The organism is Gordonia otitidis NBRC 100426 (genome assembly GCF_000248075.1).
Classification (GTDB): Bacteria; Actinomycetota; Actinomycetes; order Mycobacteriales; family Mycobacteriaceae; genus Gordonia; species Gordonia otitidis.
The window spans coordinates 1-56,172 of the sequence record NZ_BAFB01000239.1 but is presented as its reverse complement, the minus strand read 5'-3'; the positions used below and the strand labels follow the sequence as shown (position 1 = coordinate 56,172).

58 protein-coding genes and 1 pseudogene (1 of these 59 only partly in view) are annotated in these 56,172 nt (G+C 65.0%); 32 read left to right on the top strand and 27 right to left on the bottom strand.

Annotated elements, in window-relative coordinates; all coding sequences use genetic code 11:
• Positions 1–901, top strand: partial view of a glycosyltransferase family 87 protein gene (locus GOOTI_RS22850; RefSeq protein WP_233425562.1) — the 3' portion only. Its footprint begins 668 nt before the window's first position; the window shows 901 of its 1,569 coding nt (coding positions 669–1,569); its start codon lies beyond the left edge, outside the window; its stop codon occupies positions 899–901.
• A gap of 109 nt (positions 902–1,010) precedes the next feature.
• On the opposite strand, the gene GOOTI_RS22845 is transcribed toward GOOTI_RS22850, so the two are convergent.
• The 3 genes from GOOTI_RS22845 to GOOTI_RS22835 form a co-directional block, all read right to left on the bottom strand.
• Positions 1,011–1,589: a GNAT family N-acetyltransferase gene (locus GOOTI_RS22845; protein WP_007240972.1), complete on the bottom strand. Its 579-nt coding sequence runs from the start codon at positions 1,587–1,589 to the stop codon at positions 1,011–1,013.
• A gap of 10 nt (positions 1,590–1,599) precedes the next feature.
• Positions 1,600–3,054: a glycosyltransferase family protein gene (locus GOOTI_RS22840; protein ID WP_007240971.1), complete on the bottom strand. Its 1,455-nt coding sequence runs from the start codon at positions 3,052–3,054 to the stop codon at positions 1,600–1,602.
• Positions 3,055–3,127: 73 nt separating this feature from the next.
• Positions 3,128–3,526 (bottom strand): VOC family protein, encoded by a 399-nt coding sequence (locus tag GOOTI_RS22835; protein ID WP_007240970.1) that lies wholly within the window; start codon positions 3,524–3,526, stop codon positions 3,128–3,130.
• Positions 3,527–3,633: 107 nt separating this feature from the next.
• Here GOOTI_RS22835 and GOOTI_RS22830 point away from each other — a divergent pair, with 107 nt between their 5' ends.
• The 6 genes from GOOTI_RS22830 to GOOTI_RS22805 all read left to right on the top strand — a co-directional run bounded on the left by GOOTI_RS22830 (position 3,634) and on the right by GOOTI_RS22805 (position 7,416).
• Positions 3,634–4,623, top strand: a complete 990-nt coding sequence (locus tag GOOTI_RS22830) for a helix-turn-helix transcriptional regulator (protein WP_007240969.1) — start codon at positions 3,634–3,636, stop codon at positions 4,621–4,623.
• 110 nt (positions 4,624–4,733) lie between these two features.
• A complete protein-coding gene (rpsF, locus tag GOOTI_RS22825; RefSeq protein ID WP_005202393.1) occupies positions 4,734–5,015 on the top strand; it encodes a 30S ribosomal protein S6 in 282 nt (93 codons plus the stop codon).
• A gap of 126 nt (positions 5,016–5,141) precedes the next feature.
• Positions 5,142–5,660 carry a single-stranded DNA-binding protein gene (locus tag GOOTI_RS22820; protein ID WP_007240968.1) on the top strand — a complete coding sequence of 173 codons (519 nt, stop codon included), beginning with the start codon at positions 5,142–5,144 and terminating at the stop codon, positions 5,658–5,660.
• A gap of 53 nt (positions 5,661–5,713) precedes the next feature.
• Complete coding sequence (gene rpsR / locus GOOTI_RS22815) at positions 5,714–5,971, top strand: 30S ribosomal protein S18 (protein ID WP_005177187.1); 258 nt, start codon at positions 5,714–5,716, stop codon at positions 5,969–5,971.
• 19 nt (positions 5,972–5,990) lie between these two features.
• Positions 5,991–6,443: a 50S ribosomal protein L9 gene (rplI, locus tag GOOTI_RS22810; RefSeq protein WP_007240967.1), complete on the top strand. Its 453-nt coding sequence runs from the start codon at positions 5,991–5,993 to the stop codon at positions 6,441–6,443.
• Positions 6,444–6,747: 304 nt separating this feature from the next.
• On the top strand, positions 6,748–7,416 hold the full coding sequence (locus GOOTI_RS22805) for a universal stress protein (RefSeq protein ID WP_007240966.1): 669 nt from the start codon (positions 6,748–6,750) through the stop codon (positions 7,414–7,416).
• 31 nt (positions 7,417–7,447) lie between these two features.
• On the opposite strand, the gene GOOTI_RS22800 is transcribed toward GOOTI_RS22805, so the two are convergent.
• The gene (locus GOOTI_RS22800; RefSeq protein ID WP_039994593.1) at positions 7,448–8,083 is read right to left on the bottom strand and encodes a hypothetical protein; all 636 of its coding nucleotides are present in this window, start codon (positions 8,081–8,083) and stop codon (positions 7,448–7,450) included.
• Between the two features lie 599 nt (positions 8,084–8,682).
• Here GOOTI_RS22800 and dnaB point away from each other — a divergent pair.
• Complete coding sequence (dnaB, locus tag GOOTI_RS22795) at positions 8,683–10,917, top strand: replicative DNA helicase (protein ID WP_007240964.1); 2,235 nt, start codon at positions 8,683–8,685, stop codon at positions 10,915–10,917.
• 284 nt (positions 10,918–11,201) lie between these two features.
• Here the strand turns inward: dnaB and GOOTI_RS25885 are convergent, their stop codons facing one another.
• Positions 11,202–12,380, bottom strand: coding sequence for a hypothetical protein (locus GOOTI_RS25885; RefSeq protein WP_007240963.1), 1,179 nt, complete (start codon positions 12,378–12,380; stop codon positions 11,202–11,204).
• A 79-nt stretch (positions 12,381–12,459) separates the two neighbouring features.
• Positions 12,460–13,695, bottom strand: a complete 1,236-nt coding sequence (locus GOOTI_RS22790) for a PDDEXK-like family protein (protein ID WP_233425560.1) — start codon at positions 13,693–13,695, stop codon at positions 12,460–12,462.
• A gap of 925 nt (positions 13,696–14,620) precedes the next feature.
• Between GOOTI_RS22790 and GOOTI_RS22780 the strand changes: the two genes are divergently transcribed.
• Positions 14,621–14,869 carry a recombinase family protein gene (locus GOOTI_RS22780; RefSeq protein WP_007240960.1) on the top strand — a complete coding sequence of 83 codons (249 nt, stop codon included), beginning with the start codon at positions 14,621–14,623 and terminating at the stop codon, positions 14,867–14,869.
• A gap of 760 nt (positions 14,870–15,629) precedes the next feature.
• Here GOOTI_RS22780 and GOOTI_RS22770 read toward each other — a convergent pair.
• Positions 15,630–16,418 (bottom strand): hypothetical protein, encoded by a 789-nt coding sequence (locus GOOTI_RS22770; protein WP_007240958.1) that lies wholly within the window; start codon positions 16,416–16,418, stop codon positions 15,630–15,632.
• A gap of 23 nt (positions 16,419–16,441) precedes the next feature.
• Positions 16,442–17,140 (bottom strand): DUF5642 family protein, encoded by a 699-nt coding sequence (locus tag GOOTI_RS22765; RefSeq protein WP_039994591.1) that lies wholly within the window; start codon positions 17,138–17,140, stop codon positions 16,442–16,444.
• Positions 17,141–17,346: 206 nt separating this feature from the next.
• Here GOOTI_RS22765 and GOOTI_RS22760 point away from each other — a divergent pair, with 206 nt between their 5' ends.
• Together GOOTI_RS22760 and GOOTI_RS22755 are read left to right on the top strand one after the other, a co-directional pair.
• Complete coding sequence (locus GOOTI_RS22760; RefSeq protein WP_039994590.1) at positions 17,347–17,958, top strand: class I SAM-dependent methyltransferase; 612 nt, start codon at positions 17,347–17,349, stop codon at positions 17,956–17,958.
• Positions 17,959–18,110: 152 nt separating this feature from the next.
• The gene (locus GOOTI_RS22755) at positions 18,111–18,482 is read left to right on the top strand and encodes a DMT family transporter (RefSeq protein WP_007240955.1); all 372 of its coding nucleotides are present in this window, start codon (positions 18,111–18,113) and stop codon (positions 18,480–18,482) included.
• A gap of 75 nt (positions 18,483–18,557) precedes the next feature.
• Here the strand turns inward: GOOTI_RS22755 and GOOTI_RS22750 are convergent, their stop codons facing one another.
• The 3 genes from GOOTI_RS22750 to GOOTI_RS22740 all read right to left on the bottom strand — a co-directional run bounded on the left by GOOTI_RS22750 (position 18,558) and on the right by GOOTI_RS22740 (position 20,370).
• A complete protein-coding gene (locus GOOTI_RS22750; RefSeq protein ID WP_007240954.1) occupies positions 18,558–18,965 on the bottom strand; it encodes a hypothetical protein in 408 nt (135 codons plus the stop codon).
• A gap of 67 nt (positions 18,966–19,032) precedes the next feature.
• Positions 19,033–19,650, bottom strand: coding sequence for a hypothetical protein (locus GOOTI_RS22745; protein WP_007240953.1), 618 nt, complete (start codon positions 19,648–19,650; stop codon positions 19,033–19,035).
• 18 nt (positions 19,651–19,668) lie between these two features.
• On the bottom strand, positions 19,669–20,370 hold the full coding sequence (locus tag GOOTI_RS22740; RefSeq protein ID WP_007240952.1) for a GntR family transcriptional regulator: 702 nt from the start codon (positions 20,368–20,370) through the stop codon (positions 19,669–19,671).
• Positions 20,371–20,547: 177 nt separating this feature from the next.
• Here GOOTI_RS22740 and GOOTI_RS22735 point away from each other — a divergent pair, with 177 nt between their 5' ends.
• Genes GOOTI_RS22735 through mhpA form a run of 4 tightly spaced genes read left to right on the top strand, consistent with a single transcriptional unit; the run spans position 20,548 to position 26,025 of the window.
• A complete protein-coding gene (locus tag GOOTI_RS22735) occupies positions 20,548–21,414 on the top strand; it encodes a fumarylacetoacetate hydrolase family protein (protein ID WP_007240951.1) in 867 nt (288 codons plus the stop codon).
• Between the two features lie 37 nt (positions 21,415–21,451).
• Positions 21,452–22,375, top strand: coding sequence for a VOC family protein (locus GOOTI_RS22730; RefSeq protein WP_007240950.1), 924 nt, complete (start codon positions 21,452–21,454; stop codon positions 22,373–22,375).
• A gap of 59 nt (positions 22,376–22,434) precedes the next feature.
• On the top strand, positions 22,435–24,297 hold the full coding sequence (locus GOOTI_RS22725; RefSeq protein WP_007240949.1) for an acetoacetate--CoA ligase: 1,863 nt from the start codon (positions 22,435–22,437) through the stop codon (positions 24,295–24,297).
• A gap of 33 nt (positions 24,298–24,330) precedes the next feature.
• Positions 24,331–26,025 (top strand): bifunctional 3-(3-hydroxy-phenyl)propionate/3-hydroxycinnamic acid hydroxylase MhpA, encoded by a 1,695-nt coding sequence (gene mhpA / locus GOOTI_RS22720; RefSeq protein ID WP_373279049.1) that lies wholly within the window; start codon positions 24,331–24,333, stop codon positions 26,023–26,025.
• Between the two features lie 22 nt (positions 26,026–26,047).
• Here mhpA and GOOTI_RS22715 read toward each other — a convergent pair whose 3' ends face one another.
• Positions 26,048–27,712: a GMC oxidoreductase gene (locus GOOTI_RS22715; RefSeq protein ID WP_007240947.1), complete on the bottom strand. Its 1,665-nt coding sequence runs from the start codon at positions 27,710–27,712 to the stop codon at positions 26,048–26,050.
• A 140-nt stretch (positions 27,713–27,852) separates the two neighbouring features.
• The gene (locus tag GOOTI_RS22710) at positions 27,853–29,310 is read right to left on the bottom strand and encodes a glycosyltransferase family 39 protein (RefSeq protein WP_039994596.1); all 1,458 of its coding nucleotides are present in this window, start codon (positions 29,308–29,310) and stop codon (positions 27,853–27,855) included.
• A gap of 208 nt (positions 29,311–29,518) precedes the next feature.
• Here GOOTI_RS22710 and GOOTI_RS22705 point away from each other — a divergent pair, with 208 nt between their 5' ends.
• The 3 genes from GOOTI_RS22705 to GOOTI_RS22695 all read left to right on the top strand — a co-directional run bounded on the left by GOOTI_RS22705 (position 29,519) and on the right by GOOTI_RS22695 (position 33,180).
• Positions 29,519–30,346 carry an SHOCT domain-containing protein gene (locus tag GOOTI_RS22705; RefSeq protein WP_007240945.1) on the top strand — a complete coding sequence of 276 codons (828 nt, stop codon included), beginning with the start codon at positions 29,519–29,521 and terminating at the stop codon, positions 30,344–30,346.
• Between the two features lie 70 nt (positions 30,347–30,416).
• Positions 30,417–31,835 carry a wax ester/triacylglycerol synthase domain-containing protein gene (locus GOOTI_RS22700; RefSeq protein WP_007240944.1) on the top strand — a complete coding sequence of 473 codons (1,419 nt, stop codon included), beginning with the start codon at positions 30,417–30,419 and terminating at the stop codon, positions 31,833–31,835.
• A gap of 103 nt (positions 31,836–31,938) precedes the next feature.
• Complete coding sequence (locus GOOTI_RS22695; RefSeq protein ID WP_007240943.1) at positions 31,939–33,180, top strand: glutaminase; 1,242 nt, start codon at positions 31,939–31,941, stop codon at positions 33,178–33,180.
• 19 nt (positions 33,181–33,199) lie between these two features.
• Here GOOTI_RS22695 and GOOTI_RS22690 read toward each other — a convergent pair whose 3' ends face one another.
• Positions 33,200–33,385 carry a hypothetical protein gene (locus GOOTI_RS22690; RefSeq protein ID WP_306302705.1) on the bottom strand — a complete coding sequence of 62 codons (186 nt, stop codon included), beginning with the start codon at positions 33,383–33,385 and terminating at the stop codon, positions 33,200–33,202.
• A 265-nt stretch (positions 33,386–33,650) separates the two neighbouring features.
• On the opposite strand from GOOTI_RS22690, the gene GOOTI_RS22685 reads away from it, so the two are divergent.
• A complete protein-coding gene (locus GOOTI_RS22685; protein ID WP_007240941.1) occupies positions 33,651–34,382 on the top strand; it encodes a DUF1206 domain-containing protein in 732 nt (243 codons plus the stop codon).
• Between the two features lie 61 nt (positions 34,383–34,443).
• Here GOOTI_RS22685 and GOOTI_RS22680 read toward each other — a convergent pair whose 3' ends face one another.
• Complete coding sequence (locus tag GOOTI_RS22680; RefSeq protein ID WP_007240940.1) at positions 34,444–35,097, bottom strand: hypothetical protein; 654 nt, start codon at positions 35,095–35,097, stop codon at positions 34,444–34,446.
• Between the two features lie 121 nt (positions 35,098–35,218).
• Here GOOTI_RS22680 and GOOTI_RS22675 point away from each other — a divergent pair, with 121 nt between their 5' ends.
• The 5 genes from GOOTI_RS22675 (at position 35,219) to GOOTI_RS22660 (ending at position 38,501) form a co-directional block, all read left to right on the top strand.
• On the top strand, positions 35,219–36,052 hold the full coding sequence (locus tag GOOTI_RS22675; RefSeq protein ID WP_007240939.1) for a Cof-type HAD-IIB family hydrolase: 834 nt from the start codon (positions 35,219–35,221) through the stop codon (positions 36,050–36,052).
• A gap of 95 nt (positions 36,053–36,147) precedes the next feature.
• Positions 36,148–36,444 carry a YiaA/YiaB family inner membrane protein gene (locus tag GOOTI_RS22670; RefSeq protein WP_007240938.1) on the top strand — a complete coding sequence of 99 codons (297 nt, stop codon included), beginning with the start codon at positions 36,148–36,150 and terminating at the stop codon, positions 36,442–36,444.
• Between the two features lie 170 nt (positions 36,445–36,614).
• Positions 36,615–37,274: a DUF6611 family protein gene (locus GOOTI_RS22665; RefSeq protein ID WP_007240937.1), complete on the top strand. Its 660-nt coding sequence runs from the start codon at positions 36,615–36,617 to the stop codon at positions 37,272–37,274.
• Positions 37,271–37,393: a hypothetical protein gene (locus GOOTI_RS27095; RefSeq protein ID WP_267879822.1), complete on the top strand. Its 123-nt coding sequence runs from the start codon at positions 37,271–37,273 to the stop codon at positions 37,391–37,393. Before GOOTI_RS22665 ends, GOOTI_RS27095 begins: the two co-directional genes overlap by 4 nt.
• Positions 37,394–37,457: 64 nt before the next feature.
• Positions 37,458–38,501 (top strand): NAD(P)-dependent alcohol dehydrogenase, encoded by a 1,044-nt coding sequence (locus GOOTI_RS22660; RefSeq protein ID WP_007240936.1) that lies wholly within the window; start codon positions 37,458–37,460, stop codon positions 38,499–38,501.
• Between the two features lie 25 nt (positions 38,502–38,526).
• On the opposite strand, the gene GOOTI_RS22655 is transcribed toward GOOTI_RS22660, so the two are convergent.
• Positions 38,527–39,390, bottom strand: coding sequence for a D-hexose-6-phosphate mutarotase (locus GOOTI_RS22655; RefSeq protein ID WP_039994589.1), 864 nt, complete (start codon positions 39,388–39,390; stop codon positions 38,527–38,529).
• Positions 39,391–39,464: 74 nt separating this feature from the next.
• Between GOOTI_RS22655 and GOOTI_RS22650 the strand changes: the two genes are divergently transcribed.
• Positions 39,465–40,016 (top strand): YceI family protein, encoded by a 552-nt coding sequence (locus GOOTI_RS22650; RefSeq protein WP_007240934.1) that lies wholly within the window; start codon positions 39,465–39,467, stop codon positions 40,014–40,016.
• 43 nt (positions 40,017–40,059) lie between these two features.
• Here the strand turns inward: GOOTI_RS22650 and GOOTI_RS22645 are convergent, their stop codons facing one another.
• The 3 genes from GOOTI_RS22645 to GOOTI_RS22635 are packed head-to-tail and all read right to left on the bottom strand — an operon-like array spanning position 40,060 to position 42,293.
• Entirely contained in the window at positions 40,060–41,415 is a 1,356-nt protein-coding gene (locus GOOTI_RS22645; protein WP_007240933.1) for a flavin monoamine oxidase family protein, read from the bottom strand.
• A gap of 17 nt (positions 41,416–41,432) precedes the next feature.
• Positions 41,433–41,861, bottom strand: a complete 429-nt coding sequence (locus GOOTI_RS22640) for an HIT family protein (RefSeq protein ID WP_007240932.1) — start codon at positions 41,859–41,861, stop codon at positions 41,433–41,435.
• 45 nt (positions 41,862–41,906) lie between these two features.
• Positions 41,907–42,293 (bottom strand): DoxX family protein, encoded by a 387-nt coding sequence (locus GOOTI_RS22635; protein ID WP_007240931.1) that lies wholly within the window; start codon positions 42,291–42,293, stop codon positions 41,907–41,909.
• Positions 42,294–42,372: 79 nt separating this feature from the next.
• Between GOOTI_RS22635 and GOOTI_RS22630 the strand changes: the two genes are divergently transcribed.
• The gene (locus GOOTI_RS22630) at positions 42,373–43,032 is read left to right on the top strand and encodes a TetR/AcrR family transcriptional regulator (RefSeq protein WP_007240930.1); all 660 of its coding nucleotides are present in this window, start codon (positions 42,373–42,375) and stop codon (positions 43,030–43,032) included.
• Between the two features lie 63 nt (positions 43,033–43,095).
• Positions 43,096–44,175, top strand: a complete 1,080-nt coding sequence (locus tag GOOTI_RS22625; RefSeq protein WP_007240929.1) for an ABC-2 transporter permease — start codon at positions 43,096–43,098, stop codon at positions 44,173–44,175.
• Here GOOTI_RS22625 and GOOTI_RS22620 read toward each other — a convergent pair.
• Positions 44,129–45,019 (bottom strand): LysR family transcriptional regulator, encoded by an 891-nt coding sequence (locus tag GOOTI_RS22620; protein ID WP_007240928.1) that lies wholly within the window; start codon positions 45,017–45,019, stop codon positions 44,129–44,131. The two genes, GOOTI_RS22625 and GOOTI_RS22620, sit on opposite strands and share 47 nt — an antisense overlap.
• Positions 45,020–45,135: 116 nt before the next feature.
• On the opposite strand from GOOTI_RS22620, the gene GOOTI_RS22615 reads away from it, so the two are divergent.
• On the top strand, positions 45,136–46,209 hold the full coding sequence (locus GOOTI_RS22615; protein WP_007240927.1) for an NAD(P)H-dependent flavin oxidoreductase: 1,074 nt from the start codon (positions 45,136–45,138) through the stop codon (positions 46,207–46,209).
• A 4-nt stretch (positions 46,210–46,213) separates the two neighbouring features.
• A complete protein-coding gene (locus GOOTI_RS22610) occupies positions 46,214–46,840 on the top strand; it encodes a pyridoxamine 5'-phosphate oxidase family protein (RefSeq protein ID WP_007240926.1) in 627 nt (208 codons plus the stop codon).
• Between the two features lie 211 nt (positions 46,841–47,051).
• On the opposite strand, the gene GOOTI_RS22605 is transcribed toward GOOTI_RS22610, so the two are convergent.
• Positions 47,052–48,353, bottom strand: a complete 1,302-nt coding sequence (locus GOOTI_RS22605; RefSeq protein ID WP_007240925.1) for a competence/damage-inducible protein A — start codon at positions 48,351–48,353, stop codon at positions 47,052–47,054.
• Between the two features lie 46 nt (positions 48,354–48,399).
• A complete protein-coding gene (locus GOOTI_RS22600) occupies positions 48,400–49,257 on the bottom strand; it encodes an LLM class flavin-dependent oxidoreductase (protein ID WP_007240924.1) in 858 nt (285 codons plus the stop codon).
• Positions 49,258–49,421: 164 nt separating this feature from the next.
• Here GOOTI_RS22600 and idi point away from each other — a divergent pair, with 164 nt between their 5' ends.
• Genes idi through crtI form a run of 3 tightly spaced genes read left to right on the top strand, consistent with a single transcriptional unit; the run spans position 49,422 to position 52,509 of the window.
• Positions 49,422–50,000, top strand: a complete 579-nt coding sequence (gene idi / locus GOOTI_RS22595; protein WP_007240923.1) for an isopentenyl-diphosphate Delta-isomerase — start codon at positions 49,422–49,424, stop codon at positions 49,998–50,000.
• Complete coding sequence (locus tag GOOTI_RS22590; protein WP_007240922.1) at positions 49,997–50,911, top strand: phytoene/squalene synthase family protein; 915 nt, start codon at positions 49,997–49,999, stop codon at positions 50,909–50,911. Before idi ends, GOOTI_RS22590 begins: the two co-directional genes overlap by 4 nt.
• Positions 50,908–52,509, top strand: coding sequence for a phytoene desaturase family protein (gene crtI / locus GOOTI_RS22585; RefSeq protein WP_007240921.1), 1,602 nt, complete (start codon positions 50,908–50,910; stop codon positions 52,507–52,509). Before GOOTI_RS22590 ends, crtI begins: the two co-directional genes overlap by 4 nt.
• Positions 52,510–52,519: 10 nt before the next feature.
• Here the strand turns inward: crtI and GOOTI_RS22580 are convergent, their stop codons facing one another.
• The 5 genes and pseudogenes from GOOTI_RS22580 to GOOTI_RS22565 form a co-directional block, all read right to left on the bottom strand.
• Positions 52,520–54,028: a phytoene desaturase family protein gene (locus GOOTI_RS22580; RefSeq protein ID WP_505674744.1), complete on the bottom strand. Its 1,509-nt coding sequence runs from the start codon at positions 54,026–54,028 to the stop codon at positions 52,520–52,522.
• Complete coding sequence (locus GOOTI_RS27315; protein ID WP_373279047.1) at positions 54,001–54,246, bottom strand: hypothetical protein; 246 nt, start codon at positions 54,244–54,246, stop codon at positions 54,001–54,003. The genes GOOTI_RS22580 and GOOTI_RS27315 overlap by 28 nt, the downstream gene beginning before the upstream one ends.
• Positions 54,247–54,251: 5 nt before the next feature.
• Positions 54,252–55,211, bottom strand: a complete 960-nt coding sequence (locus tag GOOTI_RS22575; protein WP_007240918.1) for a glycosyltransferase family 2 protein — start codon at positions 55,209–55,211, stop codon at positions 54,252–54,254.
• Positions 55,195–55,992 carry a carotenoid biosynthesis protein gene (locus GOOTI_RS22570; RefSeq protein ID WP_007240917.1) on the bottom strand — a complete coding sequence of 266 codons (798 nt, stop codon included), beginning with the start codon at positions 55,990–55,992 and terminating at the stop codon, positions 55,195–55,197. Before GOOTI_RS22570 ends, GOOTI_RS22575 begins: the two co-directional genes overlap by 17 nt.
• Positions 55,989–56,172, bottom strand: a pseudogene (locus GOOTI_RS22565) (monooxygenase); the annotation flags it as partial. The pseudogene GOOTI_RS22565 and the gene GOOTI_RS22570, both read right to left, overlap by 4 nt.

The window sequence follows — 56,172 nt, the reverse complement described above, 5'->3', positions numbered from 1 at the left end:
GTTCACCAACTTCGACGCCATCGCGGTGGCGATGGTCGCGGTCGCGATCCTCGCGTGGTCACGCAACAAGCCCTGGTTGGCCGGACTGTTCATCGGGCTGGGCGTCGCGTCGAAGTGGTACCCGATCCTGCTGCTGTTCGTTCTTCTCGTCCTGTGCCTGCGGGCCAGACGCGTGAGCGACTTCTTCGCCGCAGCGTCGGTGGCGGTGCTGACATGGGTCGTGGTGAATCTCCCGATCCTGCTGCTGTATCCGCGCGGATGGTATGAGTTTTTCCGCTACAACGGCGAGCGTGGTGCCGACTCCGACACGGTCTTCCACATCCTCGCCAAAGCAGCTGGTTTCACATGGAACATCACGCTGCTGAACGCGATCACACTCGGCCTGCTGGTCGTGATCGCCTGTGGGATCGGGTACATGGCGCTACGCGCACCGACACGGCCACGACTCGCGCAGCTGGCGTTCCTCATGGTGGCAGGCTTCCTTCTGGTCAACAAGGTGTGGAGCCCGCAGTATTCGCTCTGGCTGGTGCCCCTCGCCGTGCTCGCGATTCCTCATGCGCGTCTGCTGATGACCTGGATGGTGATCGACGCGTTGGTGTGGGTGCCGCGGATGTCGTTGTTCCTCGACCCGTCCCGGCGATGGCTGCCCGAGGGCTGGTTCACGCTGGCCGTGGCACTACGCGCGCTGATGGTGGTCGTACTGTGCATCGTCGTGATCTGGCAGATCTACCACCCCGAGGACGACCTGGTCCGACGGGACCGGCGGGGACGACCCCTCGACGATCCCGCGGGCGGCCCGCTCGACGGTGCCGCGGGCGCTTATCGGCCGGACGCGCTCGAGCCCCGAGCGGGTATGGCCGAGAATTCGGGCGGAACCGCTCGGAGACTCTCGACGTCATAGGTTGCATGACAACCCCTGACCTCCAACCGCCAACGGAACTCGTCGAATGGGCCGCCCACAGGTTCGAGCAGTACTACGACGATGGTGGTCGTCACGCGGGGATGTCCTACTAAAGGGATGAGATGCGCTGCACTAGAGCACTTCTCGCTTGCGGCCAGTCGTCGTCGATCATGGCGTACTGCGCTGTGGTGCGCCAGCCGTCGCCCCAGCGGCGGTGCTTGCGGAGAAGGCCCTCGAACGTCGCACCGAGTTTGGCGATCGCAGCCCGCGACTGAGCATTGTTCTCGTGGGTGTGCCAGACGACGCGGATCACTCCGCAGTCCTCGAAGGCGTGGTGCAGCAAAAGGTATTTCGCGGTCGGGTTGACCGCAGTGCCCTGTGCTGAATCGGCGTAGAACGTGTAGCCGATCGCGACCGAGCGGTTGGCCTGATCGATGTCGTAGTAGCTCGTCGATCCGACGAGTCGGCCATCGGTGTTGTCAATGACGGCATAGGCGATGCGTGAATCGTCGGCCAGGGCCGTGGCGATGTAGTCGCGCGCCGACGCCTCGTCGTCGGGGACCGACGTCCACGCGAAGCGCTGCGGGTCGTCGACCACTCGCGCGAGCGCGGGAGCGTCGTCGAAGGTCAACGGCCGCAGGGTGACCCGCTCGCCGACAAGCGTCTGGGTGCCGAGCCATTCGTTCATGCCGACTCCTCTACGACGAGGTCGCGAGGACCGGTTCGGGGTCGCCGGACGGTCGCGGACGGGGAGCGACGATGGTGGCCAACGGTTCTCGCAATGGGGCACGCACGAACGCGAAGATCAGATACAGGTGGATCGCTGCGGTCACCCAGACGCCGACGTTCACGCCCGCCATCACCCACCACTGCATCGGCGATCCCGACGTGTAGATGCCGAACAGCCGGAAGATGGTGGTGTCCAGGATGAAGTCGGCGACGAGGTAGGCCACGATGATCGGCCAGCGTGTCCTGAGGAGGACGAAGAACGGCAGAATCCACAGGGTGTACTGCGGTGAATGAACCTTGTGGAACAGCATGAATCCGGCGAGCATCGAACCCGAGACGCCGATCCACGGGTAGGTCCCGGAGTCCAGGTACACGCGCCAGCCGAGATACACCGCGAGCGCGAAGGCGCAGACTATCAGCAGCGGCGACAGCAGTCCGACGAGTGAGTTGTAGGTGTCGGTCTGTCCGCCGGTGAAATGGCGGAGACCCCAGTACCAGATCGAGTTGGTGTCGACCTCGGACTTGCGTTTGCCCTGGAACGAGAGCGCAGCCTTCCATCCCTCGAAGCCGAGGATCATGAACGGCAGCTGGATCGCCACGACCGTCACCGCCGCGGCCACCGCGGTCATGGCGGCACCTGCCCAATCGAGGTCGTCAGTCCCGCGTCGACGGTCCGGCCCAGCGGTCTCGCCGCCGCGCGTCAGTACGTACAGCGCCAACGGCAGCGCGAAGAAGCCCGGATAGAGCTTGAGGCAGAAGCCGATTCCCAACAGGACGGCCGCGAGTATCGCCGACGTGCGTAGCGTGAGCCGTCTGTCTCCGGTGCGTGGACTGATCGACGCACCCCACGCCATCACCGCCACGGCGCCGACCGCCGTCGCGACCACCGGCAGCTCCCAGTTGTGGAACGCGTAGAGCACCAGCGGCGGAGTGGCCGCCCACAGCAGCACCCACCAGCGGGTCATGAGTGCGAGCATGATCGTGATGGCGAAGGCGAACGGCATGAGGATCAGCGCGGAGTGCGTGAAGAACTCGGTGTCGTTGTGGGCGCCGATCGCACCGAGATACATCAACAGTCCCGACAGGACCGGGTACTCGACGGAACCGCCGAACAGGTGCCCGTCGGCCGTGATGCCGCCGTGGATGAACGGGAAGACATGGTTGTTGATGTCGCGCCCAACCCACAGGTACATCAGGTCGGAGTAGCAGGGGACCACGGCGTTCACATCACCGACGGGGAAGTGGTGCGAGCGTCCGTCGGGGTAGAAGGGTTCGCCACCGCACTTCAGTTTGATGACGTATGACCAGTACAGAGCCACCGAGGTGAGAAGCAGCGAGACCAGGAGGATCAGCGCCGTCTCGCCGCGGCGCGACAGCGTGTACTGCCCGAAGCCCATGGTCGGAGAGAAGCGGAGCGCGGGCATGGCCTACAGGGTAGGAGATCGGGGTGCGGTGGGCTGCGTCACCTACCCGTCGATGTCGGTGGTCTCCACGAGGTCACTGGGCGAAACGTGCCTGCGCGTCGTCCGTCGCCGGACTGAACAGATTGACGAGGTTTCCGTCGGGATCGCGGAACAGCAGTGAGCGGTTGCCCCACGGCATGGTCGTGGGTTGGTTCACGAAGTCGTCGACGACGCCCTGCAACGTCGGGTAGAGGGCGTCGACGTCGTCGACGAGGAAATCCAACGTGACCGAGCGGTTGGCCCGCGGCTCGAGTGCGTTCTCTCCTAGCAAACTGATGGTCTGCGAACTCGCGATGGCAAGTGTTCCGGTCGGCGTGGCGAACTCGGCGAACAGCGGATGCAGGCGGGTGGCCGTCAGGCCGGTGACCTTCTCGTAGAACGTCACCAGGGCGTCGACGTCGTCGGTGATGATTCGGGTGGCTGCCAGTTTCATGTCGCGACCTTTCCGTGGCGGGAACGGTGACCTCGTGATCACCGACCACTCACGCTAGGTCCGATACCGGACAGAATCGGTCCAGTATTGATGAGAAGATCAGGGGTATGACGGCTCCCGTCTCCCGCATGCTGATGCTCCTCGAACTGCTGCAGTCGAGCGGAGTGCGCACACTTGGGGAACTCGCCGGACGACTCGACGTCGACGAACGAACTGTGCGGCGCTACGTGGCGCAGCTGCGGGAGCTCGACATCCCGGTCGAGTCGGTTCGTGGGCGCAACGGTGGCTATCGGGTCTCGGCCGGCTACCGCATGCCACCGCTGATGTTGTCCGACGACGAGGCGGTGGCGGTGACCCTCGGATTGTTGCGTGCGCAGTCGACGGATCTGTCATCGGACACCGCGGTGCACACCGCGCTGTCCAAGCTGCGACGAGCGCTCCCGCCCCACGCGGTGGCACGGGTCGACGCACTTCTGCACACCGCGATATTCGCGGGAGAGCGCACACCGGAGGTGGCCCACGCTGAGGTCCTGCTGACGATCGCCGACGCGGTGGCGCACCGTCGACCGCTGGCCATCACATACCGCGGGGCGTCGGCGTCGCGCACCGCGCAATCCGGCGCCACGCAGCGCCGCACGGTGCACCCCTACGACCTCATCGCCTACAGGGGTCACTGGTACATGGTCGGTCTCGATCTGCGCAGGGGTGCCGAACGCACGTTCCGGGTCGACAGGGTGCAGACGATCCGCACTCTGGATGGCGAATACACCTCACGCCCCTTCCGCGACGAACGCGGTCCGCTCGACCTCGCGCATCGCTTCGCCACCGCGGAGCGCACCTGGCAGGTGTCGCTCCGCATCCAGGCCGACGAGGACAGCATCCGCGTCCACCTGCCGGCGAGTGTTGCCGTCGTGGAACGACTTTCGACCGACGACGGCGAAATCTGGTGCAGGGCGTCGATCTCGGCCGAGCGACTCGAATGGATTCCCGGCGTGCTCGTAGGACTCGGATGCGCCTTCGTGATCGAGTCGCCTGAGGAGTTGCGCAGGGTTGTCGACGACGCTGCTGAGCGACTGCGTGAGTCGGCGCGACGCTGATTTCGCTGGTCAGGGGTGTCCCGTGTATGGTGGAGCGGTTGCCGACGCAGGCGACCCTCCTGCCGCGGACAGTCCGTGGCCGATGAGCCCATAGGAGGTGATGTGGTCTTATGCGTCACTACGAATTGATGGTCATCCTCGATCCGAATCTGGACGAGCGCACCGTCGCCCCTTCACTCGATACCTTCCTCAATGTTGTCCGTAACGACGGCGGCAAGGTGGACAACGTCGACATCTGGGGCAAGCGCCGACTCGCTTACGAGATCCTGAAGCACAGCGAAGGCATTTACGCCGTTATCGATCTCAACGCCGAGCCCAAGACGGTCAGCGAGCTCGATCGTCAGCTCAAGCTGAACGAGTCGGTTCTGCGCACCAAGGTTCTGCGCAAGTAACCCACAGATCCCTGATCGACCGAACGAATCCATCGATCTCGTCGGTGTCGACACCTAGGGTTGAGGTCAACTCGCGGTGCACATCGACTTCGACGAGTGCCCACACGTAGACCTAAGGGGAAACACATGGCAGGCGACACGGTCATCACGGTCATCGGCAACCTCACGGCTGATCCGGAACTCCGGTTCACTCCGTCGGGTGCGGCGGTGGCCAACTTCACGGTGGCGTCGACGCCGCGCACATTCGATCGTCAGACGAACGAGTGGAAGGACGGCGAAGCGCTGTTCCTGCGCTGCAACATCTGGCGCGAGGCCGCGGAGAACGTGACCGAGAGTCTGACCAAGGGATCCCGGGTCATCGTGCAGGGCCGCCTCAAGCAGCGGTCGTACGAAACCCGAGAGGGCGAGAAGCGCACGGTTGTGGAGCTCGAGGTCGACGAGATCGGCCCATCACTGCGTTACGCCACCGCGAAGGTCAACAAGGCCTCGCGCGGTGGGGGCGGCGGAGGTTTCGGCTCGTCCGGCGGCGGAAGCCGCGGCGGCGGGTCGGGATCGGGCCAGCAGGTGGCCGACGACCCGTGGGGCAGTGCACCCGCGAGCAGCGGCGGAAACTTCGGCGGCGGGGACGACGAACCCCCCTTCTGATTCGCGACGGCGGCACCTACACATGCTGTCGCGCAACAACTTTGGAGTAACACATGGCAAAAGCTAAGAGCACCCGGAAGGTGCGCGTCGAGAAGGTCACCAAGACCAAGGCGTGCTCCTTCTGCAAGGACAAGAAGGCCGATATCGACTACAAGGACACCGCACTGCTGCGTCGTTTCCTGTCCGACCGCGGCAAGATCCGGTCGCGTCGCGTGACCGGCAACTGCGTCCAGCACCAGCGCGACGTCGCTGTGGCCGTCAAGAACTCGCGTGAGGTGGCACTGCTGCCCTTCACCTCGACCGCCCGATAAGCCGGAAGGGGATACAGACATGAAACTCATCCTCACCGCCGCCGTGGAGAACCTCGGCGAAGCCGGCGACACCGTCGAGGTCAAGGACGGCTACGGCCGCAACTACCTGCTGCCCCGCGGCCTGGCCATCAAGGCCACCCGTGGTGCAGAGAAGCAGGTCGAGACCATCCGACGCTCGCAAGAGGCTCGTGAGATCCGTGGCGTCGAGCACGCCAACGAGGTCAAGCAGGCGCTCGAGAATCTCTCGGGAATCAGCCTGACGGTCAAGACGCACGATTCGGGCAAGCTGTTCGGCTCGGTCACCGCAGGCGATGTCGCCGGCGCGATCAAGTCCGCAGGTGGCCCCGCAGTCGACAAGCGTAACGTCGAACTGCCCAAGGGACACATCAAGTCGACCGGCACCTTCCCGGTCGTCGTGAACCTGCATCCCGACGTCACCGCGACCGTTCAGGTCGACGTCGTCGCTGCCTGATTTCGCAGTAGTGTAACTCGGTCACCAGAGCCGGGCGGAGTTCGTTCCGCCCGGCTCTTGGCGTCTCTGGAAGTCGTTGGCATGACTCATGATCCGAGTACCCGCCGCAGCTCGGCACACGCGCGCCGACGCAAAAGGAGTAGTCGGCTACGCGCGGCGTCGGCGGTGTGCACTCGTAGCGTCATCGTCAAGCGAGCCCCGACCGGGTGAACCGGGGAAGTACTTGAACCGGGGAAGTACGACGACGTGCGGCCGCAGATCTGGGCTCGTCCGATCACGATACGTACTGCCTCTCGGAGTCGTCATGAAACGCACACTCTTCGGACACCACATCACCCACCATCAGGTCGCAACCATCCCGCTCCGTGGTGGGACTTCACTCGCATCAGATAGCAGGTGCACTCCCACACCGGATCCGGCGCCGGACGGCCAACGGCCCATCGTCATCGGGGTCTGCGGCACCGACCGATCGCGGTGGGCCGTCGAGCACGCGGCACGAGCGGTCGGCGACACTGCACCGCTGTATCTCGTCAGCGCGGTCCGTCCGGCGTCGCCCGTCAGCTATCAGCGTTCCGGTAGGGGGTCTGCCGAAGAACGTCGGCTGCGGGACGCTCTCCGGGACGAGGGATATCTGCTCACAGACCTGGCCGTGATCCACGAGGTGCAGCGGCATGCGCGCGAGATCGCGCATGCTGCGGGAGCTCGGACTGTTCACGGACTGGTGCGCAGCGGTGCACCGGCGGTCGTGCTCGCGCGCGAAGCACGAGACATCGGCGCTGCAGCCGTGGTCCTCGGCTGCGGGTCGATCCCGACACAGCTGGCCCGAAGGCTCTGCGCCACTGGTGATCTGCCCGTCGTTGCTGTCCCGTACGGCATCGACGCCAGTCTTCTGATGACCGCGACGCCGCGTCGAGTGCACGTTCGTCGGCACCGCTCGACGTCGACGGCAGTCGCGTCCGCTGCGGCGAGCTGAGCGATCGCTCATATCGACGCGGCCGTGCCGTTTACGTCGGTGGCGCGGGCAGATTCGGTAGCTGATCAGACGATCGCAACGACACCGGTAGGTAGCGTGCCGCAGGGTTTCCGTTGTGTGCGGTGTCGGCTGCCGGGAAATAGAACTTGTGGAAGCCGGGGGCGAAGATGAGCGCCCGCTCACCGGTACGGCACGCGACCTGAGTGCTCGACGGCACGGTGCAGGTGACACCTGCGATCGTGACCCGTGTACCGACGCCAAGACGCGGTGGGCGGAAGCCCGACGTCGAGCCGAAGCGGTAGGTGGTCCCGGTCAGCCCACCGGCGCTGGGGACCCACCACGGACCCTGGGCGTCGGCGGTGATGGCAGCGCCCTGGATGCCCGGTGGCGCGGTGGCAGGACGGCCCTGACAGCCCACCGAGCGGAACGCCGGACCTATCTGGCAGTTCCATCGGCCGGTGGTGAAGAACGATCGTCCGTTGTCGTCGTAGGCCAGTGAACGGAATTGTGTCGGGTCGACGGACCGGAACCGAGAGAGGTCGAAAGCCGCCGGGAGAGGGGGCGCTGCCGTCGCGGGCGCCGCGTGAACCACAGAAGCGCAGATCGCCGCGAGACCGACGAGCGCGGACGCCAGCGCAATACGCGGCTGCCGTGAACCACTACCCAAAGGCGACACGCGCCCAGTCCACCACAGTGGGCGGCGCGGAGGTGGCGGAATCGGGTCACCGAATGCTCTCGACGAGTGCCCCGGCGTCGAATCCCGAGGTGAACCGGAATGTCGCCCACGTCACACGGAGTGTTCACAGCTTCGTCGCTCTCCGCTTGTTGCCCGAGATGGAGAACACGCCCGAATGCGACTTCACCGTGACACGCCGAGTGAATACAAGTTCTTTGCTGTGGAAATCGCGCACAGTCCCTGACGTGCGCAAACGCGTTTGTGCACACACAAACTCCCCATGTTGTCCACAGGGCCTGCACAACGGTCGCTGCGTTGTTCGCGCATCGTCCACAGGTCATCCACAGATCCGTGCACAGGAGCATTTGAGTGCGGCGTCGTCGCCCCCTAATGTCTCCGAACAGTGCCCGACAAGGTCGCGACCGGAGTCCGTCGAGTCGACGTGTCAGACCTCGAGGGTATGAACAAAGACGGCTCTGCCAACCTGCTGCAGCTAACGGTGGAATCGTCTGCGCACCGCCGTGTTCGACGAATGTGACGGTTGGGGGACGTCGATCGTCAGGGTTTCGAATTCGAGAGGTTGGCACAGGGTGGCAGTTGTCGATGATCGCGGCCATGACGCGCCGCGGGATTCCGGCCGAGCAAATGAGCCCGACATCCCCGTCGAGGAGTTCGGGAGGCAACCGCCGCAGGACATGGCCGCAGAGCAGTCCGTGCTCGGCGGCATGATGCTCTCGAAGGACGCAATCGCCGACGTCATCGAGAAGATCCGCACCAACGACTTCTACCGGCCGGCACACCAGGCTGTGTACGAGGCGATCCTCGAGCTGTACGGAAAGGGCGAGCCCGCCGACGCGGTCACCGTCGCCGCCGAGCTCGAGCGCGCGGGAGAACTGCGTCGCATCGGTGGCGCCCCCTACCTACACACGCTGATCTCGACGGTCCCCACCGCCGCCAACGCCGGCTACTACGCCGAGATCGTCGCAGAGAAGGCCATTCTCCGACGCCTCGTCGAGGCGGGTACGCGCATCGTGCAGTTCGGCTATTCGGGAGCCGACGGTCAGGACGTCGCGGAGGTCGTCGACCGCGCCCAGGCCGAGGTGTACGAGGTCACCGAGCGCCGCACCGCTGAGGACTACGTGCCGCTCGAAGAGTTGCTGCAGCCGACGATGGACGAGATCGACTCCATCGCCTCGCGTGGCGGCATCTCGCTCGGGGTGCCCACCGGCTTCGCCGATCTCGACAAGCTCACCAACGGACTGCACCCCGGCCAGATGATCATCGTGGCCGCGCGTCCCGGTGTCGGCAAGGCACTCGCCCTCGACACCCCGCTGCCGACGCCGACCGGCTGGACCACGATGGGCACCGTCAGCGTCGGCGACCAACTCATCGACGCCAGCGGTGCCCCGACGCGAGTCATCGCGGCGACCGACGTCATGACCGACCGGCCATGTTTCGAGGTCGAGTTCAGCGACGGCACCGTGCTGGTCGCCGACGAACAGCACCAGTGGGTCGCCGAGATCGACGACGAAAAACGCACGCTCACCACCGCCGACCTACGAGTGCACGTCGGCTGCGCCATGGTGCGCAACACCGCGCCGCTCGACCTGCCGCGCAAGAACTTCGCCTACGGCCCGTATACCGTTGCGGCGCTTGCGGGGATGGCGTTCGACGACCCGGAGATCGGTATTCGCATCGACGCCGAGGGCGATGTCGACGTGATGGCGCTGATGTCGGATCTCGGCGGCCGCATTCCTTACGAGTACCTGCGCGGGTCGATTGCGCAGCGTCGAGCGCTGCTCGCCGGACTCCTCGATGCCCGCGCCAGCGTCGACGAAGACGGGTGGATCATCGTCCCCGCCGCCACCCGACACATGACCGCCGTACTCGCCGACCTGGTCGCAGGACTCGGATACACCTACAAGCGGTCGGCGACCGGCTGGCTGCGCGTCGACACCGGCGACGACGATGTGTTCACCGTCTACCACAAAGCGTTGCGCCACAAGGAGCTTCGACGCCGCTCCGGAGTCCGACGACTTGTCGCCGTGCGCCCCGTGCGCAGTGTCCCGGTCCGTTGCGTGCAGGTCGACAACGACGACCACATGTATCTCGCAGGCGAAGCCATGGTGCCGACACACAACTCGACGCTCGCCATGGATTTCATCCGGTCGTGCTCGATCGGCCACCAGATGACCGCAGCGATGTTCTCGTTGGAGATGAGCAAGGTCGAGATCGTGATGCGACTCCTCTCGGCTGAGGCGAAGATCAAACTCGGCGACATGCGCGGTGGTTCCATGTCCGACGACGACTGGACCCGTCTCGCGCGCCGCATGGGTGAGATCTCCGAGGCGCCGCTGTTCATCGACGACTCTCCGAACCTCACCATGATGGAGATCCGCGCCAAGGCGCGACGCCTCAAACAGCGTCACGACCTGAAACTCGTTGTGGTGGACTACATGCAGCTGATGACCTCGGGCAAGAAGGTCGAGTCACGCCAGCAGGAGGTCTCGGAGTTCAGCCGCCAATTGAAGCTGCTCGCAAAGGAACTCGAAGTTCCGGTCGTCGCGATCAGCCAGCTCAACCGCGGACCGGAGCAACGCACCGACAAGAAGCCGCAGGTGTCGGATCTTCGCGAGTCGGGCAGTCTGGAACAGGATGCCGACATGGTTATCCTTCTGCATCGGCCGGATGCTTTCGAACGTGACGATCCTCGCGCGGGTGAGGCCGACATCATTGTCGGCAAGCATCGAAATGGCCCGACCGCCACGATAACCGTTGCGCACCAACTACATCTGAGCCGCTTCGTGGATATGGCGCGGGGGTAGTGGTTGTTTGCTGTAGGTTCCCATTCCGCATTGCAGTTTCTCATCCGACTTTGCATCAGTTTGCACCCGTTCCTCGCGATTCTCGCCTTGTTTGCACTTCAGGTCGGCACTCAGCTTCTGAGTCGCTGTCGCGGATGAGTAGCGTCCTGCTTTTGCGAAGCGCGCGCGAAATGTAGGCTCTGATAAAAGTCGGCATATTACGACGTAGCTAGCTGACCAGGGATCTTGGCTAGTTGAAGGACCCCAAGCATGCCGTTGACAGGCGGCCCGCATACGCGGTTCTTTCAGTCGTGCGTCTCTTTCGTCAGAGGCGGATCGTCGAACATCGGTAACCAAACGTACGGTTCGTATGCCTCGCCCCGAGCCTTACGGGCGATGTTCTGAAAAGCTATAATCTGAATAGACTCGAAGGTCACGGCGCGGCGGTAAACATCGTCCCGCCGCAGACCGCACATATTAGTTAAAGCGTGTTTGATGATTTCTTGACGAACCAAGGGCGGCGGATGAGCATGTCGATCCTCTGGGTCAAAACTGGGGGCGGCGCCAGATATTTCCTCTAAGCAAGTCATCAGCACCACAGTGGAATAGTAGAGATCAGAGAACGTCTCTAATCGATCATCAGCGGACCTAACCGTCGGTTGCAGGCACTTCCAAATGAGATGCGCCGCGAGAACATCCGATTGAACTTCTCTATTTCTAGAAACTCGCATATCTGAATAGCCCAATAAGTGATCATCTACAACAGATTCTGCAAATCTCCTGCTTTCGTTAGGCGGGGTAGCAATAGCATCGGATAAGTGGCCCAGCAAGTGGTGGCTTAACTCGTGACCAGCAACCAAAAAGCGAACAAGCCCAACGATTGAATTAGTCTTAGAACGAGAAAAATGCGGCTCATCAAACCTCCGTATAACCTCATTAACAGCCGCCATCGGGAGCGTTCGATCATTCGGGTGAGAGGTCTGTTCGGACCGGATATGACTGAGAACTTCCAGCGGCGGGGCCGGATCGGCGAACTTATTCGCCCGAGCAAACCCTGAAACACTACGTCGGACGGCGACTCCGCCACGTATCAAATCGGAACGGCCTATTGCGCCTAACGAGCTTTCTATGATATAAAATAGAAGAGAGACCGAATCTGCAACTACATACATATCCTCACTAAATATGGCGTTGGACGATCCATCCTGCCATGGATCTCTGATAGACGCGTTGAATTTCTGGGTTACCGACGTTGCAACCCCTAGGTACGGTACCTTGATCTCACTGGCAATCTGTGGATCTGCGTACTTAGCGAGGGTTTTCTGAATCTGGGCCCATACCTCTGCATTCAATCGAGTCGCGGTGTCGTGGAAGCTCGGCAGTGTCGCTGAAAGCGCGTGAAAGTTGACCGAGTCTTCATAACCGCGCCTTGCACGCGACCGGGTTTTCTTGCGTGTCCGTGTCGGTTTCGACCTTCTGGCCATGTTGCACCATCCCCTTTTGCTGAATCTCACAGTAGAAGCGATCAAATTGCATGCAACCATCGCGTACCCGTTCAGCGCGTCAGTCAGCGTTAGTCGAGGCGGAGTACCACTGAACGAAGAGTTGCTGGGCACAGTTCGCGAGGTTCTCAAGCTCATCCGGCGTGGTCGGCTCCGACTTGGGACCGAGCGACCAATCGAAGTATCCCTGCGCGAGCCACGGATCATCCGGCAGGAACTTTTTGACGAGCGGTAGCTTGTTCTTCCCGACGCCCTGTCGGCCATTGCCAGCTCGACCTTGTCGGAGGCGGAATCGCGCGAGGTCACCTTGGATCACCTCGTCGCGAAGGACTATCAGATGGTTTAGCCACCCCGGCGCGACGTCTGCCGTATTGGCGGCGGGGAAATCCGCGGCCGTCGGCCTGGTCTCGATGCCGACGTGGAACTCGAACTCAAGGTCCTCCGAGTTCTCGGGCATGCCGCGCCCGACTACCTGGATCTGTCCACGCAGACGTCGGCTGTCGGGCAGGTGTGGGCTCCAGACCGTGATTGCCGACATCCCGCTTCCGCCCCGGCCGACCGCGACCTTCCACTCGGGTCCGAATTGCTCGCCGAGTGACTGTGCGAGCGGCCTCAACATTCGCTCAACAGCTACCTTCTGGGCGGGCACAGCCTCAATATCTTCTAGGCGCAACCGAGGAGCCGTGAAACAACTGATGGCCTCGGTCCAGGTGAGTACGCCTTGAACGTGTTCCTCGTAGACTCCGGCGTCGGCCTTGTCGAGCACCAGCAGGAAGAGATAGTCGACGGCGCGGAGTTGCTTGGACATCTGCGCGTCGGAAAGTTCGTGGTCGAGCTTCGCCTCGATCCCGATCGTCAGGCCTTCGTCGAGGTGCAAGACGATGTCGAGGCGGGCGGTGCTCTCGGATTCGACTCGTTCAACTTCGAGAAACGCAGCATCGTCGGGCAAGTCTCGGGCGAGGCGGTCGAGAAGTCGCTTTGGATCGTGCCGGATTTCGGCGGCGAGCGCACGGGTGATCATGGGTTCGGTGGTGAAGATGCCTGTCGCGCCTGTGGCGTAACGCCGCTCGAAGCCAGGCAGCGCTAGGCACACGTCCTCTGCTGTCGCATCGCTTCGCGCATTGACTGCTGCTGCGATGTCACGCACCTGTGGGTAGTCCTCTGTGAACGGCCGCCCGTACCCGCAGAAACGCCATTCACGCGCGAGGTAGAACGCCCACCCTCTTAAGAGATCGATACCTGCCCACTCCGGAATCTCGCCGTCGCGGTCATATACCTCGACTAGCGGCCGCAGCACAGTGATGAGTCTTTCGGGACTACCGGAAATACGTGTGTACCCGTTATATCGAGCCGCCCACTCGAATACAGCTCGGTCAAACTCTTCGGCGCGTGTGCTGTCCATAGCTGGAACGATAGCCCGCAGGTGCGACGTCAAGCTCTACTTCGAAGAGGCTCGCGCGACACGTGCGAGCCCTCCGGGGCGCCAGCTACCCAGTAAGGGTGGTGTGACTAGCGTCGGTCCGGTTCATTGAGTTTCGGAAGATTCGTTCGGTGTTCTGTTGGCATTTATGCCCCCTACTGGACAGCACTACTGCCGGCGCGGAGAGGTGCTACCTGGGCGGCGCCCGGCGCAGGCTCGAACCGACCCCCAGCCGCATCCCAGACCAAGAGTCCCGCGTCGTAGGCGCGATGATGACTCGGGCACATGGGGCGCATACTGTCGACGCTCGCTGCACCACCTTGCGAATCGGCGACGAGGTGAGCAGCCTCGATGATCTGCGGGACGTCCAATCCGTAGTACGCACAGGCGGTTCCGAAGTGCGCGACTGTCTGTCTGCGAAGCTCGGTGTCGTTCGACCACGAATTGTCGCGTCGGGGCCGCGTACGTTCTCGCTTGCCCGGCGCATTCAACACCCTCAAACAGCACGGTACGACCTGTGATCGGCGTGGCCTCGCCGGTGCCCGCGACTGAGACTGCGTAGTAACGAGGAATCCAGTGTCCACCGGTCTTCTCAGCGATCACGCCTCGCGTTGCGTTGATCGCCTTCCTCGGGACGACACCACTATTCGCTTCTTTGCGGAGGGTTACCCAGTAGGCGGCGAGCTCCTTGGGATCGTCACTCTCAGCCTCGGGTATCCAATGCTTTCAGCAGAAGTGTCGCGGGGAATTCCACAGGTCATAGTGCCGCGCGAGGTCAACCGGATCTTTACCGTCGTTCCGTATGGCCACGGATATACTGTGCCACGGAGTTCCGACGACCAATGACCGATCAACGAACGGCGACATCGTCCGCAAGACCCGCAGTGGCCTGGAGGCGGCGCGTCGCCGCGGCAAGGTCGGTGGTCGGCCGAGCGTCGTCGACGACGACAAGCGCGCGGCGATCCTCTCCCGCTGCGACCGCGACGAGTCGACCCGCGAGATCGCCAGCGGAGTTGGGGTCTCAGTGGGGACCCCCAGAACTGCTCCATGAAGCCGTCATGCAAATTGGTGGCCAACGTCCCGAGTACGGCTTCGACAGCTGGCCACCAGCTCGGGCGCTGCCCACCGAAGGGCTTGCGACCGAAACACGAATAGAACGGCCGATGCACCCCCTCCCGCGGGTCCGGGATCAGATAGGCAAGCGCAATCTCCGACTGGTGTCGCTCGGCCTCTGGTTGCGGTCCGTCCTGGACCGCTCGGACGTAATGGTATGGCTCGTTGATCCGAGCCAATCCGACGTGCAGCAAATGTTGTTTGAGGTAATCCGCGAGTCGGGGCATGCTCGGGCACACACGACGCCAATGCGCGGCCATAAATGACCCGATCTCCTCGTCCTGCAACACCAATGCCGCCGACCACAACTGCGGAAGAGTCTAGCGTTCCCTGTCTGTGAGATCGCCTATCGTCAGATACTCCGCACCGTGCGCACCGCTGAAGTACTCACGAATTTCGCTTAGCTCCATTGCCTCATCCCTCGCGACTTCCGTTGATCGCCGATGCTATCCGGCCAGGTCATAGTCACCCTGCGTTGTTGCGTCAAGGTGTTCGACGGGGAAAGCCCCAGCAGCGCGGGGTCGATGGCCAGCCGTGATCGACGGCGACAGACGCGCGGACCTCCGCGAAATCGCCGTCGGTGGCTGGGTCGTGGTGGGTACGGCGCGCTGGGGTGATGGTGTGGAGATTACCCGGCGCAGGGACGCCCCAAACGGTTGAGGCTCCGATTCAAGTGGTTACTCCTCAGTCCTTCGTGACTACGTCCAAGGGATCATGAGTTCGCACAGCATGTCCTCGATCGAATGCGCGAGATCGCTGATGGGAGCGAGAGTGTCGGCGCCGTCGCCCCAGCCGGTGTTGTCGGCTCGTCGCTGGTCGACCGCCCACGCTCGGTTAGTCGTGCTTTCAGCGATGACCCGCAGTTGCGAGAAGTCCGGCCATTGATCGCGCGGCACCGCGGCCTGGTAGTCGCCCTCGCGGTGGACGTACATCATCTCCGCATCGGGGTCGACGTAGTCGATCCATAGCTCGGACATTGTCGGCATGTCCGGAATCGCTAGGAGTCCCTGGTTCCAGGCGTCGAGCATGAAGCCGTCGTGGAACTCAGTGGCGAGATCGCCCAACACCGACTGGACCGAACCCCACCACGCAGGCAACTCTTGTCGAAACGGTTGGCGTCCGATCCACGCGTTGAATGGCACGACGTGGTCTAGATCCCGAGTGATGTACACCAGCGCGATGTCGGTGGTGTCGTAACCCGCACGGTCGCCAAGTTGGAAGTCTCGGACCACATAATGCGGAGTCGTCATCCGTGACAACCCGACCTGAATCAGGTTCTCCTCCAGGAAGTCCGCGACGCGAGTAAGACGAGGGCACAACTGCCGCCACAGCGAGGCGACAGCACCACCCGCTTCATCGCCGGAGGCGACCAACTCACGCCAGATCGTGGGCAGGTCTTGCACCTCCTGGGCGGTCAGCTCGTCGAGTTCTAGATAGGTCGCGTGCCACGTCCCGTAGAAAGACCTGCGAATCTCATCGACGTTCACGAGAAACCCCCCAATCAACGGACTTACGACGGTACTAGCTGCGCGACCGCACTACGCAGGAGGTCACGAGCATGCGCGGGAGCTACCGGAAGTACCCGCTCACTCCGCTCATTGAGCAGTGGCGTCAGAAACACGACGACTCGGTAGCGCTCTGCCACCTGCGCGACGTAGGTGTATTGGCTGAAGGCTTGACTGTCGACCTTCTCGCGAACCACAGATTGTGACCCTCGCGTCCTGTCCGCACCGGGGATGTCCAATTTGTCTGTTGGCACAGTCATGACCTCGAAGCCATCCGGACCGATGATCGTGGTATCCGCACACTGCCCAACATCGAACGTCTTACCCGCGCCGGCGTCGTAACCGACCAACGACATGATCGCGGTCCTTGAACGAAAGGCCACCACCTTCATGTTCGACATCGTCGATTGGGGGACCGCGGCCGGCTGCGGTGCGCAACTCGACGGGTGTACCTCGTATCCCGGCGGGACGGGTTGCGCAGCGATCTGCGCCATTGCTGTCTTGTGTTCCGCGTCAGGCACGCGCGCGTATTCGGTAGGCGCCTGGGCCGATGCGATCTTCGCTAGATCCAGCGAAGGGGACGCACTCGTGAAGTCCTCACCCCCGTAAGCGGTCACGCCCCCAACTGCGATCAAGGCGGTGATTCCGCCCGCCTGAATTCGTTGCGGAAGCGCTTCTAGTGCGCCATCTCCCACGTCGCTCATCCTCTTTCGGCTTGTCAATGCTGATCCCGTGGCTTTTCTGAACATCTTCGCAGGTCATCCCGTCGCGGGTTCTGCACCCGCCATCGCTGCGCCGCCAGCTATAGCCGCCCCAACCGTGATGGCGAAGTCGACCTCAACCCTGTCAAAGACACGGAACGCTATCGACCGCTGACCCGGCGTCGTACCCGCATCGGTAGGCTGCCGTCGTGACGGACCACAGCGCGCTCAGAACCTCGTACTCCGCCCTGTCCGCGGAGTATGTCGATGCCTTCGGTTCGATCGAGCACACGCATCCGGCGGACCGATCACTTGTAGCTGCGTGGGCCGGAGGCCTGATCGGTACCGTGCTCGACGCCGGGTGCGGGCCCGGACAGTGGTCTCGCTTCCTGGCGCGGCAGGGATGCGATGTGCAGGGAGTCGACCTGGTACCGGAGTTCGTCGACCATGCGCGGTCCACATATCCTGAGCTCACCTTTGATGTCGGCGACTTCAGCGACATCGACGTTGAAACCGGTTCTCTCGGTGGAATTCTCGCGTGGTATACGACGATCCATCACGAGCCGGAGGAGCTCCCGGGCGTCTTGGCTGAGTTCGCTCGTGTCTTGCGTCCAGGCGGCGGACTCCTCGTCGGCTTTTTCGAGTCGGAGCATGTGGAGGCGTTCGAGCATCGGGTGATACGAGCGTATCGGTGGCCAACGGACGCGCTGAGCGAGCTGATAAGAGCAGCGGGATTCGTGATCGTCGAAACCCATTCAAGGAAAGAGTTCGACGCGCGCCCCCATGGCGCGATTGTCGCTCGACGTATCGAGTCCCGATGAACACGTGGTGCGTCCCTCAAGCGCCCGGAGGGTTGCCTCGACAAATGGCCGTTCGACTCCGACACCTGGGCGTCGCGTCTGTCCTGACGTCGAAGCCGACACGCGTGATGGGAGGCGCTGCCGTCTAGAGTGTTCTCCGTGAGGATGACGTGATGGCATATGTTCTGCTCATCGGCGCCATTCTCAGCGAGGTGGTCGCGACGATGTCGCTCAAGGCGTCCGAGGGTTTCACCAAGCTGACCCCGTCGATTTTCGTCGTGATCGGCTACCTGCTGAGCTTCGTCTTGCTCGGGTTGGCCCTCAACCGCGGACTACCCGTCAGCACCGGGTACGCCATCTGGGCGGCGGTGGGGACGACGGTCGTCGCGGTGCTCGGAGTCGTGATCTTCGGCGAGTCGCTGTCTGGTGTCGCCATCGTCGGCATCGGACTCATCATTGTCGGCGTTGTCCTCGTCAATGTCGGAGGGGCCGAGCATGGTTCGAGCTCCGGCGGTGAACAATCCGGTCTCTCCGAGCGACCTTGAACGCATGCGGATTCGCGGAGGTCGACGACGGATCATGTGGCGCTGATCGTCGAGTGCTTCCGCGCGTCGCAGTGACTACCGCCGAAGGGTGAAGGTGAGTGCCGGAGTGTTCCCTGCGACGCCGACGCCGTTGTAGCCGCCTCGTCCGTCAGAGGTGAGTTCATCACGGATGCCGGGAAGTCCCGATCTTGCATAATCGACGACGATGACCGGCCGACCATTGACCACCGAGTTGGCGCGGTACACATCTGCGGGGACAATCTTGCCGGCAATCGTGTCGTTGATGACCGTCGCACCGCTGAAGTCCTTGCCGAACCAGATGGCATTGGCAGGCGCCGACCATCCGGTCAGCTGCCCGTTGTAGTGCCCGCTGGGAAACGGTTGCTGCGGTGCCGCGTGAGCGTCTCCGGTCAGCGCACCGGTGAGGGTGAATGCGGCGGCGGCCGTCGTGGCGACGACTGCCGTGCGTAGAGCTGTTCTCATTGGTCTTCTCCTGATTGGCACGGCGCTCTCTACTCAGGGTTCGACACGGCGGAAGATTCGGATGGGACTAACGTCCGGCTACCGCGGCTCGAACTGCGTCGCGTACCTCGCCGAAGCCGACAGCGTGGGCGCCGAGCCGTGGTGTCAGTTGCGAGAGCGCTATCGAGCGTTGCTGGGGGAGGGCTTTGTTGATCGTCGTGGTCGCTACGACGTAGAAGTCCCATTGGTCCAGTTGCAGGGGATCGGCAACGCGCCGATCGGTCGACGTGTGCACACAGAATACGTACACGTCTGCTTGACGCTGACGAATTGTGCTGTAGGAGTTGGAGTCTGCATGCCAGCCAGTTGTTGCCCTGATATCGAATCGCCGCGATGAGGCCTTGGTGGTCCCCCAGGTTTGTAAATACGCGGTCGACTTCACTTCGACCGCGATGTTGTCGCGCGTCATGAGATCGAAGGCGTCCCATTCCCGGCGAAGCTTTCCGTCGACGCAGTCGAGCGCCAGTCCGACGATGTACTCCGCAAGCTGACCGCGGAGTGCGTTCGACAGAAGATCCGACGCGCTCCACGTCCAGAAGTCACTGAGTGTCGACGACAATGCGGTGCCGTCGACGGCGAAATGCTCGTGTCCGGTGCGCCGAGCGACTACGTGCTCGGGCAGAGGCGGTTGGACAGGTGAGGGCATGGCGGGAGTGCTGGGTCGTCAGGTTCGGTTGACCGGATTCTCTGACTCCGACACAGAATTCGCGTACTCGACGAGGACGTCCGTCGTCCGCTCGATGTGTGCGACCAGTGCAGCGGCGGCGCCGTCGGCATCACGCGCAAGGGTCAGGTCGGCGATCTGCTGATGTTCAGCGGCGGCGTCGCGGTGATCGTCGTGCGCCAGTGCCCTCGACCAGTGGATGTAGAGATCCGAGCAGTCCCTTAGGCCGTCGGCGATCGCGGTGAGGCGCGTGCTGGTTCCCCCGGCGAGCAGTACGTGATGGAACTGCCGATGGGCCTCGGACCACAGCGGGTTCACCGCGCCGTCGGCATCCGTCATGGGTGTTCGTTGCAGTCGATGATGTCCGCCGAGTACGTCTGTCTCCCAGCTCAGGTCACCGTCGACGATCGATTCGCGCAGCGCCATCGCCTCGATCAATGTCCGCGCGCGAGTCAGATCGCGCAGCGCGTCGACGGACAGATCAGCGACGGTGAATCCCCGCTGGGGCATGGCGACGACGAGTCCTCGTTCGGCGAGCCGGGTCAATGCCTCCCGGAGCACGCTGGGACTCACGCCATATCTGGCGGCGGTCTCGCTGATGTGCACCTTTGACCCCGGCAGCAGCTCTCCACGCAGCAATTCGTCGCGAAGTCTGTCGTGAACCGTCGCGGTCAGAGTGGCCTTTTCGGGACTCAAGGTCATGCGTCGAGACTAGCCGACACCAGGGGTCGCTGCCGATGTTAGCAACGAATATCTATTTTTACTTGATTTGTCGACGCGGTCGGCGGCATACTGACCACGCGCCATCCGAGTGAGCCAGCTCACGTCCCTCAAACGGAGTGGCACCAACCGCATATCTCCGACGACGAAAGCGACAGCATGCGAATCACGAACCTCCGCGGGCGCTTGACCCTCCTCACCGACTCCGGCGCGGTCGACGTCGAGAACGCAAGTGCAGGAAGATTCGGCTCCGATCCCACAGCCGTCTACGCCCAGTGGGATGACTTCGTCGCCTGGGCCGACGGTGCAGATCTCCCTGCAGGCACGGCTTACGACGCCGCCGACCTCGGTCCGGTGGTACCTGAACCGGCACAGATCTTCGCGATCGGCCTCAACTACCGCGACCACGCCACCGAGTCTGGACTCGACTTTCCCGCCGAGCCGCCGGTCTTCACCAAGTTCCGCACATCGTTGGCCGGTCCGGTCGGCGATCTGGAACTGCCGACGGACACGGTCGACTGGGAATCGGAGCTCGTCGTCGTGATCGGTCGTACGGCTCGCGACGTCGCTGCGGAGAATGCATGGGAGCATGTCGCCGGTGTGACAGTGGGGCAGGACTTCTCGGAACGCACCCGCCAATTGGTGCCACCCGCACCACAGTTCAGCCTCGGCAAGTCGTTCCCCGGCTTCTCGCCCATCGGGCCCGCGGTGGTGACCGTCGACGAGTTCGACGACCCGTCGAACCTCGAGATCGGGTGCAGCATCGACGGCGAGACCATGCAGCACGGCCGCACAGGGGAGCTGATCTTCTCGATTCCTGTGCTGATCGAGCGACTCTCGGCGGTCCTGCCGCTGCTACCCGGCGACCTGATCTTCACGGGAACCCCCAGTGGGGTCGGAGCCGGCCGCAATCCGAAACGGTTCCTGCGCGTCGGCGAAGAAATCGTCACTCACATCGAGGGCATCGGAGAACTGCGCCAGATGTGCGTGCCCGGCAAGCGTCACACCACGGTGTCCGCGTCGTAGACCAGGTCGTAGAGCAGGTAGAAAGGACGACAAACCCATGTCTCTGCACAGACTGACCGCCATCACGATCGGTGTTCCCGATGTCGAGGCCACTGCGGCCTACTACACCGAGTTCGGACTGACCCCACTGGGCGACAACGCATTTGCCACCTCTGACGGAGGTGAGCAGTTCCGACTCACCTACTCGGCGCAGCGTCGACTCGTCGAGATCGGAGTGGGCGTCGACGACGCCGACGATCTCGACCGTGTGCAGCATCAGCTCGACGCACTCGACCTCGCCGCGCAGCGATCTGGCGACAGCGTCACCGCTGTCGAACCCATTGCAGGCTTTACGGCGGTGGTGTCGATCGCACCACGGATCGAGCAGAAGATCGTCGACCCGACTCCGTACAACGGACCCGGACGTATCGATCGGCCCGACACCCGCGCGCCGGGGATCGAACGCCACGGACAGGTCGCCCCGCACAAACTCGGGCATGTGGTCATCGGGTCGACCGATCAGGTTGCCACGCAGAGGTTCTTCACCGATGGTCTGGGTTTCAAGATCAGCGACGTGGTGCCGTCGATGGCGGCATTCATGCGGTGCTCTACCGATCACCACAACGTGCTTGTGCAGCAGGCGCCGCTCAACTTCCTGCATCACACCTCGTGGCAGGTCGACGACATCGACGAGATCGGCCGCGGCGCGATGGCGATGCTGGAGGGTAACCCCGAACGCCACGTATGGGGATTGGGCCGCCACCACATCGGCTCGAATTTCTTCTGGTATCTCAAGGACCCTGCGGGCAACTTCTCCGAGTACTACTCCGACATCGACTGCATCGTCGACGACGCGCTCTGGAAACCAGGCGTGTGGGAAGGCGCCAAGAGCCTGTTCAATTGGGGCCCGCCGCCACCGCCGTCGTTCCTGATGCCAGAAGACCTCGCCGCACTGATGACCGGCTCCCACAGCGCCGACTAGACACCCGCACCGACTAGGCACCCACACCCGCAGCCCACACCAGAGAAGGAACCGCATCAATGTTCGCTATCGACCGGTTCGCGAAGACCGTCGGCGTCACACCAGGCGAGTACGACGCCCTGCATCGATTCTCCATCGATGAGCCCGAACGGTTTTGGGCTGCAGTGTGGGACTTCTTCGACCTGGGTGAGCGTACGGGTCCGGTGCTGGGTTCACGCACCATGCCTGGCGCGCAATGGTTTCCCGAGGTATCGCTGAACTATGTCGACCGTGTGATGCGGTGGTCGTCGCTACCCGGCGATGCGATCGTCGGCGTAACAGACGACGGCAGCCGCGCCGCGATCTCATGGGCGGAGCTACCCGCGCGGGTTTCCTCGACGGCAGAGCTCCTGCGCGAGATGGGTGTCGGCGTCGGCGACACCGTCGCGGCCTATCTTCCCGACGAGCCGTTCGCGGTGATCGCATTCCTGGCGACGGCGTCTCTCGGCGCGGTCTGGTCGAGCTGCGGACAGGACTACGCTCCGGAGGGCGCGGCGAGTCGGTTCGCACAACTGAAACCCAAGGCACTCTTCGCAAGCGACGGATACCGGTTCGGCGACAAACAGGTGGACAAGCGCGCCGACACCGCCGAACTCGCGCAGTTGCTGGACATCCCCCGCGACCGGGTCATCACCCAACTGCCCGAGCCAACCGCGGAGACCCACGCACTGACACCTGTGCAGGTTCCGTTCGACCATCCCCTATGGGTGCTGTTCAGCTCCGGCACAACCGGAAAGCCCAAGGGGATCGTCCATGGGCACGGCGGCATCGTCGTCGAACACGTGAAGGTACTGGGCCTACACAACGACATCGGCCCGGGCGACGTGTTCTTCTGGCACACCGCACTCTCCTGGATGATGTGGAACTTCCGGGTCGCGGGCCTGCTGATGGGTGCGACCATCGTCACGTTCTCCGGACATCCGCTGGCGCCCACCGCCGATCGGCTGTGGCAGATCTGCGACGACAACAACGTCACCTTCTTCGGGACCAGCCCGGCGCAGTTGCAGGCCTCGCGCAAAGCCGGACTGGAGCCCGGCCGCGATCACGACCTGGCGCTCCGCGCGGTCGGCAGCACCGGATCGCCGCTGGCCCCGGACCTGTTCACCTGGATCGACGACCACGTCGCCGCGGGGCTCCCGGTGAGCTCTACATCGGGCGGCACCGACGTGTGCAGCGCCTTCTGCGGTGGCACGCCGTCGATCCCCTATGTGCCCGGCGAGTTGACGGTGCGCTACCTCGGCTGCGCACTGGAATCCTGGGCGCCCGACCGTACACCTCTCGTCGGAGAGGTAGGCGAGATGGTGATCACCGAGCCGATGCCGTCGATGCCCATCTCCTTCTGGGACGACGCCGACGGTGCAAAATACCGTGCCGCCTACTTCGATCACGAGTGGTCCGACGGCATTGCACCGAACGTGTGGCGCCACGGCGACTGGCTCGAGGTCACCGACCGTGGTTCGGTCGTCATCCACGGCCGTAGTGATGCAACGTTGAACCGCAACGGGATTCGGATGGGCTCTGCCGACATCTACGAGGTCGTCGAGGCCATCCCCGACGTCGCGGAAGCGATGGTCGTCGGCGTGGACGGACCAGACGCGACGTACTGGATGCCCATGTTCCTCACACTCATGCCGGGCAAGACCTTGACCGACGAACTCGTGTACACCATCAGGGACACGGTGCGCACCAGGTTGTCTCCGCGCCACGTTCCCGACGAGGTGATCACAGCGCCCGGCATCCCGCACACACGAACCGGCAAGAAGTTGGAGGTGCCGGTCACCGCCATGCTCGCAGGGCGACAGGTCAACATCGACGCCAAATCCGTCGACAACCCCGAACTGCTCGATTGGTATCAGCGCATCGGCGACGCCCACCGCTGGTGACTACACGAACGGCACCCCACCGACCACGAACTCATGAACGCTTCGCTACCACGACTAGGAAATGACATGGAAGACAACACTTCTGATCGACGCCGTACCGGACGGACCAGCGACGTCCTCATCGTCGGCGCAGGTCCGGTCGGACTGACGACAGCCCTCTACCTCGCACAGTACGGCTGGAAGGTCACCGTTCTCGAACGCTGGCCGGAGCCCTACGCACAGCCCCGCGCCGTCCACTATGACGACGAGACCGCACGACTTCTGGCACGCGCGGGTCTCCGCGATCGCCTCGCCGACTTCTCCGTGCCCGCAGAGACTTACGAATGGCAGAACGCGGATCGTGATACGCTGTTGTGCTTCGACTGGAGCGGACAGGGCGAATCGGGCTGGCCTCGCGCCTCGATGTTCAACCAACCGCTGCTCGAAGCCGAATTGGTGAGGGCCGCCGAAGCATCGGAGAACATCACCATACGACGCGGCCACGAGGCCGTCGGTGTGGTGGAGACCGACGACTCGGTCGTCGTGACCGCGCACGGACCGACCCTCAAGCGCGCCGATTTCACCGCTTCCTATGTGATCGGGTGCGACGGCGCGAACAGTTTTGTGCGAGCGCATATGCCGACCGCCATGACCGATCTGGGCTTCTTCTTCGACTGGCTGATCGTCGACGTTCTCCCGCGCGAGGAGCGTGTGTGGGATCCGATCAACCTGCAGATCTGTGATCCTGCACGTCCGACCACCGCGGTGTCCGGAGGGCCGGGGCGTCGTCGGTGGGAGTTCATGCGCATGCCCGGCGAGACCATCGAGGATCTCAACACCGAGGACACGGCCTGGGAACTGCTCGCTCCCTGGGATCTCAACCGCGAGAACTCGATACTCGAACGGCACGCGGTCTACACCTTCCAGGCACGCTGGGCCGACGAATGGCGTTCCGGTCGAATGCTTCTCGCAGGTGACGCGGCACATCAGATGCCGCCGTTCGCCGGACAGGGCATGTGTTCGGGGATCCGCGACGCCGCGAATCTCAGCTTCAAGCTCGACCTCGTCCTGCGCGGACTCGCCGCCGACGACGTGCTCGACTCCTACGGCGCCGAGCGCTCACGCCACGTCCGTCACGCCATCGAACTGTCCATCGAGCTGGGCAAGGTCATCTGCGTCACCGACCCCGACGCTGTCGCCGAACGCGACACATTCATGCTCGCTCAGGGTGGAGACCCCGACAAGATCCTGCCGCCGCTGCCGCCCGCGACGCTGACCGACGGCCTGCTCTATCGCCTGCCGGACGGATCGCCGGGTCCCGGTGCGGGAAATCTGTCGGCTCAGGGCCGGCTGATCTATCAGGGCAGAACAGAATTCCTCGACGATGTCGTCGGAACCGGATTCATACTCGCAACCACCATCGACGCTCGCATGCTGTTGAGCGACGCCCAGCTCGCGTTCCTCGACGATCTGGGCGCGAAGATCATCCGATTCGTCGACGCCGAAACACACGTCGACTCGGACGACGACGCAGTCGATCTCGACGGAACGTATCTGCCACACATGTCCGAGACAGGTCACGTCGCCGCGCTGGTGCGGCCCGATCACTATCTGTTCGGTGTCGCGCGTAGTGGTGACGAGATCGGGCTCGTCGTCGACGCCCTCCGCGACCAGCTCGGCTCACCGGCGACGACCGATGGGAGCGTCGGCAACCATGCTGATCTCTCTGGTCGCGTTGAGTTCAGCTAGCCACGCCGGAGTAGACCCTGGGTCACCCGCCTGCTGCGATGATCGCGGCGATGTTGCGTTCGGCGACCGCGGTGATCGTCAACGACGGGTTGGAGGCCCCCGCCGATCCGGGCATCATCGCGCCGTCGTTGACGTAGAGGTTGCGATACCCCTTGACCCTCCCGTACTCGTCGCACGCGGTGCCGAGAGTCGCGCCACCCATGCAGTGGGCCCACGTCGTGTCGCGCTCGTAGACCACGTTCTCGACCGGCAGGTCGGACTTCTCGGCCAGCCGACGTCCGATGCGTAGACAGTTGGCGACGACGTCGGCGTGGCCCGCAGCCGGCCAGTTCAGAATCACCCGACCGTTGTCTCGGTGATAGGTGAACTCACCGCGCGAGTGATCGACAGAGGTGATTCCCATCCGCACCACGGACTTACTCGTTGCCGCGGTGACCGCATCCAACGGTCCCTGCGACGACGTGCCGTTGACCACCGACCGCGCGAACGGGCCCTCGGTGTCGAAGAAGCCCTGGCCGCCGATCGACGGCTGGAGCTTGCGGGTGCCGCCGATCCCCACCTCGATGGTGCCCGCACCGTTGTTACCCCATCCGGTACCGATGTGCTCGTTGAGATTCGGCAGCGTCCCGGTGTCGCGGGCGGCAACCAGGAGCCGATTGGTTCCCAGGCAGCCGGCTGCGACGACCAGGCGATCGGTGGTGAGCGCGCGAGTGGCGAGGACGTCGCCGTAGGGACTGACATAGTCGACGTCGAGGACGTAGCGTCCAGAGCGTTCTCGGTGAATGCCGTTGACCTGGTGGCGAGGATGGATGGTCGCCTTCCCGGTCGCCTCGGCTCGTCGGAGGTAGGTGAAGTCCAGCGAGTTGAGTGAGCCGTTGGAGTTCGCGATGGCTCCGGTGGTTGCCATGGGGGTGGCGCGACCGGCGATCTCGTCGCGCACCACGTTCCACCGCCAGTTACCGGGAACGGCTCGCGGTCGGTATCCGGCCCGGGTTGCCAGCCGACTGAAGTCGCGGTGATTCTGAAAGGCATTGGCGCGGTATATATCCGGCGGTATGGTCGTTGCTCCGAGTCCCGCAAGTGCCTTGGGATACCAGACCTGCACCATCTCGTCGTAATCGACGGTTCCCGCGAACACCTCCTCGAACGGCCTTCGCTCGGACGCGACGGTGATGCCGAGGTACACGCCTGATCCGCCACCCACCGCCGCTCCGCAGATGATCGCAGCGTTCCGGTGCCAACTGAACTCGAAGATGCCGCCGAAGTCGTCGATCACCGCAGCCTCGCCGAGCGTTTGGGTGTAGGCGGGCACGGCCAACGTCGAATCCGGAGACCTGTCGGCCAGTGACCGATGCACGTGCCACAGCATGCGCCCGTCGAACCCGAAGATCTCGCGTCGCGGGTCGTGTGGCCAGCGCGAGCCTCGCTCGAGAACTGTTGTCCTGATTCCTGATTCGGCCAGGCGTAGCGCACTCACTGCTCCGCCGAACCCGCTGCCGATCACGATGGCTTCCGAGTGCTGCGGAGGGGCTGCAACGGGGCGGAAGATCTCTGGGACCACGCGCTCGTACGCACCGCGACGCGGGGGAAGCGCCCCCGCCCGACCTGCAAAGCCCCACGCGGCGCTCGAAACGCCGGCGGCCGTCACCCCAGCGGCGGACAACTTCAGAAAAGAACGCCGGTCCATGCTTCTCCTTCCACCGAGTTCCGCGACGCGGAGAGCGCAGGTTCGCCCAGCAATCTCGAGATGTCGCGCGGTCGAGTGGTTAGCGGTGACCCTACACGCAGCGCCGCGCATTGCAGGGTGATCGAGCGGCTGCGCGGTGGTCACCCCAGGTAGCGAAGCTCGGACCACAGGTGGGCCGGGTCGTGAGGCTTTACACAGAGACCCACCGGCGTGCCCTGCTCGTCGTTGTCGACGCCGAGCCCGTTGTCGAGTGTCGCGAGTACAGTGCACGAACGGAAAAGTGTTGTGACCCTGCCGAGTTGATTGCCGACGACAAGGACCTCGCCGGTGTCGACGGGCAGGTGTCGTTGATCGGCGAGCGCATTGTGGCCCGAGTAGGGGGCCGGAAGGCCGAAGGCTGGACCGTAGCGTTCGAGCGCTCCGGCAAGGCCGTAGTCGGATGCGAGAATCGGTGGACGCGGCTGCGGCAGAGCGTCATAGATCCGGGCGACCTGTGCTGTGTACTGGGCCCAGCCGATCTGATCGGCCACCATCGGACCGGCGTGGACGACGGGGGTGCGGCCTACGACGCGCAGCGGGATGATCGGCAACGCCAGCAGTATCGACACCACGGCATTGACCGCTACAACGCAGACCGCGAGCTGTCGTCGGAGCCTGTGACCCGACAGCCATTGCGCCACAGGCACACAACCGGCGGCGAACATCACCGACAACAGATGCACGGGATAGTGCGGCTGCGTACCACCGACGAAGGTGAACACCACCACGACGGCGAAGCCGACGACGAGCCAGCCGTCGACAGCACGCCGATCGCGTTGCAACAGCCAGACGATCCCGGTGCCCCACACCGCTACGAGTGGCGGACCGATCATGACGATCAGCATGAGGACCATCCCGCTGCGCACGTCTGCGGCATTCAGCGCGCCGAGGGCCGAGCCCATCGCGATCTGTGGCCAGCCGTTCGTGGCCTGGTACATCAGATTCGGCAGCCCGACAACGGTCGCGATCAGTGCCGCCAGGTACGGATACGGAGTCCGGAACACCCGTCGCGGACCCAACAGCAGCAGCCCGAGCACCAGTCCACCGACCATCACCACGACCACCCACCGGTTGTAGGTGGCCAAGCCTGCCACCAGACCGGCCACCAACCACCATCGTCGACGACCCCCGACCGCGAGCAGCATGGCGTACACCACCACCAGCAGAAGCAACAGATCGATCGTCGACGTGAACAGGACGTGGCCGAGCATGAGGGGCATCATCGCGGTCGCATAACCCCACGCGGCCAGGGTCTGGGCGCCTCGACCGCCTCCCAGCTGCCACGTGATCATCGCCAATACGACGACGGACAATGATGAAGCAAGGGTTGCCGGAACCCGCATCGCCCAAGGGGCGTCCGCCAGATGCAGCGTCAGTCGCGCGAGGGCCGGGGTCAGCGGTGGCTGGTCGACGTAGCCCCAGGCAGGCCGAAGCATCCGATAGTAGAGCTCGTCGCGCTGGTAGTCGTAGGCGTTGGAGAATGTCGTCAACAGCACCGCCTGTGCGAGCGCGGCGGCCATCACCGGGCCTCGAGCGAATCGCGCGACAGGCATCGTCATGCGCTTACGCACTCCCTCGGCGTGCCGCTCGCGCGCGACGGACGAACGGTGGGCGACATGCGCGAAGCGTAGTCGAACCGTGACGGCATGAGTGTGTGACGATCGCGCCCACCCAAAGTCCGTCACGACGTAACGGGGTGAGTGCGCCCTGCTCGTCTGGGATGTGCCTCGTACACTTAACAACGGTTCACCACGACAAAGGACACACATGCAGGGCGCACTCACTCCCGACGCCGAACGGGCGATCACCGACATCTCCAGCCGCTACGGGCTGTCGCAGGATGCCGTCCTGGCGATGCTGTACGCCGTCAACAGTGGTGGCGGCACGATGGCGCAGTTCTCCATCCCCGAGCTCGGCGGCTCGGGACAGTGGATGCGCGGTGGCATGACGATGGTCGGCAACATGTTCGACAACGCTCTGAAAGCGCGGCTCGACGGCCTCTGCAACGAACTGTCCCAGTTGCTCGCCACGACGGTGGTGTTCCCGCCCGCCGCGGCATCCGGCTCGTCGTACGGCTTCGCCACCGCGAACAACTGGTGGCCAGCCGATCTCGGCGTGCCGAGTTCTACCGGTGGACAGAACGACTCGAAGTACGCGGTCTTTCCTGCGACACGGCGGCTTGCCATCCAGCAGAACGGCGTGACTCGCGTGTTCGACACCGGTGAGCACCAGATCGGCGGTGTCCAACAGCAACAGGGCGGCTATCCCGGTTCGGTGAGCTTCTCGAGCCAGTTCGGCACCTTCGACGTGTCGAGCCTGACCGAGCTGACCAACCAACAGGTGGAGGCGACCCCGGTCGCGGCGCCCGCCCCTGACCAGTCGCAGTCGGCACCGACCCCCGAGTCGTCCACTTTCGTACCATCGCAGCCCGCGCCGTCGATGCCGGAGCAGGCCCCGCAGGCACAGACCCCGCCGTCGGCAAGTGGTGACGATGTGTTCGCCGCCATCGAACAGCTCGCTGGTTTGCACGACCGCGGCATCCTCACGGACGAGGAGTTCGCAACGAAGAAGGCCGAACTCCTCGCGCGCCTGTAACTCACGCCGCGCGAATCCAGGTGATCCGCGCTGGTGAAAACGGCTCCATCGCGCCGCGCACGGGAGGAAAATGATCTCCGTGAGCGACGACATCGTCCGGATGAGTCAATCGGACATGTTCACCTGGCGGATGGAGCAGAACCCGGTTCTGCGTTCCACCGTGGTCGTCGTCATCCTGCTCGACGCCTCTCCCGACTGGGAGCGGTTCTGCGCGACTGTCGCGCGAGCCGTTCAGGTGCTCCCCGCGATGCGTCGCAGACTCGTTCCCGATCGAGGACTCGCACCGCCACGGTGGGTCGACGACCCGGATTTCGACGTGAGTTGGCACCTCCACCACCTCGACGCCCCGCACCCGAGGAACCTCGCCGGGGTGCTCGACGTGGCGCGCACCGCGGGGATGACCGCCTTCGACCCGGCGCGGCCGATGTGGGAGTTCACCCTCCTCGACGGCCTCGATACCGGTTACGGCGACACCCATTGCGACGACACCGATTCCGACGCTCCGGCAGCGGCGGTGGTGATGAAGTTCCACCACTCGCTGACCGACGGCGTGGGTGCCGTCGCGATTGCGGCGGAGATCATGGACCTTGAGCGAGCAGGCACACCGCGCCCGCCTGTGCCCGAGACGGCGAGCGCTGCGCGCGCACCGTCGATCCTCTCCACCGCGGGCTGGTACGCGACGACCGCCACCGGACTGGTGCGCGGTGTGGTGCGGACGACGAGTGGCCTCGGCGCCCGCATGCTGTTGCGTCCCATCCGGGCGCTGCGCGAGGTGGCGGGAACCTCGGTGTCGGTGGCTCGGATCGTCGAGCCGGTCATGCGCACGGCGTCACCGGTGATGACCGAACGCAGCACCCGGCGCCGGTTCGCGACGCTCGACGTACCGGTGAAGTCGCTGACGCGCGCGGGACATGCTGCGGGAGGTACCCTCAACGACGCCTTCCTGGCGGGCACGGTGCTCGGCATACGCGCTTACCACCGGCGCCACGGCACCGATGTCGACCACCTGCGGGTCACGATGCCGCTGAATCTCCGCGCCGACGATGAGGCGGCATTCGGTGGGAATCGAATCACACTGCTGCGCATCGCGATTCCCTGTGATGCTTCGACGCCGCACGAACTCATCGAGCGCATACACGAGGTCATCGAGGGGTGGCGTCGCGAGCCGGCCGTGCCGCTGGCCGAGCCGATCGCCGGAGCGCTCAACATACTGCCCTCGTCGGCGGTCGGCGCGATGCTCGAGCATGTCGACTTCCTCGCGTCGGACGTGCCCGGTTCACCGGTACCGCTCTACCTCGCGGGTGGGCGGATCACTCGGCAGTACGTCTTCGGTCCCACGATCGGTGCGTCGTTCAACATCACCCTGCTCAGCTACGTCGACGATTGCTGTCTGGGAATCGATGTCGACGTTGCTGCAGTGCCCGATATCGACGTACTCGTCGAATGTCTCGCCGCCGGGTTCGACGAGGTGGCCGGACTCGCCCGCTGACCAGATCCCGGACGACGCCTGTGATGCTCCCGCCTCGGGCCGAGCACCCTGTGCGTCGCACTGGGTACCCTGGCGCCACAACGCAAGGAGGCGTCGAAACCGTATGCACTCACCCGTCCGTGACTACCTCACCGAAGTGCTCGACTCCCTGGCCGACGACGACGGCGGAGCCGTCGCCGACTACATTCCGGAGCTCGCGACCGCCGACCCCGACCGCTGTGCCATCGCACTGACCACCGTCGACGGCCGCACTTACAGCGTGGGCGACGACGAGGTCGAGTTCTCGATCCAATCGATTTCGAAGCCGTTCGCCTATGCCGCCGCGCTCGCCGATCGCGGTTTCGAGACCGTGTCGGCAACGGTCGGGGTCGAACCCTCGGGTGAGGCATTCAACGAGCTCTCTCTCGAGGGCGACACCTGCCGACCACGCAACCCGATGATCAACGCCGGCGCCATAGCCACCCATGGTCTGCTCGTCGGAGCAGACGCGACCGAGGAAGCGCGGGTCGAACGCGCTCGTAGCTTCTTCTCCACCCTCGCCGGACGGGAGCTGCGGATCGATGAAGCCGTCTACGAGTCCGAAATCGATTCGGCCGACCGCAATCTCGCCATCGCCCACATGCTGCGGAATTACGGCATAATCACTGCCACACCGCACGAGATCGTCGACGGTTACACCCGCCAGTGCTCGGTGTTGGTGACGGCACGCGATCTCGCGATGATGGGTGCGTGCCTGTCGAACGGCGGGATTCACCCGACGACCCACGAACGAGTCGTCGACAGAAGGGTTGCTCGCCAGGTCATGTCGGTGATGGCGGGATGCGGCATGTACGACGGCGCCGGTGAATGGCTCACCACAGTGGGCATCCCCGCGAAAAGCGGTGTCGCAGGAGGACTCCTGGGCACGCTACCGGGGCAGTGCGGCATCGCCGTCTTCTCGCCGCGACTCGACGAGCACGGGAACAGCGTCCGTGGTGTCGCCGCCTTCCGGCGACTCTCGAACGACATGAACATGCATCTCGTCGACGCCGAACCCTACGGCACGACGGTCCTGCGGAACGTCGTGGTCGCCGAAGACACGACGACGTTCCAGATCCAGGGTGTCATTCAGTTCAGTGGCGCGGAGTACATCCTCGATGCGCTCGACTCCGATGAGACGACCACTCCCACAGTCATATTCGATGTCTCCCAGGTGAGTCACTTCAGCGATGTGGGACGTCGGATGGTTCTGGAGGGCATGCGCCGCGTACGACTCGACGGCCGACGCGTGGTGCTGATCGATCCCGACGACGCCCTGCCCGATCCTGACCTGGGGGATGGCACCTACCCCGATCGCCTGGGCTGATCACGCGGAGACCCGGTGCTCAACGCAGTACCGACACGAACCGGAGGATGATCGCGGAAAAGGCGAGTATCGCGGTGGCGGCGAGCCATCGCCGAGCGAGCCGGTCGCGATCAGCTGGCGCACCCCGAAGGTAAACCCATGCGGCGCCGAACGCGCAGACGGTCGCACCGGATGCGCACATCGCAATGAGAATCCAGATCAGCATCTGCATCGTCCTTCCCCGCGCGGCGCCGCGGCCCACGAGCATCTGTCGTCGTGACTACCTGACACAGTTCGCGATCGCGTAGTCACTCTTGTGCAGCGTTGCGGACCGCGTAGGGGATTCCCACCGTGAGATCCTCACGCCACTGCTACGACTGGAGTACACGACGTGAGGGGCGGCGGTCATCATCGGGACACACGCGGGTAAGCAAGCTGTTCGAGACGCGACGGACAGCGGATGGTTCGAAGCACTCGCGCGCGGCGGTCACGTGGTGAGCGGTTTGTTGCATCTGCTCATCGCCTACATCGTGCTGCGCCTGGCGTTCGGCGATGCGGGCAATGCGGATCAGTCCGGGGCACTGGGAATCTTCGCGTCGTCACAGGGCGGTCGTATCGTGTTGTGGCTCGCCGTCATCGCGTTTGTCGCGATGGCTCTGTGGCGTGTGGCCGAGGTCATCCTCGGCCCGCACCCCGCCAATCCGAAGGAGGGTGAGGACGACGGCTGGTTCGATCGCGCACAAGCGGGTGCACTCGCAGTTGTCTACTTCGCATTCGCCTGGACAGCAGCACAATTCGCGCTCGGGCACGGTCAATCTAGCGGGAAGCAGAATGCAGGCCTGAGTGCTCGGCTGATGGGTTCGGGCCACGGGAAGTTCGTGCTCGTGGTCGCCGGACTGGTGATCATCGGCGTCGGTATCTACCACGTCTACAAGGGTGTCACGCGTGCGTTCTTCGACGACCTCACCATCGACGAGAATGCGGCCGTCCAGATCACAGGCATCGTGGGCTACACGGCGAAGGGGATCGTCTTGGCCGGTGCGGGAATTCTCGTGATCGTCGCTGCGGTCACCGCAGATCCGTCGAAGGCCACCGGTATCGACGGTGCCATGAAAACTGTGGCGGGCTGGCCGGCGGGACAGTTCCTGCTGGTCATCGCGGCCCTGGGGCTGGCGGCCTACGGCATCTACTGCTTCGTGATGGCGCGGTACGCGCGGATGTAGCTGTGCGCTGCAACCGATCCCCGACCTCTCAGCGTCGAGAGGTCGGGGACCGGGGCGGGCGTCAGCGCGGTGTGTTGGCGCGGATGCTGTTGATGATCTTGAGGAGCTCACCGCGCTTGGATGGCGGGCCGTCGAGCTGCGCGAAGGCGATGCCGGCCTGGCCGTCGGCTGTGGTGAACACGTGGCGGATGGCCACGCGAACCTTGCGGACGCCGTCGATGGTCCCGGATTCCTCTGCGTACCAGGTCGTGTCGTCGATGACTCGCCACGACCCGCGGCTGACGCGGATCTGGTTGCCGAGTTTGTCGGCGTCGACGATGGTGCAGCGTGTTGCGGCGCACTTCTGGTAGCCGACGATACCGCCGGCACGCGTGGTGGTGGTTGTGCGCTCCTGGAAGCACGTGGCCTCTCCGGTGGTGGAGACGACCGACGATCCCGAGCCGCACGACCAGTCGCCAGGGATGCCGAAGGAGTACCGGATTCCTGCGAAGTCGGAGACGACGTAGGGTCGCTCGGCCGGGCTGAAGTTGTTACCCGCGACCGGACCGGGTCCGCCGTCGACGCCGCGCAGGGGGAGCGCGGGGTACCGGGTGTCGGCGTGAGCCGTGGCCGTGACACCGGCGGTGCCGACAAGCGCTGCGAAGCAGGCGAGCAGGGCCATGATCGTGCGGCGGATCGTCGTCGACGACGCGGCGCGGGTAGGCGAGGTCTTCACAGTTTCGGTTCCTCTCGGTTACTGCGTTGAGCGAGTTGGGGTGAGCAAGTACCGATTGGATGCACCCGAACCCACGGAATGTTCCGGGCTGGTGGGAATCGCTCTGCGAGAATGGAAGGCGATGTCCAGTCTCATCCCGCCCGTGCCCGCCGACCTGCGCCTGGTCGTCACCGACCTCGACGGCACCCTGCTCGACGACGCCAAGCGCATACCCGACGAACTCTGGCCGCTTCTCGACGAGTTGGGCCGCCGGGGCATCGTGTTCAGTCCGGCCAGTGGACGCCAGGCGGCGACGCTGCTGCATCAGTTCGGCGAGGCTGTGCCGGGACTGATCGTGATCGCCGAGAACGGGGCGGTCGTGGCCAGACAAGGTGAGATCCTGCGTACGCAACCGTTGGCGACCGACACCGCGCGGGCCGTACTCGCGCGTGCACGTGAACTGCAGTCACAGGGCGCCGACCTCGGCGTCGTGTTGTGCAGCCCGGAGATCGCCTACGTCGAGAGGTCAGACGAGCGATTCCTCGAGCAGATCCGTCCCTACTACTTCGCCAACAGCGTCGTCGACGACCTCGATGCGATCGACGCAGAGCTCGTCAAGGTCGCGGTCTACGACTTCGCGGGCATCGAGGAGCGCACCGCCCCGTCGATCTCGGCACTGACGATCGATGCGGAAGTCGTTGTGTCCGGGCAGCATTGGCTTGACGTGATGACCCGCGGCGTCGACAAGGCCGAGGCTGTGCGAGCGGTGCAACGTAGATTGGGCATCCGACCCGCCGAGACCATGGTCTTCGGCGACTACCTCAACGACCTCGGAATGCTCGGAACAGCCGACTGGTCGTACGCCGTCGCGAACGCGCACCAGACGATCCTCGACGCCGCGCGATTCGTCGCCCCGTCGAACAGCGACAACGGGGTCGTCCGTACCGTTCGGGCCGCGCTCGACGCGAACTCGTGACCCGTGCGACTTCGCACGATCTCCGGCGCAAGCACTCAGTCCGACTGCGTAGTCATACGCATCCGGCGGCGGGCGCAGGTTGAGATGGTCGACGCATGTCGTCTTCCAGAGAGATTCCCCAGACCCCCACCACCGTCGCCTATTTCATCCAGTCTGCGATCGCCTTCGGTGTCAGCCTCGCGACCGCGTGTATCGGCATCCTCTATCTCCCCATCGACCCCTGGCAGCGGGGTTTCCTGGCCATCACCCTGCTCTTCCTGACGTCGAGTACGTTCACCCTCGCGAAGGTCGTGCGCGACCGGCAGGAGCTCACCACCGTGCGGGCGCGCATCGACGAGGCCCGTGTCGACAAACTCATCGCCGAACACGATCCCTTCAACAAGGTCGCCTGACCAGCCCACTTCCCTGACCGCCCCGACGTCACCACGACGCCGGGGCGGTCGTCGTTGCCGGTCGGCAATCGTCAGCAACGCGTCAAAGCTTGTCGACGCCGCGTCAAAGTCTCGTCAAAGTGCCGCACAGCCACTTCACGACGCCATCCGTGCGGCGTAGCACTGTCGGAATGACCACGATCAGTTCATACGGATCTCCGATCGATCCGTTTGCGCATCCTCCCCGGAAGCACCGGTCGTCTCCCGAGGCACACGTGCGTGCTCCCCAGGGACGAGCGGATACCACCGGTTCGGACCTGATCGACCGGCTGGCCGAGGGGCCGTCGGTCTGGGGATCGTTCAGTGCGGGATCGGGCCGCTACGGGGTGTGCCGGTACCGCCTCGTCGTCTTTCCTCCTGGAATCAGCTCGACGCAGCGTCGTCGACTCCGACTGTGGCGCGGCTGGCCGATCTGGGGTGCGTGTCTGTGGTTGACAGCCGCACTCGTGCTCGGCGTGATCGGTACGCCGGCAGTGGCAGCTCTCTGGGCGGCGACCGCGCTGTTCGTCATATCGGGGGTGATCGCACGCCGGATCGCCGGGCATCTTCCGGGCGATGTGCGGACCATCGACCTCACCACCATCCCCGGCTACGACCTTCCCGAGGGGATGCCCACCCCGGCGTCGATCGCGGACACACTCGGCGAGTTGCGCTGCGCTGACGCCCGCATGTCGCGGGGAATCATCACGCCCGTCGAACACGAGGTCATCTGGCAGCACGTGTACGACTCCATGCCGCACCGTCGCAGTCGATGGTCTCGCCGTCGTCCGTTCCGGACAGCTCGGCAATGACCCGAGCCGCGTCCACCGCACCCGACGCGCGAGCCTGCCTCATCATGGTCGACGGCAGTGCGGTCCGACCGTCGCGATCCCGCTTCCACCTCGACACGATCCGTATGCGCGTCTCGTGATGTGAGGGTAGACCTGAGGTGAGGGAGGGCACGGGGACATCTTCGATCCGAAAGGCGAGTGCAGATGAAGGCCGTGCAGATGATCAAGGCGGGCGCCGAACCGGAACTCCGCGACGTCGAGACGCCCTCACCGGGGCCCGGGCAGGTGCTCGTCAAGGTGACCGCTGCAGGCGCATGCCATTCCGACGACTTCGTACTGAACATGCCTGCCGAGTCGTTTCCCTACCCGCTCCCCATGACACTCGGCCACGAGGGTGTCGGCGTGATCGCCGCACTCGGCCAGGGTGTGTCGACGGTGAGCGAGGGAACCGCGGTAGCCATCTACGGCCCCTGGGGCTGCGGTGTCTGCCACTTCTGCTCGCAGGGACTCGAGAACTACTGTTCGCGCGCCGAGGAGCTGCAGATCACGCCCCCGGGCCTTGGACATGACGGCGCGATGGCCGAATACGTGGTCGTCGACGACCCGCGACATCTTGTGCCCATCGGCGACCTCGATCCCGTCACCACGGTGCCGCTCACCGACGCAGGCCTCACGCCGTACCACGCGATCAAGCCGTCGTTGAGCAAACTCGTCGGCGGTACGACAGCCGTCGTGATCGGGTCCGGTGGTCTGGGACATGTGGCGATCCAGATGCTGCGCCACCTGACCCCGTCTCGGATCATCGCGCTCGACGTGACTCAGGAGAAGCTCGACTTCGCCAAGCAGGTCGGCGCTCACGAGGCCGTGCTCAGCGACGCCGACGCCGTCGACAACGTTCGCAAGATCACCGGAAAGGACGGCGCCACAGCGGTCTTCGACTTCGTCGGTTTTCAGCCCACCATCAACACTGCGATGGGAGTGGTCGGCACTCTCGGTGACGTGACCATCGTCGGACTCGGGGACGGCAAGTCGGTCGCACACGTCGGCTACTGGGCGCAGCCACACGAGGTGTCGGTCCGGTCGCCCTACTGGGGATCACGCTCGGAACTCATCGAAGTCCTCGACCTCGCGCGCGACGGGGTTCTCGACGTCGCGGTCGAGAAGTTCAGCCTCGACGACGGTGTGGCCGCGTATCGCAAACTCGCCGCGAATGATCTGCGAGGACGCGCGGTCGTCGTACCCGACTAGGTCTCGCGCACAGGGCTCTTCGAGGTCACTCGAGTGCGATCGTCTGCCACATGTCGACGGTCGCGCCGGGTTCGACGGTGAGCAGATTCGGGCCCGCGTTGGCGGTCTCGACGCACACGAACTCACGCCAGTGCTTGCCGACGTCCGCCATCCCGGCGGCGACGTCGGGTCCCGGATTCCAGACGACGGCGGTGCGTGCCCCGACGCCGTCGACACGAACGGTGCGGTCGAACCCACGGTCGACGAGCCGATACGTACCGCCCGCGTCGGGGTACAGGCGGTCGCTGCGCTGCTCGTCGTCGGGAAGATGCCAGTCGCCGTCTTGTGTCTTGACCGTGAGGTCGTCGAATTTGTCCTCGTAGGAGAGGCCGGAGAGTCCGTCCACCCGCACAGTCGTGGCATCGGAGACGTGCAGGTAGTTGTGCAGCGCCTCGGTCAGAATCTCCTGCTGCTCACCGATGTTGGTGGTGTGCAGCCCGATCCTGAGCGTTTCCCCGACGTGGACGGTCAGCGCGACCCGCAGCCCCAACCAGTCGAGTCCCTCCGGCGCCAGTTGCAGCTCGACGGAGCCGTCGGCCAGCGTTTGCGAGCCGGTGGCGCGCCACTGCGCGGTCCGCGCGTAACCGTGCGACGGCACGTCACTGTCGGTCTGGTTCTCCTTGCCGAAGTACGGCCAGCAGATGGGTATGCCACCCCTGATCGGCGTCGGCGGTGTCGCGACGAGCGGCGAGACCCACAGCACGTCGCTGTCGCTACCGGCCGGCCGGTAGGAGAGCACCTGCCCGCCGAACATCGAGATTGCCGCCGTCGCCGCGGGCGTCGTGACGAGCCACGCGTCGAATCCGTGAGCTGTACCCGTACTGACACCTGAGCTGCCTGAAGTGGTCACTGAACAACAGTGGCACAGTCGTGCGGCCTAGGGTGGGCCCCGACCCCGCGAACTGTCGATATCGAGGAGATGTGATGACACGAGACACATGGGAGTTCGGTCCGGGTAACGGGACTGTGACCGTGCACACCGACGTGACCGGTCCCGCAGCCAGGACAGGACATCGTCTTACCATCGACATGGAGCAGTGGTCGGCCGAGCTGACCGTCGCCGACGGAGTGCCCGTCGGAGTGGCCGCGTCGATCGACGTCGAGTCGCTGCGCGTGGTGTCGGGCGAAGGTGGCGTCACGCCACTGACCGGACCCGAGAAGGCAATCGCACGCGGTAACGCCCTCAAGTCGCTGAACGCATCCAAGGCACACACGATCACCTACGACGCCACGTCGATCACGGCCACAGAGAATGGCTTTCGCCTCGACGGCACGCTGACGATCAACAACAACGAGCACCCCCATCCCCTCGACGTCGAGGTGTCCGGTCCCGACGACGCACGTCAGGCGAACATCGAAACCGTTGTCTCCCATCGAGAATTCGGCCTCAAGCCCTACTCGATGATGATGGGTGCCCTGAAGGTCGTCGACGATGTCCGGGTGGTCATCACCGTCGACCTTCCCCCGGCCGGGTAGACAGGCACTCTCGCGCCGGGCGCCCTGGATACGGGTACAGCGCTCACACCCAGAGTTCGGCGATGTCGACGTCGCGGCCGAGAATGTTCGACGCCGCGCGGCGCCCCGACTCGAGTGCGGCGGTGACCGTTGCGGGATCGTCTGTCCACGTCGCCTCTCCCGCCAGCTGCAGCACGCCACCGCCGAGCGGGGTCGCCAGGTCGTCGTGGTCGGCCGTTGTCGACCCGACCGTCATGTACGCGTACGAACCGCGGGCGTACGGGTCGTCCTGCCACCGGGTCACGTCGCTGCGAACCGGATCGGTGACCGCGGCGCCGTAGATTTCGCGTAGCGAGTCGAGTACCGACGCGACGATCTGTGCGTCGGACCAGTCGCGTATCGCCAGCGCACACGGCCCCGCGGCGAACGTCAGCAGCGTCGGCTGGCCGTGCAGGGCGGTGAGGTCGTACCAGGAATGCCACCACCTCGCGGCCGGACCCTGTCTGCGAATCGCGTACACCCCGTCGTCCCAGAATCGGGCACCGAACCTGAGGAACACCTTCTCGAAGGTGTTCATCTCCAGCCGATCGAGCGCTCCGGCGACAGGTTCGGCGAGCGGCGGTTCGAAGGCGACGGCTCCGGCCTTGAGTACGCCGACGGGCACGGTCACGACCGCTCGCACAGCCGATACGGAGTCGCCGCGCGTGGTGGTCACCGTCGCACCGTCCTCGGCGGACCACGCGACGCGCGACACGGTCTGGTCGAGAACCACGTGCACACCCTCGGCCAGACGAGTCGCGAGCTGGTCGTAGCCGTCGGGGAAGACGACCTCGTCGCCATCGGTCTCGTCGTCGTCGAGTCCGTGCGCGTCGAGATCGTCGATCCACACACCGTACTGTTCTTCGGTGCGGTGGCGAACGAACTCCCGAACCCGTTCTGTGCGAGCGGAATCCCAGCCTAGCCCGGACAGCGTCGTCTCGGTCGCCGCGCCGTAGGACACCCCGGCGCCGATCGATGACACGTACGTCGACAGCGCGTCGTCGAAGGCATGCACGTCCGCCGCGAAGGACGCGGCGGATGCGTCGTCGAGCCGGATTCCATCCGGAGCGTAGTAGGCGATCGGTCGTCCGTCAGGTTGGTAACTGCCGACGGTGAACTCGACGGTGCGCATACCGAACGCCTCGGTGGTCGCGTGCAGCGGGGCGTCGGCGATTCCGTGTATCCACGACGCGCCACGATCGGTCACGGTGCCGTCCGACCGGTCGGAGTGCACGCGTCCACCGACCCGGTCTCGTGCCTCGAGTACCACGGTGCGTGCACCTGCCCGCGTGAGTAGTCGCGCAACGGTCAGCCCGGCGATCCCAGCGCCGACGACGACAGCGTCGTAATCGGATGCCGCGAAGATCGGTGACGATTCCATGTGCTCGGTCTACACCCTCAGCAGTGCAGCGCGGCCGACAGTTTCTCGGCGTATCCGGACATGACGTCTTGATCACCGGCGACGCCCGGTTGCCACGGAAGCGACAGGCGGTCCTTGGTTCGATCGGCGTAGCGGGGGATCACATGCAGATGGAAGTGGAACACCGTTTGCCACGCCGGAGCCTTGCAGCAGTTGAGCAGGTTGACGCCGTCGGCCCCGAGATCGTCGACGACGGCCAGCGCGATTCGCTGTGCCTCGAGGGTGACAGCGGTCAGGTCGTCGGCGCCGATGTCGAGCAGGTCGGTGCTGTGCTGCTTCGGAATCACCAACAGGTGACCGTCATTGGCCGGGTTGATGTCCATGAACGCGTAGGTCGTCTCGGTCTCGGAGACCTTCGTGCTGGGTATGTCGCCGGCGATGATGCCGCAGAAGATGCAGTCACTCATGCAGTCGGAGATTACCCGGGGCGGAACGTCGCAGCGGCGTCAGACCTACTTCTTCGACCCGACTCCACCGGCATACAGAGCCCCGGCGATCAGGGCGGGTTGGAAGAACAGACGGACGAGGCGCTTGCGGTCGGTGTCGAGCCCGAAACCGTCCTTGTGTTCGAGGTACTGGGCGATGTTGCCGGGGAAGATGACGACGTAGAACAGGGCGAGCAGGATGCCGATCGCACGCTTGTGCTTCGGCAGCGCGAGGAACGACGCACCGAGGCCGATCTCGGCCACGCCGGAGACGAGCACTGTGACGTCGGTGTCGATGGGGAACCAGTCGGGAACCTGAGCCTGGAATTCGTCACGAGCGAATGTCAGGTGCGAGATTCCGGCGAAGGTCATGAAGGCGCCGAGGACGATGCGGACGAGCGTGCGAGGTGACATGTCTTCGAGGGTAGGCCGCTGAGAGCGGCGTCGTACATGAGTACACTCATTTTTGAGTCCGCTCATTTTTGGAGGTGGCATGAGCGCAGGGACACCGCTTGCCGACGGCAGGCGTGCTCGCAACATGCGTGACAAGCAGGATCGGATCTTCCGGGCTGCCGCCGATCTGTTCGCCGAACGTGGCTTCGAGTCGGTGTCGACGGGACAGGTCTCCGATCGTGCCGACGTCGCGGCGGGCACGGTCTTCCGGTACGCATCGACCAAGGGCGAGTTGCTGCTGATGGTGCTCAACGACGAGTTGCGCAGGGCGCTCGACGTCGGTGCTGCCCGCGCCGAATCGACCACGGACACCGCCGGTGCGATCTACGAGATGGTGCTCCCGCTGCTGGAGTATGCGCAGGCCAACCCGGAGAACGGCAACGCCTACCACCGTGAGCTCCTGTTCGGCGGCTCCAGCGATCACTACCGTGCGGAAGGTCTCGCCCTTGTCGCCGAGTTGCAGGACCGCATCGCCGCACGTCTCGTCGCGGATCGAGTTGACCGTCCCGCAGGCTCGGGCACCGAGCGAACCGCCGCCGAGCGGTCGCACGCCGACATGGCGGTGCTCACCGCCAACATGATCTTCGCCGCAACCGCCCTGGCCATCACTCGCGCATCGACGGGCGCGCATTCGGACCGTGATCCCTTCGACGATGTGCGCATGCAGGTGCGCGTCGCCGTTGACGGCTACAACGCGTAACCGATTCGCGCACAGCACTACCGACCGTTCATCTGCCATTCACACCATTGAGGTAATCCGACCATGCTCATGACCGAAGCCGGACCACTCTCGTTCGGAAACACGTATCGACGCCTGCTCCTGGCCGTCGTTGTGCTCGGTGCGCTCGTCCAACTCGGGCTGGGCAGCTTCTATCTGGGCGTCGGGCACTCACCGTCGCCGAGGAACGTGCCGATCGGCATCGTCGGTCCAGCTGCGCAGACCGAGAAGCTCACGGCTGCTGTCGAAGCCGACGGAAAGTTCGACGCACGCGCATACGAGTCCATGGATGCCCTGCGCGGTGCGATCTCCCGCCGCGAGATCGACGGAGGACTGGAGCTCACACAGCAGGGCATCGTTCCAGTCGTCGCCAGCGCGGGCGGCGCTCTGCCGGCGACCGCGCTGAAAGCGGTCGCCTCACAGGCAAACGTCGAGAACAAGCTGCCGCAAACCCTCCCCGTCGACGTGGTCGAGCTGTCCGACGACGACATCAATGGCGCGTCGATCGGCTATATCCTGCAGGTGATCTCGCTCGGCGGAAGTATCGCATCGCTCGGCCTCGGGCGACTGATGCCACGTGTCCCGCAATCGTTGCGGCGTGGTCTCGGCCACGTCGCCGCGTTGGTCGCCTACGCCGCGGTGTCGTCGGGAATCGTGTTGCTGTTCTCCTGGTTCTACGGTGTCGGGAGTTCGGCTGACCAGTGGCGGTTGTTCGGTACGTACACGCTGATCTCGTTGGCCATCGCGGGGTCGACTGCCGGGCTCGTGACGCTGTTCGGGCCGATCGGCTCCCTGGCGGGTGGCTTCTACTTCCTCATCGGCGCGACACTGTCGGGAGCGTCCATCCCGTGGAACTTCCTACCCACCTTCTGGGCGAAGCTCGGTGAGTGGCTGCCCACCGGCGGTGGTGCGCAACTGGTCCGCAACTCGCTCTACTTCCCCGACGCCGGCTGCGGCTCGGCACTGGTGTGTCTCGCGTTGTACGCCGGACTCGGCACGCTGACGGTGCTGATCTGGAACATGATGGGCAACAGAAGTTCTCGCACCTCGGCGGTGGACGTCGACATCATGTACCCGATCACGCATGAACATCACCACCATCTCGGGGACGCGCCTCGCGATTGACGGCGCGGAGTGCTGCGTCGACAAAGGCGTCGACGGTGGCGTTGGGCGTTGCCGTGAGGTATGCGAGTTGCAGCATGGTCGGCGGGGCGTCGGGAATCGGGATGAACCGGACGTGCGAGTGGTTCACGCGTCGGGCGGCGATCTCGGGTACTGCGCCGACTCCGCGATCAGCAGCGATCAGTTCGAGCCATTCGTCGAAATTGGTGCATTCGACGACCTTTCGGTTCTCCGCACGATCGGCGCCGCGCCACGAGCGGGGAACCGTCGTGCCGGTAAGCGTGTTGACAACCAGCGGCAGCTCACGGAGCTCGTGCCAGGTGAGATGCTCGCGTGAGGCCAACTCCGACGACGCCGACACCGCCGCGACGCGCGCCTCGTTGTACAGCGCGCGATAGGTGATCGACGACCCACGACCCCGTCTGCGGACCACGGCGACGTCGACCTGACCTTCACGCAACGCTCGCAGCGGATCGTCGAATCGGGCGATGTCGACGGTGACTCCGGTGGCCCTCTCGAAGCCGGCGACCGTTGCGTGTGCCCAGCTGTCGGGCAGAAGCCAGCTGAAACCGAGGCGCAGGGCCCTGCGGGCAGTCAGAGAAGCGACAGCCTGCTCCAGATCGAACAGCATCCGCTTCGCTGCAGTGACGAAATCCGTTGCGGACTCGGCCAGTTCGACGCGGCGGCTGGTGCGGTCGAACAGCTGTGTCTGAAGGATGCGCTCGGCCTGTTGGACGGTACGGGTCAGCGCAGGCTGGGACACGCCGAGCTGCACCGCCGCTGTCGTGAATGATCCATGGTCGGCCACGGCGACGACAGCACGCAGATGGCGCAACTCCAGATTCATAACCACAGAGCATAGTTCATGCTCAGAAGGTATTTCCCCGACCGTGTTCCGGTGGGTAGCCTCGACGATGTCGACGATCATGCGGGCTCCGCACGCGTGGGCGAAGGGAGCAGGAGATGACCGAGAATCCTGGAACGTTCGACTTGATGAGCGTGCGCGTGCCCATCCTCGTGGCGCCGATGGCAGGTGGTCCGACGACTCCCGCCCTGGTGATCGCGGCAGCCGAGGCGGGGGCGATGGGCTTTCTCGCCGCCGGGTACAAGTCTGTCGACGCGCTTGCGGCCGAGATCGACGAGGTGACCGCGTCTGGCGTGGATGCATACGGAGTCAATCTGTTCGTCCCCGGCAGCGGCGTCCGTGACCCTGCAGCGGTGCTGCGATTTCGCGACGAATTGGAGCCGGTGGCACGTCGGTACAACGTAGACGTCGGGCGCATCGTCGACTACGACGACGATGCATATGCGGACAAGATCGACCTGGTGATCGAGCGACGAGTTCCCGTGGTGTCGTTCACCTTCGGGCTACCTGACGACGGTGTCGTATCCCGGCTGCATGATGTGGGGATCGTCGTGGTGGCAACGGTGGCCGATGCCGACGACGCGGTTCGCGCTGCGGCGCGCGGCGTCGACGCGCTCTGTGTGCAGGGTGTCGAGGCGGGTGGTCATCGTGCGACCTTGGATGTCGCGGCCGAGCCGTCGGACATCAGGACCGTCGATCTGGTCAGACAGGTTGTGGCGATCGTCGACCTTCCGATCATCGCCGCGGGTGGAATCGCGACCGGGTCACACGTCGATGACGCGCTCGCCGCAGGCGCCGTTGCGGTGCAGTTGGGCACGGCGTTTCTCGACAGCGCAGAAGCGGGTACCAAGCCGACTCACCGCGCAGCACTGCGGAATCCGAGGTTCTCCGAGACCGTGGTGACACGCGCGTTCTCCGGTCGGCCGGCACGCGCGCTGCGCAACGAGTTCACCGATCGCTACACGCCGCTCGCCCCTGCCGAATATCCGCAACTGCATCATCTGACGAGTCCCCTGCGCTCGGCTGCCGCGCTCGCCGGAGATCCCGAGTTTCTCAACCTATGGGCTGGAACCTCTTTCCGAGACACAGATTTCGGTCCCGCGAGTGAGATCGTGGCGCGAATCTGGTCGGAGACCGCCGCCGCCACGCGTGTGACGGAACAGCAGGGCTGATCGCATGGGAGCCCGCTACCACCACATGGCCTACGGCCCGCACGCGTTGGCACGGCAGCAGCGGACGGGGAGCAACGTCGTGTACGGGGATGTTGCCGCACAGCCTGATTCGGGTCCCGATGAGCTCGGCGATCGCGAACTGACTTTTCTGCGCACGATGTTCCAGTTCCATCTCGCGACAGTGACCGAAGGCGGTTGGCCCTACATCCAGTACCGCAGCGGCCCGCGGGGTTTCGTGCACCACCTCGGTGGCAACCGTATCGGCTTCGCCGATTTCCACGGCAACTCGCAGTTCGTGTCGGTGGGCAACATCGACGACAACCATCGGGTGGCGGTCTTCTGCGCCGACTATCCGCGACGGATGAGGCTGAAGCTGTTGGGCCACGCGACGGTCGTCGACGACGATGATCAGCTCCTGCGTGAGTTGATGACCGTTCCGGAGGGGCGGGTGTCGGCGCGAGCCGAGCGCAGCATCCTGATCGACGTCGAGGGTGTCGATTGGAACTGCTCGCGAAGCCTGGTGCCGCAGTACGACCGTGAGTACATCCGAGAGCTCAACCAGGCCAACGCACGCCGAGTTGCCGAACTCGAAGAGCGGATTCGCGTGCTCGAGCAGGAGAAGCGAGCGTGACTGGCCGGAACCCGTCGGCGCGACCGTGCGCGGCGTCGAACAGTGGTGCGCGGGTCGGCGGGAAGTAGGGGAAGGGTTTCTTCCCCGGGTTGTGTGCTATTCCCCGTGTTTTTTCTAGGGATCAGCACGAAAGCAGGGGAAGGATCTCGGGCTGCACCCTTCCCCGACTTTCCGCGCAGCCGCGGCGCTACTCATCCCCGACCTTCCGCACTCAGCTCGACGCTGCGCGCAGGGCGTCGGCGAGTAGGTGGAACGCGATCGTGGTCGAGCGCTCACGCACCGCCGCGCGGTCGCCGGGCAGGTGCAGCGTGCGGGTCAGCGTCGGCGACCCGGCGATACCGATACCGAAACACACTGTGCCGACAGGTTTTCCGGGAGTCTCGCCGCCCGGGCCTGCGATGCCGGTGGTGGAAATCGCTGTGTCGGCGCCCAGGCGAGCCATCACGCCGTCGGCCATCGCGGCGGCGACCGGCTCGCTGACCGCGCCCAGCTCGTCGATCATCGACGCGGGCACACCCAGCGAATTGATCTTCACGTCGTTCGAATACGAAACCACCCCGCCCTGGACATAGGCCGACGAACCGGCGCGATCTGTGAGCCGCGCGGCGACCATTCCGCCGGTGCACGATTCGGCCGTGGCGATTCGACGTCCGGTCAACAGATCCGCGAGCTGGTCGTCGATGGTCGTGCCGTCGGTGGAGAAGGTCTCGGTGGGATACAGCCCGGTGAGGAAGTCGGAGAGTGCCGTGTAGTCGTCGGTGGCGGAGACCGGGTAGCGGGTGACGATCTCGAGCTCGCCGCGTCGCAGGCAGGTGGTGATCTCGAGTTCGTCGAATCCGACTATTTCGTCCTGTGCGGCGCGCAACCCCGCCGCCAGATCCGCTTCGGGCAGTCCGAACATGCGGATCGTGTCCTGACGCATGTCGGGGTGATCGGCGATGGCCTCGTCGATTGCCGGTGCGTTGATCGCGGCGGGCCACATCATCTGCAACTCCGGTGGCGGGCCGGGCAGCACGAGAATTGCCGGCAGTCGGCGTCGTGCGCGGGGATCCTGACCGGCCGGAACGGCAACTCCCGGCGCGGTCCCTGTCGGTGGAATCGGTTGTGCACCTTCGGGAACCATGGCCTGCTTATCGATGCCGGCCGCGGTGGCCGCCGACGCCGACTCGCTGCCGCCGCGCCCCTGCCAGCGTCGGATGATCTCGGCGATGTGATCGCGCAAGGGCTCGTCGAGGTGGAGCGCCCGGCCGGTGAACTCCGCGACGGTCGCGACAGTGAGGTCGTCGGCGGTCGGGCCGAGTCCACCGGTGGTCACGATGAGTGACACGCCCTCGTCGGCCAGGAAGCGCAGCTCGGCGGCGAGGTCTTCAGGTCGGTCGCCGCAGACGGTGATGTGTGCGACGTCGACGCCGAGCGCGAACAGCCGTTCGGCGACCCATGGGCCGTTCCGATCGGTGATCCGTCCGGTGAGGACCTCGGTCCCTGTCACCACGATGCCCGCGCGTACCGTCACGGTGCAAAGCCTATCGCCGCCCTCGCCGTCGGGGCATCTGTGCTGGTCACAGCCGTGATGCGGCAACCTCCTCGAGAACGGCCTCGGAGGCGACGTGCGGCGGTGTCTGCCGTGGCCAATGGATGATCACGTCGGTGAAACCGAGCTCGGCCGCGCGACCGGTGAGCTCGTCGAACATCGCAACGCTCTGCAGCGACTGGGCGGGGCCGGAGTCGATGCTCAGGTACCGGGCGACGTCGCCACCATCTGATCGGTCGGCGAGTGCGGCGTCGAGGATCTCGCAGTTGCGTGCGATGCCCGCGAACCACTCGTCGGTGGTGGCGGCAGTGGTGTCGCCGGTGGTCACCCACCCGTCGCCGAAACGCGCGGCGTAGCGCACCGATCGCGGTCCGTTACCCGCAAGCAGCAGCGGTACCCGCTCCCGTACCGATCCGCCGACGAGACGCATGTCGCGGGCGGTGTAGTACTCGCCGACGACGTCGACGTGGTCGGCGCGCAGGGTGCGGTCGAGCAGCATGGTGAACTCCTGCAGCCGGTCGACGCGCTGGCGGGCGGTGAGTTCGGGCTGTCCGAGCAGTCGGTCGTCCGGGGTGCCACCGGCTCCGAGTCCGAGAAGGAATCGTCCGTCGGAGATGTCGACGAGGGTCTGGACCTCGCGTGAGAAGGCAACCGGATGCCGGAAGTTGGGCGAGACGACGAACGCGCCGAGCTCGATCGTGGTGGTGACCGTTGCCGCCGCGGTGAGGGTCGGCATGCACGAGAACCAGCGGGAATCGGGGAGACCGCCCCACACGAGGTGGTCGTAGGTCCAGGCATGGTCGAAGCCCAGCTGCTCGGCACGCTGCCACAGCGGCCGCGCGTGCTGCCAGTCCAGATCAGGGAGAATGCAGATACCGAAGCGCACCCGGTCAGCCTAGTGTGCGCACCTGGGCGAGCTCCCCATCCGGACGCGTAGCGGCGTCGAAGACCTGGTGACAGAGCACGCCGACCTCGCGCGGGGTCGGCGCGTGAGCCCTTGCGGAGGCGCGAACCGTCTTCGCACCGGACAATCGAGAGGTGTGGGGTTTGATGGACGAGGACCTGGTGGTGCTCGTCGACGACGACGGCAGTCCGCGCGGCACCGCGGACCGACTCACTGTGCACGGCCCGGACACCCCGCTGCACTTCGCGTTCTCCTGTCATCTCGTCGACGACCACGGACGCATCCTCATGACCCGTCGTGCGTTGAGCAAGAAGACGTGGCCCGGGGTGTGGACCAATTCGTTCTGCGGGCACCCACGTCCCGGTGAGAGCGTCGAAGCCGCGGTCGCCCGCTACTCACAGCGCGAACTCGGACTCGACGTCGCCGACCTACGGCCGATCATCCCCGGCTTCCGCTACCGGGCGGTCGATGCGAGCGGGGTCGTCGAGAACGAAGTCTGTCCGGTCTTCGCGGCTCGCCCGGTCGGCGACGTCGACCCCAATCCCGACGAGGTGATGCAGTACACATGGGCACCGGTCGACGACATCTGGGAGATCGCGCGGCGCACACCGTGGATGTTGAGTCCGTGGTTCGTCGACCAGATCTCCGAACTCGGGCCCGCCGTGGGAGCCTACGAGGCGACGCGCGTCGAGTACGACGGTCGAGCACGCGAGGACGTCCGATGAGCCGACGTTCCCGCGTCGACCTGCATGCGCCGCACGACCGCTACGACGAGGTCGCCGACGCCAGTGCCGCACTGGTGATCAACTCGTACTCGTCGTCGTTCGGGCTCGCTTCGCGCCTTCTCGGCGAGCCGGTGCGCTCGCACGTCCGCAACATCTACGCTCTCGTCCGTGTGGCCGACGAGATCGTCGACGCACCCCGACCGGGACAGGGGACCGATGACCGGCACGTCGCGCTCGATCGCCTCGAGTCCGAGACCAACGATGCTCTCGAGTCGGGTTCGAGCAGCAACCTCGTCGTTCACGCGTTTGCCCGCTCGGCACGTCGCGTCGGTGTCGACACCTCACTCACCGCCCCGTTCTTCTCGTCGATGCGTATGGACCTGACTCTGCAGACACACGACGAGAAGACTCTCGCGGAGTACATCTACGGCTCCGCCGAGGTGGTCGGGCTGATGTGTCTACGTGCCTTCGTCGCCGACGAGCCGCGAGCAGATCAGCGCTACGACGAACTGAGTAGGGGTGCGCAGCATCTCGGGGCAGCGTTTCAGAAGGTCAACTTCCTACGCGACTTCGGCACCGACAGCGGCGATCTCGGCCGCCGATACCTCGTCGGACTCGATCCCACCCAACCGTCGGCAGTAGCGTGGACACGCTGGCTAAACGAGATCGACGGCGATCTCGCGATTGCGGCGGCGACGATCCGTGAGCTGCCACGAAGCAGTCGCATCGCAGTCTGCGTCGCACACGATCTGTTCGCAGAGCTCAATGCCAGACTCCGTGCAACCCCGGCGAGTATGGCTGCGCGACATCGCGTTCGGGTGCCCACCGCAACCAAGACCCGGATAGCGGCTACCGCTGTGCTGCGCCGCGGACAGCCTCGTGCCTCCGTCTCGGAAGGGGTGTCCGCGTGAGCGCCACGGCCACGCGCGTCGCGATCATCGGCGGAGGGGTGGCGGGGCTCGCGACCGCGGCTCTGCTCGCCGACGACGGATACGACGTCGACGTCTACGAGCAACGCCCGCAGGTCGGGGGGCGCGCGGGTTCCTGGGAGGCCGAGGGCTTCCGGTTCGACACCGGGCCGTCGTGGTGGCTCATGCCCGAGGTCTTCGACCACTTCTACGAGCTGCTGGGTACCTCGACCTCCGAACAGCTCGAGTTACTCCGACTCGATCCCGGTTATCGGGTGTTCTTCGAGGGACATGCCGATCCGGTCGACGTGCACAGTGACGAGCAACGTTCGGTCGAGCTGTTCGAGAAGATGGAAACCGGTGCAGGGCACGAGCTCTCCGAGTATCTGGCGTCGGCACGACACGCGTACGACATCGCTGTCCGACGCTTCCTGTACACCAACTTCGACACCCCGCGCGCCTTCGTCGATCCCGAGGTCCTACGCCACGCGAAGACGCTCGTGCAGTTACTCGGCACCAGTCTCGACACGTTCATCTCGCGGCGGTTCTCCGACCGCAGGCTCAGGCAGATCCTCGGCTACCCCGCCGTGTTCCTCGCATCGTCGCCGGAGCGAGCGCCCGCGATGTATCACCTGATGAGCTGGCTCGACCTCGACGAGGGAGTGCGCTACCCCGACGGGGGATTCACCCGATTCGTAGAATCCCTTGCCTCAGTCGCGCAGGAGAAGTGCGCCAGGCTGCACCCCGGCACGACGGTGACCGAGATCCTCACGCGCCCAACGGAACCCTCCGAAGGTCGACTACGCCGACGGTTGTCTCGACGCCGCGCCGACGTCGCCGGTCTACGTATTCGTGGCGACGACTCGGTCGAGCGGACTGTCGACGCCGACATCGTGATCGGGGCCGCCGACCTGCACCACGTCGAGACGCGCCTCCTGCCGAGGGCACTGCAGACCTTCCCACAGCGGTGGTGGGACCGGCGTATCTCCGGCCCCGGGGCCGTCCTGGTCTTCCTCGGCGTACGTGGACGACTACCGCAGTTGCAACACCATTCACTGTTCTTCACGGCTGACTGGGCCACCAACTTCGACGACATCTTCGAGACTCCGACGGCGGTACCCGACCCGGCGTCGCTGTACGTGTGCACACCGTCGAGAACCGACGAGTCGGTGGCGCCGGACGGCCACGAGAATCTGTTCATGCTGATCCCCGTACCTGCCGACCCGGAACTCGGACGCGGTGGAGTGGACGGCGCGGGTGATCCGGTCATCGAGCAGATAGCCGATCGCGCCATCGAACTCGTGAGTTCCTGGGCAGGGATCGACGATCTCGCGGAACGGGTCGTCGTGCGACGTACTACCGGTCCGGGTGACTTCTCCGCCGATCTCAACTCGTGGTCGGGTGGTGCACTCGGTCCGGCTCATACTCTGTGGCAGAGCGCATTTCTGCGAGCCAACAATCGTTCGGCGAAGGTCGGCGGTCTCTACTACGCAGGAGGCACCACACGCCCGGGCATCGGTTTGCCGATGTGTCTGATCAGCGCCGAACTCATCCGCAAGCGCCTGCGCGGCGACCACTCGCCGGGACCCTCGCCGGTCTGACTCCGGGCGTTCACGCCGGGCCGATCAGTCGCGCAACGATGTTCGCCGACAGCAACACCAGGGGAAGCCCGCCACCGGGATGCGCCGACCCGCCGACCAGGTAGAGGCCGGGAACACCTGATGCATTGGCGGGTCGTAGGAAAGCGGCACGTACGCCGTTCGACGACGACCCGTAGATCGACCCGCCCGGTGTCAGTGTGCGTCGCTCCAGGTCGGCGGGAGTGACGAGGATTCGGTGTCGAATCCGATCTCGGATGTCGAGACCGCGTTCGGCCATGAGTCCCACGATTCTGTCGGCGTAGTCGCCTGCCACTCCTTCTGCATCCCAATCGGTTCCACCGACGGGGTCGTGGCGGGGTGCGTTGACGAGCACGAACCAGGCCGCGGTGCGGGGTCCGGGACTCACCGCGGGATCATCGGCCGCCGAGACGTAGATCGTCGGGTTCGGTACGGGCCGCGGTGGCCCGCCGCGACCGAACACCGAATCGAACTCGTCGTCGTAGTCGTCGGCGAACAGGATCTGATGGTGGGGTTGGTCGGGTGCATCGTCGAGTGCCAGCAACAGGACGAAGCCGGAGAACGACGGGGTGACCTTGCGAAGTCGGCGCGCGGTGTGCCGTGCCGGACGAGTGGCGATGAGTGACGAATAGACCTGTGCGGCATCGGCGTTCGCGACGACGAGGTCGGCGTTGTGGCGTGCGCCGTCGCTCGTGCGGACTCCGTCGACGCGACCGGAACTGGTGGTCAGTGCCGTCACCTCGACGCCGAGTTCGATGGTGCCGCCGAGGTCGACCACCCTGTCGCGCAGCGCCCTCGCGATGACGCCGAGCCCCCCGCTCACGTACCACGATCCCCAGCGTTGCTCGGCGTACGGGACGCTCGCGAGTGCGGCAGGTGCGCGGCGTGGATCCGATCCGGTGTACGTGGCGTAGCGGTCGAGCAGCATGCGCAGTCGCGGATCGTGCAGATAGTGGTCGCCGAGTCCGCGTAGTGTGCGCCAGGGCGCCACCGTGACGAGATCGCGGAGATCAAGCGCGCCGGAAGCCATGTCGCGCAGCGTGATCGGTGACTCGAGAAACGGCCCGTGAGTCGCGTTCCAGATCTGTTCGGCACGGTGCAGGAACGCCTCCCATTGGGCTCCCCGTCCGTCACCGAGTGCGTCGTCGAGCGCGGCGGGGATCTGTGACATCTCGCCGGGCATGTCGAGTGTCGTCCCGTCGGGAAAGCGGTAGCGCGCCGCCGTCGAAAGCCGTTGCAGTGTCAGGGAATCGCTCAGCGGCGCTCCGGTGTCGGCAAAGAGTTCCTCGAGGATGTGCGGGAGCGTCACCAACGACGGTCCGGTGTCGAAGACGAAGCCGTCGTGCTCGATCACGCCGAGTTTGCCGCCGACATCGTCGGACTGTTCGAGCACGGTGACGTCGTGCCCAGCCGCACACAGGCGGATGGCGGCGGCGAGTCCGCCCACACCGGCCCCGATCACGATGATCCGACTCATGCGTGCACCGGTCTCCCCTTCCAGCGCAGTTCTCCGCGACTGCGAGCGCCGATCGAGTCGGCGGTCAGCACGGCGAGTGTGAGCACCGACGCCGGGTGAGCCAGCGGGTCGGGCCATGCCCGTCCGCCGGTGCGCCGCGCGGTGACCACCCGTGACGCGACGCCCGCGAGATAACCCACGAGCCCGGTCCGTGATCCGCCGATCGCCGCGACGGCAGGCACGACGTACGACACGATCATCATCGTCATCACCACGACGGCCCCGGCAGGGGAACCGAACGCCGCCCACAACGACTTCCGATACCCGGCTCGCACCTCGCGCCACCCGTCGTACATCCGGCACGTGGCCACCGAGCTGCCCTCGCCGACCACCCCATGACCTTCCGGCACGTGGCCACCGAGCTGCCCTCGCCGACCACCCCATGACCTCCCGCTGCCTTGACCGCGCGGAGCAAGGCGATGTCCTCGAGCACCTCGGAGCGCACCGCACTGTGCCCACCCGCCCGCAGATACATCGTCGCGTCGACTGCCAGGAACTGCCCGTTCGCGGCGGAAAGACTCGGCCGTGCCGATCGCTCGGCGATTCCGAGCGGCAGCGTGCTCATCCATGACCACTGCAGCAGCGGCTGGACGAGTCGCTCGCCGATCCCGCAGACGTCTTCGCGTGGGTAGGGGCAGAACAGGTCGAGACCCGCCTGTCGCATGGTGGCCACCGTCGCGGTCAGCGCGTCGGGGTGCAGGCGCACGTCGGCGTCGACGAAGACGAGGACTCCCTCGCCGGTCGAGTCACCCGCGGCGACTCTGGTGAATTCGCCCAACTGCGCACAGGCCCAGGGCTTTCCGAGCCAGCCGTCCGGACGCGGTGCCCCGGACAGCACCGTGACGGTGTCGTCGCCCGAGACGATGTCGTCCAGGATGTCCGGCGTCGCATCGGTCGATTCGTCGTCGAGGACCACGATGTGTGCCGGCCCCGGCCAGCGAGCCGTCGCCGCTTGCAGGGACTGAACACATCCGGCGACGTCGGCAGCCTCGTCGCGGACGGGCAGCAACACCCATAACGGCTCTGCGGCGGGTCGGTGCCGATTGTCGGGAACGCGGATGCGTCGTGCGTTGTCGAGCGTCAGGACCAGGCAGCCGAGCGCGAGGGACGTTCCGATGCGCACGACACCGCGCCACAGCCGCACGCGCCTCTCACCCGGCGTGGACACTGTGCCTCCCTGTTCGCGTCGCTCGGATCTCACATGCCACCGACACCGCCAACGGAATGGCGATCACCCCCATGAGTACCGCGCCGGTCACCGCGACAGGTGGACGGCCGAAGAACACGGCGTGGGCGATGACCGACGAGAAGTAGGTCCACAGATACGCGGTGACGGGCACCGCGTCGATCCGGAGCGTCGACGCCCGCGGGTCGCGGCCGAATGCCGCGTCGAGCACCGCCATCATCAGCAGCGACACCAGCAGCCAGCCGCCGAAGTTGCTGAGCGGGATGCCCTCGACCCCCGGCAGCGCCGGTGTCGTCGCCTCCCAGCGCCAGTGCCCTGCGTCGACCATCTGTGGATCGAGAAAGACGTCCCACGCGGTCAGCGCCCATGCGCCGACGACGATCGTTGCCAGACGCCCGTACCGCCCGACGAGGCGTCGGGCGACGTTCCATGCGGGCCAGGCCATCATGATCCACGCGAGGGGTACGAGGATCGGAACACCCGCGATCTCGAACCCGAGGGTGCCGGTGTAGTCGTAACGTCCGAACGGAACGCCGGTGTGCACGCCGATGGTCTCGGCCAGCAGCCCACCACCCCCGGCGACCACCAGCAGCACGAGTGCGGCCGCCACGCCGTGCGTGCTGGCGGCGTCGACGAGCATTGCCGCGGCGAACAGCAGCACGGAGGCGGTGGTCAGCGCCGGGGTGCCTCCGGACGTCAACGGGAAGCAGATCTGGACGAGGATCGTCGCTGCGAGCAGCAGCCATGCGAGCCGCGAGGTCACGGCTCGACCTCGGCGTAGGTTCCGTCGACGTCGAGGACTGCGAACCGTGCGAAGAGATCCTCGGCGTACCACCGTTGGGGTCGGGTCTGTCGTATCGCCGTCGCGTGAGCCGGCGAGCGGTAGGCGAAGTCGGTGAGCGCACGCGAGTCCCGCCACAGGGAGAACGTGCCCTGCAGACCG

Coding starts and splice junctions, on each gene's coding strand:
- GOOTI_RS22845 (WP_007240972.1), bottom strand. CDS start 1,589: ATGAACGAATGGCTCGGCACCCAGACGCTTGTCGGCGAGCGGGTCACC.
- GOOTI_RS22840 (WP_007240971.1), bottom strand. CDS start 3,054: ATGCCCGCGCTCCGCTTCTCTCCGACCATGGGCTTCGGGCAGTACACG.
- GOOTI_RS22835 (WP_007240970.1), bottom strand. CDS start 3,526: ATGAAACTGGCAGCCACCCGAATCATCACCGACGACGTCGACGCCCTG.
- GOOTI_RS22830 (WP_007240969.1), top strand. CDS start 3,634: ATGACGGCTCCCGTCTCCCGCATGCTGATGCTCCTCGAACTGCTGCAG.
- rpsF (WP_005202393.1), top strand. CDS start 4,734: ATGCGTCACTACGAATTGATGGTCATCCTCGATCCGAATCTGGACGAG.
- GOOTI_RS22820 (WP_007240968.1), top strand. CDS start 5,142: ATGGCAGGCGACACGGTCATCACGGTCATCGGCAACCTCACGGCTGAT.
- rpsR (WP_005177187.1), top strand. CDS start 5,714: ATGGCAAAAGCTAAGAGCACCCGGAAGGTGCGCGTCGAGAAGGTCACC.
- rplI (WP_007240967.1), top strand. CDS start 5,991: ATGAAACTCATCCTCACCGCCGCCGTGGAGAACCTCGGCGAAGCCGGC.
- GOOTI_RS22805 (WP_007240966.1), top strand. CDS start 6,748: ATGAAACGCACACTCTTCGGACACCACATCACCCACCATCAGGTCGCA.
- GOOTI_RS25885 (WP_007240963.1), bottom strand. CDS start 12,380: ATGGCCAGAAGGTCGAAACCGACACGGACACGCAAGAAAACCCGGTCG.
- GOOTI_RS22780 (WP_007240960.1), top strand. CDS start 14,621: ATGGCCACGGATATACTGTGCCACGGAGTTCCGACGACCAATGACCGA.
- GOOTI_RS22765 (WP_039994591.1), bottom strand. CDS start 17,140: ATGAGCGACGTGGGAGATGGCGCACTAGAAGCGCTTCCGCAACGAATT.
- GOOTI_RS22755 (WP_007240955.1), top strand. CDS start 18,111: ATGGCATATGTTCTGCTCATCGGCGCCATTCTCAGCGAGGTGGTCGCG.
- GOOTI_RS22750 (WP_007240954.1), bottom strand. CDS start 18,965: ATGAGAACAGCTCTACGCACGGCAGTCGTCGCCACGACGGCCGCCGCC.
- GOOTI_RS22745 (WP_007240953.1), bottom strand. CDS start 19,650: ATGCCCTCACCTGTCCAACCGCCTCTGCCCGAGCACGTAGTCGCTCGG.
- GOOTI_RS22740 (WP_007240952.1), bottom strand. CDS start 20,370: ATGACCTTGAGTCCCGAAAAGGCCACTCTGACCGCGACGGTTCACGAC.
- GOOTI_RS22735 (WP_007240951.1), top strand. CDS start 20,548: ATGCGAATCACGAACCTCCGCGGGCGCTTGACCCTCCTCACCGACTCC.
- GOOTI_RS22730 (WP_007240950.1), top strand. CDS start 21,452: ATGTCTCTGCACAGACTGACCGCCATCACGATCGGTGTTCCCGATGTC.
- GOOTI_RS22725 (WP_007240949.1), top strand. CDS start 22,435: ATGTTCGCTATCGACCGGTTCGCGAAGACCGTCGGCGTCACACCAGGC.
- mhpA (WP_373279049.1), top strand. CDS start 24,331: ATGAACGCTTCGCTACCACGACTAGGAAATGACATGGAAGACAACACT.
- GOOTI_RS22715 (WP_007240947.1), bottom strand. CDS start 27,712: ATGGACCGGCGTTCTTTTCTGAAGTTGTCCGCCGCTGGGGTGACGGCC.
- GOOTI_RS22710 (WP_039994596.1), bottom strand. CDS start 29,310: ATGACGATGCCTGTCGCGCGATTCGCTCGAGGCCCGGTGATGGCCGCC.
- GOOTI_RS22705 (WP_007240945.1), top strand. CDS start 29,519: ATGCAGGGCGCACTCACTCCCGACGCCGAACGGGCGATCACCGACATC.
- GOOTI_RS22700 (WP_007240944.1), top strand. CDS start 30,417: ATGATCTCCGTGAGCGACGACATCGTCCGGATGAGTCAATCGGACATG.
- GOOTI_RS22695 (WP_007240943.1), top strand. CDS start 31,939: ATGCACTCACCCGTCCGTGACTACCTCACCGAAGTGCTCGACTCCCTG.
- GOOTI_RS22690 (WP_306302705.1), bottom strand. CDS start 33,385: ATGCTGATCTGGATTCTCATTGCGATGTGCGCATCCGGTGCGACCGTC.
- GOOTI_RS22675 (WP_007240939.1), top strand. CDS start 35,219: ATGTCCAGTCTCATCCCGCCCGTGCCCGCCGACCTGCGCCTGGTCGTC.
- GOOTI_RS22670 (WP_007240938.1), top strand. CDS start 36,148: ATGTCGTCTTCCAGAGAGATTCCCCAGACCCCCACCACCGTCGCCTAT.
- GOOTI_RS22665 (WP_007240937.1), top strand. CDS start 36,615: ATGACCACGATCAGTTCATACGGATCTCCGATCGATCCGTTTGCGCAT.
- GOOTI_RS27095 (WP_267879822.1), top strand. CDS start 37,271: ATGACCCGAGCCGCGTCCACCGCACCCGACGCGCGAGCCTGCCTCATC.
- GOOTI_RS22660 (WP_007240936.1), top strand. CDS start 37,458: ATGAAGGCCGTGCAGATGATCAAGGCGGGCGCCGAACCGGAACTCCGC.
- GOOTI_RS22650 (WP_007240934.1), top strand. CDS start 39,465: ATGACACGAGACACATGGGAGTTCGGTCCGGGTAACGGGACTGTGACC.
- GOOTI_RS22645 (WP_007240933.1), bottom strand. CDS start 41,415: ATGGAATCGTCACCGATCTTCGCGGCATCCGATTACGACGCTGTCGTC.
- GOOTI_RS22640 (WP_007240932.1), bottom strand. CDS start 41,861: ATGAGTGACTGCATCTTCTGCGGCATCATCGCCGGCGACATACCCAGC.
- GOOTI_RS22635 (WP_007240931.1), bottom strand. CDS start 42,293: ATGTCACCTCGCACGCTCGTCCGCATCGTCCTCGGCGCCTTCATGACC.
- GOOTI_RS22630 (WP_007240930.1), top strand. CDS start 42,373: ATGAGCGCAGGGACACCGCTTGCCGACGGCAGGCGTGCTCGCAACATG.
- GOOTI_RS22625 (WP_007240929.1), top strand. CDS start 43,096: ATGCTCATGACCGAAGCCGGACCACTCTCGTTCGGAAACACGTATCGA.
- GOOTI_RS22620 (WP_007240928.1), bottom strand. CDS start 45,019: ATGAATCTGGAGTTGCGCCATCTGCGTGCTGTCGTCGCCGTGGCCGAC.
- GOOTI_RS22615 (WP_007240927.1), top strand. CDS start 45,136: ATGACCGAGAATCCTGGAACGTTCGACTTGATGAGCGTGCGCGTGCCC.
- GOOTI_RS22610 (WP_007240926.1), top strand. CDS start 46,214: ATGGGAGCCCGCTACCACCACATGGCCTACGGCCCGCACGCGTTGGCA.
- idi (WP_007240923.1), top strand. CDS start 49,422: ATGGACGAGGACCTGGTGGTGCTCGTCGACGACGACGGCAGTCCGCGC.
- GOOTI_RS22590 (WP_007240922.1), top strand. CDS start 49,997: ATGAGCCGACGTTCCCGCGTCGACCTGCATGCGCCGCACGACCGCTAC.
- GOOTI_RS27315 (WP_373279047.1), bottom strand. CDS start 54,246: ATGATGATCGTGTCGTACGTCGTGCCTGCCGTCGCGGCGATCGGCGGA.